The 57,671-nt window shown below is 43.2% G+C and carries 49 protein-coding genes (2 of these 49 cut by a window edge); 18 read left to right on the top strand and 31 right to left on the bottom strand.

The genetic code is table 11. The features are described 5' to 3' along the window. Window positions 1-1,268: the 5' portion of a TonB-dependent receptor domain-containing protein gene (locus G5B30_RS13840; protein ID WP_165320580.1), read on the bottom strand. The gene continues 1,210 nt to the left of window position 1, outside the view; the window shows 1,268 of its 2,478 coding nt (coding positions 1-1,268); it begins with the start codon at window positions 1,266-1,268; its stop codon lies beyond the left edge, outside the window. Window positions 1,269-1,348: 80 nt separating this feature from the next. Further along, entirely contained in the window at window positions 1,349-1,630 is a 282-nt protein-coding gene (locus G5B30_RS13835) for an ATP-dependent Clp protease adaptor ClpS (RefSeq protein ID WP_165320579.1), read from the bottom strand. Window positions 1,631-1,702: 72 nt separating this feature from the next. Here G5B30_RS13835 and G5B30_RS13830 point away from each other — a divergent pair, with 72 nt between their 5' ends. Beyond that, window positions 1,703-2,749, top strand: coding sequence for a 3-oxoacyl-ACP synthase III family protein (locus G5B30_RS13830; RefSeq protein ID WP_165320578.1), 1,047 nt, complete (start codon window positions 1,703-1,705; stop codon window positions 2,747-2,749). Window positions 2,750-2,764: 15 nt separating this feature from the next. Here the strand turns inward: G5B30_RS13830 and G5B30_RS13825 are convergent, their stop codons facing one another. The 3 genes from G5B30_RS13825 to G5B30_RS13815 form a co-directional block, all read right to left on the bottom strand. After that, window positions 2,765-3,208 (bottom strand): PepSY-like domain-containing protein, encoded by a 444-nt coding sequence (locus tag G5B30_RS13825; RefSeq protein ID WP_165320577.1) that lies wholly within the window; start codon window positions 3,206-3,208, stop codon window positions 2,765-2,767. Between the two features lie 65 nt (window positions 3,209-3,273). Then, window positions 3,274-4,557, bottom strand: coding sequence for a sensor histidine kinase (locus G5B30_RS13820; protein WP_165320576.1), 1,284 nt, complete (start codon window positions 4,555-4,557; stop codon window positions 3,274-3,276). Then, window positions 4,558-5,235 (bottom strand): response regulator transcription factor, encoded by a 678-nt coding sequence (locus G5B30_RS13815; RefSeq protein WP_165320575.1) that lies wholly within the window; start codon window positions 5,233-5,235, stop codon window positions 4,558-4,560. 188 nt (window positions 5,236-5,423) lie between these two features. Between G5B30_RS13815 and G5B30_RS13810 the strand changes: the two genes are divergently transcribed. The 4 genes from G5B30_RS13810 to G5B30_RS13795 are packed head-to-tail and all read left to right on the top strand — an operon-like array spanning window position 5,424 to window position 14,374. Next, window positions 5,424-10,643, top strand: coding sequence for a translocation/assembly module TamB (locus tag G5B30_RS13810; RefSeq protein WP_240903220.1), 5,220 nt, complete (start codon window positions 5,424-5,426; stop codon window positions 10,641-10,643). Further along, window positions 10,633-12,942, top strand: coding sequence for a BamA/TamA family outer membrane protein (locus tag G5B30_RS13805; RefSeq protein WP_165320573.1), 2,310 nt, complete (start codon window positions 10,633-10,635; stop codon window positions 12,940-12,942). The genes G5B30_RS13810 and G5B30_RS13805 overlap by 11 nt, the downstream gene beginning before the upstream one ends. Before the next feature lie 47 nt (window positions 12,943-12,989). Next, window positions 12,990-13,913: a malate dehydrogenase gene (locus tag G5B30_RS13800; protein WP_165320572.1), complete on the top strand. Its 924-nt coding sequence runs from the start codon at window positions 12,990-12,992 to the stop codon at window positions 13,911-13,913. 11 nt (window positions 13,914-13,924) lie between these two features. Further along, on the top strand, window positions 13,925-14,374 hold the full coding sequence (locus G5B30_RS13795; protein WP_165320571.1) for a retropepsin-like aspartic protease: 450 nt from the start codon (window positions 13,925-13,927) through the stop codon (window positions 14,372-14,374). 7 nt (window positions 14,375-14,381) lie between these two features. On the opposite strand, the gene G5B30_RS13790 is transcribed toward G5B30_RS13795, so the two are convergent. Further along, window positions 14,382-14,807 (bottom strand): T9SS type A sorting domain-containing protein, encoded by a 426-nt coding sequence (locus G5B30_RS13790; protein ID WP_165320570.1) that lies wholly within the window; start codon window positions 14,805-14,807, stop codon window positions 14,382-14,384. Between the two features lie 235 nt (window positions 14,808-15,042). Here G5B30_RS13790 and G5B30_RS13785 point away from each other — a divergent pair, with 235 nt between their 5' ends. Beyond that, window positions 15,043-16,983: a KUP/HAK/KT family potassium transporter gene (locus G5B30_RS13785; RefSeq protein WP_165320569.1), complete on the top strand. Its 1,941-nt coding sequence runs from the start codon at window positions 15,043-15,045 to the stop codon at window positions 16,981-16,983. A 1-nt stretch (window position 16,984) separates the two neighbouring features. Here the strand turns inward: G5B30_RS13785 and G5B30_RS13780 are convergent, their stop codons facing one another. Both G5B30_RS13780 and sppA read right to left on the bottom strand, forming a co-directional pair. Beyond that, the gene (locus tag G5B30_RS13780; protein ID WP_165320568.1) at window positions 16,985-18,175 is read right to left on the bottom strand and encodes a phosphoglycerate kinase; all 1,191 of its coding nucleotides are present in this window, start codon (window positions 18,173-18,175) and stop codon (window positions 16,985-16,987) included. A 19-nt stretch (window positions 18,176-18,194) separates the two neighbouring features. Further along, entirely contained in the window at window positions 18,195-19,961 is a 1,767-nt protein-coding gene (gene sppA / locus G5B30_RS13775; protein WP_206367130.1) for a signal peptide peptidase SppA, read from the bottom strand. Between the two features lie 75 nt (window positions 19,962-20,036). On the opposite strand from sppA, the gene folK reads away from it, so the two are divergent. Together folK and G5B30_RS13765 are read left to right on the top strand one after the other, a co-directional pair. Next, entirely contained in the window at window positions 20,037-20,531 is a 495-nt protein-coding gene (gene folK, locus G5B30_RS13770; RefSeq protein WP_165320567.1) for a 2-amino-4-hydroxy-6-hydroxymethyldihydropteridine diphosphokinase, read from the top strand. Then, window positions 20,528-20,878 carry an Hpt domain-containing protein gene (locus G5B30_RS13765; protein ID WP_165320566.1) on the top strand — a complete coding sequence of 117 codons (351 nt, stop codon included), beginning with the start codon at window positions 20,528-20,530 and terminating at the stop codon, window positions 20,876-20,878. The genes folK and G5B30_RS13765 overlap by 4 nt, the downstream gene beginning before the upstream one ends. Here the strand turns inward: G5B30_RS13765 and G5B30_RS13760 are convergent. The 3 genes from G5B30_RS13760 to alaS all read right to left on the bottom strand — a co-directional run bounded on the left by G5B30_RS13760 (window position 20,875) and on the right by alaS (window position 25,395). Then, window positions 20,875-21,564 carry a response regulator transcription factor gene (locus G5B30_RS13760; RefSeq protein ID WP_165320565.1) on the bottom strand — a complete coding sequence of 230 codons (690 nt, stop codon included), beginning with the start codon at window positions 21,562-21,564 and terminating at the stop codon, window positions 20,875-20,877. The two genes, G5B30_RS13765 and G5B30_RS13760, sit on opposite strands and share 4 nt — an antisense overlap. A gap of 106 nt (window positions 21,565-21,670) precedes the next feature. Beyond that, window positions 21,671-22,771: a TlpA disulfide reductase family protein gene (locus G5B30_RS13755; protein ID WP_165320564.1), complete on the bottom strand. Its 1,101-nt coding sequence runs from the start codon at window positions 22,769-22,771 to the stop codon at window positions 21,671-21,673. Between the two features lie 11 nt (window positions 22,772-22,782). Continuing rightward, window positions 22,783-25,395, bottom strand: coding sequence for an alanine--tRNA ligase (gene alaS, locus G5B30_RS13750; RefSeq protein ID WP_165320563.1), 2,613 nt, complete (start codon window positions 25,393-25,395; stop codon window positions 22,783-22,785). Between the two features lie 243 nt (window positions 25,396-25,638). Here alaS and G5B30_RS13745 point away from each other — a divergent pair, with 243 nt between their 5' ends. Both G5B30_RS13745 and G5B30_RS13740 read left to right on the top strand, forming a co-directional pair. Continuing rightward, window positions 25,639-26,475, top strand: coding sequence for a universal stress protein (locus G5B30_RS13745; RefSeq protein WP_165320562.1), 837 nt, complete (start codon window positions 25,639-25,641; stop codon window positions 26,473-26,475). Between the two features lie 6 nt (window positions 26,476-26,481). Continuing rightward, complete coding sequence (locus tag G5B30_RS13740) at window positions 26,482-27,309, top strand: universal stress protein (protein WP_165320561.1); 828 nt, start codon at window positions 26,482-26,484, stop codon at window positions 27,307-27,309. A gap of 23 nt (window positions 27,310-27,332) precedes the next feature. Here G5B30_RS13740 and G5B30_RS17510 read toward each other — a convergent pair whose 3' ends face one another. Continuing rightward, the gene (locus G5B30_RS17510) at window positions 27,333-27,668 is read right to left on the bottom strand and encodes an SdpI family protein (protein ID WP_262886604.1); all 336 of its coding nucleotides are present in this window, start codon (window positions 27,666-27,668) and stop codon (window positions 27,333-27,335) included. A gap of 100 nt (window positions 27,669-27,768) precedes the next feature. Here G5B30_RS17510 and G5B30_RS13730 point away from each other — a divergent pair, with 100 nt between their 5' ends. The 3 genes from G5B30_RS13730 (at window position 27,769) to G5B30_RS13720 (ending at window position 30,750) form a co-directional block, all read left to right on the top strand. Beyond that, the gene (locus G5B30_RS13730; RefSeq protein ID WP_165320559.1) at window positions 27,769-28,152 is read left to right on the top strand and encodes a hypothetical protein; all 384 of its coding nucleotides are present in this window, start codon (window positions 27,769-27,771) and stop codon (window positions 28,150-28,152) included. Beyond that, window positions 28,152-28,799: a sigma-70 family RNA polymerase sigma factor gene (locus G5B30_RS13725; RefSeq protein WP_165320558.1), complete on the top strand. Its 648-nt coding sequence runs from the start codon at window positions 28,152-28,154 to the stop codon at window positions 28,797-28,799. The genes G5B30_RS13730 and G5B30_RS13725 overlap by 1 nt, the downstream gene beginning before the upstream one ends. Window positions 28,800-29,400: 601 nt before the next feature. Then, window positions 29,401-30,750, top strand: a complete 1,350-nt coding sequence (locus G5B30_RS13720) for an OmpA family protein (RefSeq protein WP_240903218.1) — start codon at window positions 29,401-29,403, stop codon at window positions 30,748-30,750. Between the two features lie 157 nt (window positions 30,751-30,907). Here G5B30_RS13720 and G5B30_RS13715 read toward each other — a convergent pair whose 3' ends face one another. Then, window positions 30,908-32,383 carry an amino acid permease gene (locus tag G5B30_RS13715; protein ID WP_165320557.1) on the bottom strand — a complete coding sequence of 492 codons (1,476 nt, stop codon included), beginning with the start codon at window positions 32,381-32,383 and terminating at the stop codon, window positions 30,908-30,910. Window positions 32,384-32,534: 151 nt separating this feature from the next. Here G5B30_RS13715 and G5B30_RS13710 point away from each other — a divergent pair, with 151 nt between their 5' ends. After that, a complete protein-coding gene (locus G5B30_RS13710) occupies window positions 32,535-34,349 on the top strand; it encodes a DEAD/DEAH box helicase (protein ID WP_165320556.1) in 1,815 nt (604 codons plus the stop codon). Between the two features lie 51 nt (window positions 34,350-34,400). On the opposite strand, the gene rlmB is transcribed toward G5B30_RS13710, so the two are convergent. The 4 genes from rlmB to G5B30_RS13690 all read right to left on the bottom strand — a co-directional run bounded on the left by rlmB (window position 34,401) and on the right by G5B30_RS13690 (window position 41,052). After that, window positions 34,401-35,180, bottom strand: coding sequence for a 23S rRNA (guanosine(2251)-2'-O)-methyltransferase RlmB (rlmB, locus tag G5B30_RS13705; protein ID WP_165320555.1), 780 nt, complete (start codon window positions 35,178-35,180; stop codon window positions 34,401-34,403). 35 nt (window positions 35,181-35,215) lie between these two features. Then, on the bottom strand, window positions 35,216-36,982 hold the full coding sequence (locus G5B30_RS13700) for a DNA polymerase III subunit gamma/tau (RefSeq protein WP_165320554.1): 1,767 nt from the start codon (window positions 36,980-36,982) through the stop codon (window positions 35,216-35,218). A gap of 99 nt (window positions 36,983-37,081) precedes the next feature. Next, window positions 37,082-38,248 (bottom strand): hypothetical protein, encoded by a 1,167-nt coding sequence (locus G5B30_RS13695; RefSeq protein ID WP_165320553.1) that lies wholly within the window; start codon window positions 38,246-38,248, stop codon window positions 37,082-37,084. A gap of 74 nt (window positions 38,249-38,322) precedes the next feature. Continuing rightward, the gene (locus tag G5B30_RS13690) at window positions 38,323-41,052 is read right to left on the bottom strand and encodes a TonB-dependent receptor (RefSeq protein WP_165320552.1); all 2,730 of its coding nucleotides are present in this window, start codon (window positions 41,050-41,052) and stop codon (window positions 38,323-38,325) included. A gap of 179 nt (window positions 41,053-41,231) precedes the next feature. Here G5B30_RS13690 and G5B30_RS13685 point away from each other — a divergent pair, with 179 nt between their 5' ends. From G5B30_RS13685 to G5B30_RS13675, 3 genes are read left to right on the top strand one after another with little or no spacing between them, the layout of a single operon-like run. Further along, window positions 41,232-41,876, top strand: a complete 645-nt coding sequence (locus G5B30_RS13685; RefSeq protein WP_165320551.1) for an ABC transporter ATP-binding protein — start codon at window positions 41,232-41,234, stop codon at window positions 41,874-41,876. Between the two features lie 6 nt (window positions 41,877-41,882). Then, entirely contained in the window at window positions 41,883-43,232 is a 1,350-nt protein-coding gene (locus tag G5B30_RS13680) for an ABC transporter permease (protein WP_165320550.1), read from the top strand. Between the two features lie 10 nt (window positions 43,233-43,242). Further along, the gene (locus tag G5B30_RS13675) at window positions 43,243-43,734 is read left to right on the top strand and encodes a hypothetical protein (protein ID WP_165320549.1); all 492 of its coding nucleotides are present in this window, start codon (window positions 43,243-43,245) and stop codon (window positions 43,732-43,734) included. 5 nt (window positions 43,735-43,739) lie between these two features. Here G5B30_RS13675 and G5B30_RS13670 read toward each other — a convergent pair whose 3' ends face one another. The 13 genes from G5B30_RS13670 to G5B30_RS13610 all read right to left on the bottom strand — a co-directional run bounded on the left by G5B30_RS13670 (window position 43,740) and on the right by G5B30_RS13610 (window position 54,614). Continuing rightward, window positions 43,740-44,459: a 16S rRNA (uracil(1498)-N(3))-methyltransferase gene (locus G5B30_RS13670; RefSeq protein ID WP_165320548.1), complete on the bottom strand. Its 720-nt coding sequence runs from the start codon at window positions 44,457-44,459 to the stop codon at window positions 43,740-43,742. A 13-nt stretch (window positions 44,460-44,472) separates the two neighbouring features. After that, window positions 44,473-45,786: a hemolysin family protein gene (locus G5B30_RS13665; protein WP_165320547.1), complete on the bottom strand. Its 1,314-nt coding sequence runs from the start codon at window positions 45,784-45,786 to the stop codon at window positions 44,473-44,475. Further along, window positions 45,787-46,335, bottom strand: coding sequence for an inorganic diphosphatase (locus tag G5B30_RS13660; RefSeq protein ID WP_165320546.1), 549 nt, complete (start codon window positions 46,333-46,335; stop codon window positions 45,787-45,789). Window positions 46,336-46,343: 8 nt separating this feature from the next. Beyond that, window positions 46,344-46,997: a DedA family protein gene (locus G5B30_RS13655; RefSeq protein WP_165320545.1), complete on the bottom strand. Its 654-nt coding sequence runs from the start codon at window positions 46,995-46,997 to the stop codon at window positions 46,344-46,346. A 32-nt stretch (window positions 46,998-47,029) separates the two neighbouring features. Then, window positions 47,030-47,446 (bottom strand): HIT family protein, encoded by a 417-nt coding sequence (locus G5B30_RS13650; RefSeq protein ID WP_165320544.1) that lies wholly within the window; start codon window positions 47,444-47,446, stop codon window positions 47,030-47,032. A gap of 125 nt (window positions 47,447-47,571) precedes the next feature. Beyond that, window positions 47,572-47,964: a group III truncated hemoglobin gene (locus tag G5B30_RS13645; RefSeq protein WP_165320543.1), complete on the bottom strand. Its 393-nt coding sequence runs from the start codon at window positions 47,962-47,964 to the stop codon at window positions 47,572-47,574. 13 nt (window positions 47,965-47,977) lie between these two features. Continuing rightward, the gene (locus G5B30_RS13640; RefSeq protein WP_165320542.1) at window positions 47,978-48,385 is read right to left on the bottom strand and encodes a cytochrome C; all 408 of its coding nucleotides are present in this window, start codon (window positions 48,383-48,385) and stop codon (window positions 47,978-47,980) included. After that, on the bottom strand, window positions 48,378-48,650 hold the full coding sequence (locus G5B30_RS13635) for a hypothetical protein (protein ID WP_165320541.1): 273 nt from the start codon (window positions 48,648-48,650) through the stop codon (window positions 48,378-48,380). Before G5B30_RS13635 ends, G5B30_RS13640 begins: the two co-directional genes overlap by 8 nt. A gap of 10 nt (window positions 48,651-48,660) precedes the next feature. After that, window positions 48,661-49,674 (bottom strand): cytochrome c, encoded by a 1,014-nt coding sequence (locus G5B30_RS13630; RefSeq protein WP_165320540.1) that lies wholly within the window; start codon window positions 49,672-49,674, stop codon window positions 48,661-48,663. Between the two features lie 27 nt (window positions 49,675-49,701). Further along, on the bottom strand, window positions 49,702-51,843 hold the full coding sequence (locus G5B30_RS13625; RefSeq protein ID WP_165320539.1) for a cbb3-type cytochrome c oxidase subunit I: 2,142 nt from the start codon (window positions 51,841-51,843) through the stop codon (window positions 49,702-49,704). A 142-nt stretch (window positions 51,844-51,985) separates the two neighbouring features. Then, window positions 51,986-52,576 carry an RNA polymerase sigma factor gene (locus G5B30_RS13620; RefSeq protein ID WP_165320538.1) on the bottom strand — a complete coding sequence of 197 codons (591 nt, stop codon included), beginning with the start codon at window positions 52,574-52,576 and terminating at the stop codon, window positions 51,986-51,988. Window positions 52,577-52,805: 229 nt separating this feature from the next. Then, the gene (gene glyA / locus G5B30_RS13615; protein WP_165320537.1) at window positions 52,806-54,077 is read right to left on the bottom strand and encodes a serine hydroxymethyltransferase; all 1,272 of its coding nucleotides are present in this window, start codon (window positions 54,075-54,077) and stop codon (window positions 52,806-52,808) included. A 126-nt stretch (window positions 54,078-54,203) separates the two neighbouring features. Beyond that, window positions 54,204-54,614, bottom strand: a complete 411-nt coding sequence (locus G5B30_RS13610; RefSeq protein WP_206367129.1) for a hypothetical protein — start codon at window positions 54,612-54,614, stop codon at window positions 54,204-54,206. Window positions 54,615-54,842: 228 nt separating this feature from the next. Here G5B30_RS13610 and G5B30_RS13605 point away from each other — a divergent pair, with 228 nt between their 5' ends. Continuing rightward, window positions 54,843-55,196: a HesB/IscA family protein gene (locus G5B30_RS13605; protein WP_165320535.1), complete on the top strand. Its 354-nt coding sequence runs from the start codon at window positions 54,843-54,845 to the stop codon at window positions 55,194-55,196. Between the two features lie 8 nt (window positions 55,197-55,204). Here G5B30_RS13605 and G5B30_RS13600 read toward each other — a convergent pair whose 3' ends face one another. After that, a protein-coding gene (locus G5B30_RS13600) for a gliding motility-associated C-terminal domain-containing protein (protein WP_165320534.1) crosses the window boundary here: on the bottom strand, window positions 55,205-57,671 show its 3' portion. The gene runs 2 nt beyond the window's last position; only the last 2,467 of its 2,469 coding nucleotides appear in the window; the start codon is cut by the window's right edge — 1 of its three bases falls inside, at window position 57,671; the stop codon is at window positions 55,205-55,207.

Below are 57,671 nucleotides of genomic sequence, written 5' to 3'. Positions count from 1 at the left end.
CTTGTCGTATTATAGCGCTCCTGCTGAAAACGATCGGTGTCAAAAGTCTGCAGGTAATCGTTCGTACCATCTTCCCGGTCGTCCCCGAATGTAATATTCGCGGTCAGCTCCTCTCCTTTTCGGACAAGCTCCTGCCGGAAATCAAAAGTCAGGTCATACCCAAAATCCTGCTCGGATTGCCGGGAGGAACGGTCACTTTCCGACCCCCACTCGGGTTGATTGAAATAACGATAGTGGATATCTTCTCCGCGATCATTGTCCCGGATACTGAGGTTGGTCCCCAGACTCAGCGTTGTCTTGTCTGTGGCGTAATAGTCAGCCCCCAAGCGAAAGGAATGATTATTTCCCTTCCGATACCGCTCGGAGTTCGTCGTGGTAATCTCGCTATTATCGCGTTCTTCTCCATCAATAAGCTGTGCATTCCGTACAGAGGCCTCACCCGGACGATTACGATGGTTAAAATTGTAGCTCCCAAAATAATTGAATTTACTATCGCGGTAATTCAGGAAAGCACCGGCCATATAATTGTCGTAATTCCCTATAGATGCATTTACAGTACCATTGAGGCCTGTACGGACATTCTTTTTGAGCACGATATTGACAATACCTGATTGTCCTTCAGCATCGTATTTCGCTGACGGATTGGTCATAATCTCCACTTTCGAGATCGCCTCTGCCGGCAAAGATTGCAAGAGTTTACTGATATCACTTCCAGCCATAGCCGACTCCTTGCCATCTATCAATATACGTACACCGGTCGAACCGCGCAAGCTGACGGATCCATCAGCGTCTACCTGCAAGGTAGGCACATTCCCCAATAAGTCCTCCGCTGTCCCCCCGACACTGATCGTACTTTGGGACACATCGAATACTTTTTTATCAATACCCAACTGCAACTCGGGTATTTTTCCCTGAACAACCACTTCGCTAAGTTCTTCGCCGACAGGTGTCAGCGTGACAGTGGCTATATCTTGTGTTTTATTAGCTGCGATCTGTACCCCCTCACGGATATAGTCGGCCATGCCGATATAAGAAATTTTCAGTGTATATTTACCGGACGGGATATCGTCAACAACAGCTTTCCCATCGGCTTGGGTTTGTCCACCGCGAAGGTAGGCTCCCGCAACAGGGGTAAGCAACGATACGCTCGCTCCTACAATGGGCGCATTGGAATTGGCATCTTTGACGGTAACTTTTAACGATCCGTTTTGTGCAAAGGAATAAAAAGGGAACAGAAGAAATAATAAATATAAGCTTTTTACGTGCATGATACTATTGTGATATTGCCGTAAAAATCCACAATATTTAATAATTAACCCTAAACGTAACTGTATTATTACCGACAGCGCTATTCAACCGAAACAGTCAGGCCTTCGGCTTTCAAAATCTTACGGTAGATCTCTACCTCGGTATAGCTACCTTCCAGTACGGGGCATTTGCCCTCGGTATGAACTTTCCATGCAATGCGCTCGGCTTCGGCTTCGCTATATTGCAGATGATGCATCAGGCAATAGATAACATGATCGAATGTATTTATTTCATCATTCCAAAGGATAAGCCTATGGCTTTCCTTAAACGACGCCAATATTTCCTCGAGACTATAGGTTTCTTGCGTGGTTTCAACACTCATGCCGCAAAAATACTGTATTTTTCAAAAAAAGCGTAATTTTGTAGTCTTGATTGTTGTTATAAATCTTAAAACATGTTCCAGACTAAAATTGCAGGTGTAGGTTTTTATGTGCCGAAAAACGTTTACAAGAATGAGGATTTAACACGGTTTATGGATACCAGTGATGCCTGGATCCAGGAGCGGACAGGGATACAGGAACGCCGTTATGCCGACCGCATCGGCGAGACAACAACAACTATGGGTGTAGAAGCGGCAAAAATAGCTATTGAGCGAGCGGGTGTCACACCGCAGGATATTGATTTTATTATCTTTGCGACCTTGTCGCCGGATTATTATTTCCCCGGATGTGGCGTTCTTTTGCAACGGGAAATGAATATGAAGGAAATCGGTGCGTTGGATGTACGCAACCAATGCTCCGGATTTGTATATGCCTTATCTATCGCCGATCAGTTCGTCAAAACCGGCATGTATAAAAATATTCTCGTCGTGGGATCGGAGAAGCATTCTTTTGCGCTGGATTATTCCACAAGGGGGCGTGCCGTATCGGTTATTTTTGGTGACGGCGCCGGTGCAATAGTCGTACAACCTACGACGGAGCAAAATAAAGGCATTTTGAGTACTCATCTCCATTCCGATGGAGCGGAAGCCGAGAAACTCGCTATGTATTATCCGGGAGCTTCAGGCGGCATCTGGCTGGAAAATCAGCCGAACTGGCCGGACCAGGAATTGGGCGGTATGCTGATAACGAAAGAGATGCTGGACGACGGCACGGCTTTTCCTTATATGGATGGTCAGGCGGTCTTTAAAAAAGCGGTAGTTAAATTTCCCGAAGTCATCGTCGAAGCATTAGCCAACAACAATTTGACACCCGCCGATATAGACCTGCTTATTCCCCATCAGGCGAATCTACGGATTGCACAGTTTGTGCAAAAAACGCTAAAGCTTCGTGATGATCAGGTTTTTAACAATATTCAGAAGTACGGTAATACAACGGCCGCATCCGTTCCGATCGCACTATGCGAAGCGTGGGAAGCCGGAAAAATAAAAGATGGGGATCTGGTATGTCTCGCTGCTTTCGGTGCGGGCTTCACCTGGGGATCGGCATTAATCCGGTGGTAAAAGATTGACGATTAATTAATCGTCAATCCTTAAAAAATTCCCTTTTTTGTCAAACTCCAAATCCAAGCCATTCGATAGCTCTATTTCGTACCTACGGCTGGAGCGGGAAATCTTTACGATGTCATTTTCGGGGAAACTCTTTTTGACATAAGCAACCACCGGTGCGGGAATAATCGCGGCAGGAATGGCTTTCTTTTTACCATCGACTTCTTTCCACTGGCCTTTTGAATCAAAATCTATCTCTTTTCCGTCTTTTAGACGTACTTCATACTCTGCGGATGATAAAAATTCGCTTTCTTCGGTGATGTAAGATACATTCTTTTCGCTGTAGTGCTTGCTGATAAAACTTTGTGCATTTTTTGGCAATTGCGCAAAAGAAATTGCCTTAACCTGTGCTTGTGCTGCTGTCGTAGCTACAACCATCATCATAACTACGATACCGTTCATTAGTGTTTTCATATCTTTTTTATTTTTGTTACGTCAAAGGTCAGCACCGATTTGGGAAAGATTTAGGAAAATTTTATTTATTTATTTTTCGTGATCTGAAACTGATGCAGGTTGTCGCTGAAGGTATAGGTTACGGACAGCATAGGATATTGTTGTAGGATAGATTGGACGATGGCAAGCCCGAGGCCGGTGGACTGGTTATCCTGACTACCTTTTCGAAAGCGCTCATAGATGGATGTTGTATCTAACGCACTGGCTGTAGCGCTGTTAGCCACTTGTATCGCGTCCTCGGCAACGGCAATCCGGATTACTCCGCCCTTCTGATTATGCTTTATCGCATTCCGTAACAGATTAGCAAGGAGTACAAAGGCTAATTCTCTATTGTACATACAAAGAAATATTCCTTCTTCCTGATAGTGCAGCTGTATTTCTTTATGTTCGACAAGATAGTCAAGCTCCCGTACCAGCTCCTGCAAAGCGTTGTTAAAATTAACCTCTTCCATGGCTGTGTACTGCTGATTTTCAATCCGCGAGAGCATCAACAGCGAACGGTTGAGATTGGCCATGCGCAGCAATGACTGTTTGGCTTCTGCGATTTTGGACAATTGGCTTTCATTCAAATCTTCATCATTCAGGAGCAGGTCAAGTTTATTGGCAACAATGGTCAGAGGCGTCTGCAGCTCATGCGATGCATTTTCAATAAACCGCTTCTGGCTATGAAATACACTTTCATTCCGGTCAATCATCCGCTGTATCTGTTGATTTAAAGCCTCAAACTCCTCGACCTGTGTAGGTACGGTATGAAAGCTGTCTGCTTTGCCAAACCGATATCTACTTAAATTCGCCAATATGCGATGAAACGGTTTCCATGCCCTCCGCAATACAAAATGGTTGATCACCATGATACTTAGCACAATAACCGCATACAGAACCGCCAGGGAAAGTGCAAGATTGAGGAGAAAATCATCTTCTTCGACCGTCGATGTTCTGATTTCTAATTTATAGGGCTTCCCTTCCTTGTCATAAAAGCCAGTATGCAACACCCTATAGGGCTCGTCATCCTCGTCGTACGGCATGTAAATAAATTCTTTCGAAAAATGATTTTGGTCGACAACATCGCCCTCTTCTGCAGGCCATATCCTAAACTGATTGACACCAAAATCCTGCGTATTCCGGATAATATCCGGATCTTTATATACTTCTCTAAGAATCAGTATTTTTTGGTTTTTCAGCCCATCGTCGATATTGTCGTACACCTCATCCATGATGACGGCATAAAACAAAAGCGCCCACACAGCCATGATGATCAGTATCGCGACCACCAAAAATCGATTCGTATAATTCTTGACAGATACGGCCATTTATACCAATTTATACCCTACACCATATACCGCCTGTATATCCATTTCTGCACGTGCATCCTTCAATTTTTTCCGTAAGTTTTTGATCTGCGAGTAGACAAAGTCCAGATTATCCGCTTGATCGACATGATCACCCCATACGGCTTCCGCTAAAGTTGTTTTCTCCATCAATTTATTGGGCCGGGAGATAAAGTAATATAACATATCATATTCCTTACGGTTAAGCGGCACATGTACACCCGACACCAATAGTTCTCTGTCATCGGGATTAAGGCATGCATTTTTATAATGGATAAGGCCATCACCATCATTTGAGTGTCCATGACGACGGATAATAGACTTGACCCGGGCGAGCAGCTCTGCTAAATGAAAAGGCTTGGCTAAATAGTCATCAGCACCGATCTCTAACCCCTGCACCTTATCTTCGACGGAATCTTTGGCCGATAAAATCAAGACCGGTTGCCTGACTTTCTCCTCATTCATACGCTTTAAAATATCAAGGCCAGTACCACCGGGCAGCATAATATCTAAAAGTATACAGTCGTAGGTATACGTTAGCACCTTCTCCAGCCCTTTTTCAAAAGTATCGGCGGTTTCGACCAAAAATTTTTCACCTTCTAAAAATTCCCGGACTGTATTTCGTATCGCCGGTTCGTCTTCTACAATCAATATCTTCATTCATTTATTTTATTCTATTGCCGATGAGATAAACTGTCTCATTTCTCCCTTAAAAATACAAAACTTTTCTCCTATTTTTACGTTTTATCTTAGAACAGTAGCATTAACGAAGTTTTACAGGCTTGAATAGATATATACGATTTTTTCTTCGCACGATTCTGTGGATAGTAGGGTCCCTAATAGTCTTATTGTTATTGATTATTTTTCTGGTGAGGTTGCCTGCGGTACAAAACTACGTCGTCGGAAAAGTGACCAATTACCTCGAAACAAAAATTGGTACACCTGTTGACATCGGTTATATCCATATTACATTTCCCAAAAAGCTTGTCCTCGAAAATGTTTATTTCGAAGATCAGAGCCAAGATACATTGCTATCGGGAGAAAAGCTGCTGGTTGATATCAATTTATGGAAACTATTGAAAAATACGGTTGAAATCCAGGAGCTCAATCTAACGGGTATTACCGCAAAAATCAAGCGAACAGCACCCAATGGGGATTTTAACTTCGATTACATCATGCAGGCCTTTTCGTCTGAAAAGGAAAGCACGGCCGACGCCGATACAGCTTCGGCACTTATCTTCGATATCGATAAGGTGAAACTTGACCGCATACACTTCGTCTACCATGACGATATGATAGGCACCGCTGCCGATATACAGCTTCATCATTTTGACACACGTATCAAGACCTTCGACCTGACGAACAACATGTCTTTCGACATCCCGAATATTCATCTGGACGGACTAACCGCCAATGTCAGACAGTGGTCTCCCGCAACGGAAACCACGGCGCCTAAAGCGGAGGATTTTGGTATTACCGACGAAGGAGTCGAGAATAGTTCTCTTTTACCTAATCTCGCCACCAAAACTATACAGCTGAAGAATATACAGATTGTATATGTGGATGAATCCACTGCGATGGACACCAAGTTCGCGATTAAAAATCTATCGGCAAATGTCCGGGAGATAGACCTAAATAAGGAAGTCGTCCATCTGAAAGATCTCCTGCTCGACGAATCGGATTCGTTTGTACGCTTGGGCAAGCATACGAAGCGTGAAGAAAACGAAAGCGACACCACATCGGCCAACTGGATCGTGTCCGCGGAAAAATTATCTATCAACAAAACGAACTTCTGGTTTAAAGATGATAATCAACCTCGTATGCAGGGCTTCGATTATTTCAATATCAGAATTACCGATCTTGCCGGCACGCTGGATGATCTGTATTATTCATCCGACTCGATCTCCGGTTCTTTAGGCAACCTGACCGCAAAAGACCACTCTGGTTTCTTTCTCAAACAGCTTAAAGGTGATTTTGTGTATTCCAATACAGGCGCAGAAATTAAAAATCTGCTTGTACAGACGCCACAGACTACAATCCGGGATCATATTAAAATCAGTTACCCGTCGCTGGATGCTGTCTCGAATAATCTCCAGTCTTTACAGATTGACGCCAATATCAATAAAACGCAAATCGATATGCGCGACATTCGCTACTTTGTTCCCGACCTACAGGATATAGAAGCAATGCAACCACTTTTGACGAAAAAATTCTTTATCGACAGTCGGGTTAATGGTCGGGTTAATGATCTGCATATCCCCAAATTGGAGTTTAAAACGCTGGACAATACCCATATCATTGCCAGTGCCGATATCAAGGGGCTACCGGATGTCGATCGGATGCACATCAACCTGAACGTGAAGAAGCTAACGAGTTCGAAACGGGATCTGGATCAGCTTGTCGCTAAATCCTTACTTCCGAAAGACTTTCAATTTCCGAATGCCATGGCCCTGTCCGGAACACTGTCCGGGGGGATGAATGGCTTTGATGCCAATATGTCCCTGCATACCGACAAAGGCAATGCGACAGTAAACGGCAATCTGAACATGGCTGGGCGCGACACAACATACGATGCACAGCTGACGATAGCTGATTTTAACGTCGGACACATCCTCAACCAAGACTCTATATTGGGCATTGTTTCCGTCGATGCCCGGGTCAAAGGCACCGGTCTGGATCCAAAGACTATGGTTGCCGACCTGAATGGCCGGATTAACCGGCTCGATGCCATGGGGTATAGCTACCATGATATATCGCTGGACATGTCAGCCAGCCATGGGGATATTGCCGGCGAGGTCAAAAGCACAGATCCCAATGTGAAGTTCAATATGGATTTGGCAGCGGATATGAGGGGACAATATCCCAAAGCACGTATGGACCTGATGATCGATAGTGTCAACCTCCGCAATCTTAAGCTGATGGACGACAACATGCGCTATCACGGCAAAATAACGGCTGATTTTGAAACGGCAGACCTCAACTTTTTAAACGGGTATATTCATGTCACGCAATCCTCTATTGCTTACAATCAGGAGCGGTACGTGCTGGACACCATTTCGCTGGTTGCGATTGCGGATACCGCAAAAAACAGTTTAATTTTTCAATCGGAATTCCTGAAAGCCCATTTGGTGGGAAAATATAAGCTTACTGAATTGGGACTGTCTATGCAGGATATCGCCCGCATATATTACAATCCCAAAAATGAACCGCCGACGGATCAATCTTATGAAGATCAGACCTTTGAATTCTCCGCAGCATTAAATAATTCTCGTGTGATCCGGGATTTTCTTCCCAAGCTGGAAGAAATGAGCGATATCACGCTCGACGGTACGTTCAATAGCAAAGAGAAAAGTATCATGGCCAAACTCGTTGCGCCAAAACTGGTATATGACGGCATGACGGTACAGAATATCGGTTTCGACCTGGTAACCGCAGACAGTACCATGTATTACTCCACCTTGATCGAACGGATACGGGTAAGTAATATCGAACTAACCAACACGGTACTCAGCGGTCAAATCAGCGAAAACAATCTGGATATGGGGTTATGGATCAAAGATAAAGAATCGAAAGACCGCTATCATCTGGGTGCAAAAATGGCTGTAAATGAAAATAATTATAGTTTAAGCTTGTTTGAAGACGGCCTCATGCTAAATTATGACCAGTGGAGTATCTCAGCCGACAACCAGATCCTCTTCGGTAGCCAGGGTATCCGGGCACACAATTTTCGACTTAGCCATGAAGGGCAAGAACTGTATATCCAATCCCAGGACTCTACGCTTAATGCGCCTATCGATATCAAATTTAACAACTTCAGAATCGAAACGCTCAGCCAAATGCTCGAATCGGAGACACTCAATGTGGGTGGAGGTATTAACGGTACGGCTACCATTTCCCGGTTAGACACCAATCCGGTCTTTGTATCGGATCTGGAGATCAAGGACTTTCTTTTTGGCGGGCAAACGATCGGCAATGTGCTCATAAAAGTGAATAATGAAAAGGAAAACACCTTTGCAGCGGATATTCAGATTACTGAAAACGGAAACGATGTTCACCTACAAGGGGAATACTATGCTCCTCCAACAGGACAGTCATCTTTCGAGGCCACGCTGGCGCTTCAGCCAATGAAACTAAAGACAGTCGAAGCATTCAGTATGGGCTACCTGCAGGAATGTGAGGGAGATTTGACCGGTTCATTAAAAATAAGCGGCACAACGGATGCTCCTCGTATTCTGGGCGATCTTGTTTTCAGCAAAAGTAAAATTAACATTACCATGCTGAATGCTGACTTTCTCATGGACAACCAAAAAATCAGTTTTAACGACCAAGGCATCCAATTCCGACAGTTCCAGCTGACTGACTTGAAAGGCAATACGGCCAGACTAAACGGCAGTGTCACCACGAAGACGTATACAGATTTTAATTTTAATCTGAACCTAACAACCAATAATTTTGCCGTAGTCAACTCCACACGTGAGGATAATGATCTATTTTTTGGACAGCTGTATGTCACGTCCAATATCCGGATACGCGGCGATATGAATAAGCCCACCATAGACGGCAACATCAAGGCAAACGATAATACCGATTTTGTATTTATTGTGCCGAATGAAAATCCGGGCGTCGCCGATCGGGAAGGTGTGGTCAAATTTGTCGACAAAAGTGATACAACACGTGCCAATGTCTTCGCCAAGCTCGATTCCATGACGACTACAACGACCCTTTCCGGTTTTGATATGGCGCTTAACTTAACGACTGACCGAGAGGCTAAATTCAAAATTATTATCGATGAAGGATCACAGGATGCATTAAATATTCAGGGCGTTGCGGAGATTAATACGGCGATCGATGCCAGTGACAAAATCACCATGTCGGGGACTTTCACCGTAGAGGAGGGAAATTATTCCTTTAATTTCGGGCCTGTGAAACGGCAATTTGAATTCGAAAAAGGAAGTACAATCACATGGAACGGCGATCCGCTGGATGCCAGACTGGATATCACGGCGGTATATAAAGGCAAGTTCCCGACGCTGGAACTCGTGGCCAATCAAATCGGCAACGACAATCAAAACTTGTATAAACAACGTATACCGTTTAACGTTCGATTGATATTGACGGGCGAATTGTTCAAACCGGATATAAAATTCGACATCGACTTAGATGAAAATAATGCGATCGTATCACAGGATGTGGTTAGCAAAGTGAACATTGCGTTGGCTGCCATACGGGATGATCCAGCTGAGCTCAACAAACAGGTGTTTTCGCTGATTATTCTGGGTCGCTTTATTTCTGCAAATCCGTTTGAAAGCCTTTCCGGCGGCGGCGGTGTCGAGGGTACCGTGAGAAATTCCGTCAGCCAACTGTTATCGTCGCAGCTGAATAAGCTTGCTTCGGATCTAGTCAAAGGGGTTGAACTGGACTTTAATCTGCAATCGGAGCAGGATTACCTTACGGGAACGGGAGCCAACCGGACGGACCTCAATGTCGGTATATCGAAAATGCTTTTTGACGATCGGCTAAAAATTACCGTAGGCTCTAATTTCGAAGTCGAAGGCGCATCCCGGCCCGGTGAGAATCCCAATAACATTGCAGGAGATATAGCGATAGATTATCAACTTTCCAAAGATGGCCGGTATTTTGTACGGGCGTATCGGAAGAACCAATATCAGGCGACATTACAAGGTCAGTTTGTCGAAACCGGTATCGGCTTTATTATCAACATGAGTTATGATAAATTTAAGGAACTGTTTATGAGTTCTAAGGCTTTGGAAGAATATTATAATACAGATAATAGAAGTTTCAGACGACGGTTTGATGTGGAACGTATGGAAACGGATTCGGTCTATCGGGACAGTGTCCGGATGGTGATCCGTGATAGTCTCATGAAACATAGTCCAACGTTTAGAAAAAGAATGAAAGAACGGGAAGAAGAACAAAAATTACAAAGACAACAAGATTCAATACCTCAAAAAGAAGATAATGACACGTCGAACAATTCTGCATACATTTTGAGACCGAAATTATATGCCCGTCTTGCATGGGAAGAAAGGAGAAATTATGCACACTAGGCTACTATGCAGTATCCTCCTCACAGCTGTACTGTTTTCAGTTTCCTGCAACTCGACGAAGTATCTTGCCGAAGATGAAAAGCTTTACGACGAAGGTAAGGTTGAACTGAAGCTGGACAGTGGTATAGCTGCTGAAAGAAAAGAAGCCTTCGAAGAACACCTCGAAGAAATGCTAATGCCGAAGCCTAACAAAAAAATATTGGGCTGGCGATGGAAGCTCAGTCTCTGGAATATGGGCGGAGGGCCTGATACCACCAAAAACTTTTTCAGAAACTGGTTAAAGAAAATGGGAGAAGAACCGGTATTATTGAGCGATGTCAACCGGGAGTATAACGAGAACTTATTACGTAACAGGGTCGAAAATCTCGGCTTCTTCAACGCAACATTCAGTTCGGATACCACCATCCATGGCAAATTGGCTTCAGTTACCTACACGGGTATACCACGAAAAATATATCGGATCAAATCTGTTGAATACGATATAGATAGTACTTCTCAAATCGGTCATGATATCGTTGCAGACAGTGCAAACACCTTATTAAAAGTGGGAAGAAATTATAACCTTGATGTGATAATAAGTGAACGCGAGCGAATTGATAACGATCTCAAGAATAAAGGATATTATTTTTTCAATCCCGATAATGTGCTCGTCGAAGTGGACAGTACCGTCGGGAACCATAAGGTCGACATGTTTATCACAATAAAGCCCGAAACATCGAAGCAAGCAAAGAGCCCACAACATATCGGAGATATTTACATCTATCCGAACTATACCTTAAATGAACAAGGCTACAGCCGGAGACGACTCCGGAATCTCGAACTATTTGACAATAACTATTACTTTATTGATCCGCAAAATACATTTCGGAAAAAAGTCCTGGCCAATCATATTTTCTTCGAAAAAGATCAGCTATATAATAGACATGACCATAATTTAACGATCAGCCATCTGGTCAATCTAAATACTTTCAAATTTGTCAAAAATAATTTCGAGCCCAATCCTAATAAAGAAAATACTTTAGATGTCTATTATTATTTGACACCTATGCCAAAAAAATCACTACGTTTCGAAATTCTCGGGAAAACTGCAACGGTGTACAATGGTTCGGAGGCCAATGTGACATGGACATTACGAAATGCCTTTCGGGGTGCGGAGACCGTAACCTTGAATGTCTTCGGCGGATATGAGACACAAACGGGCGGAAATGTAAATCTGAATTCCTCCTATTATCGGTACGGAGCAGAATTGGGCATTTCCTGGCCGCGCATACTCTCGCCCTTCGACTGGGCACCGAGCAGGCGGTTTATTCCGAAGACCTACCTGAAGTTCGGTTATGAATTTTTGAATCGAAGAAATGCCTATATGCTCAATTCTTCGTCTTTAATCTATGGCTACACCTGGAAAGAGAATGATCAAAAGCAACATGACCTGAGCCTCGCCGAAATTATATATGTTCAACCGCGGAATATTACAGATGAATATAGAGCCCAGATGGACACCGTTCCAACGCTCCGACATATCGTTGAACCGCAATTTTCCTTCGGTCCGAACTACACCTTCACATTTACAAATACCATGAAGCAGGAGTTGAAACACAACTTTTACTTCAAGGGCGGATTCAATACGTCGGGAAATGTCCTTGGACTTATCCAAGGAGCGAGTTATAAGAATGATAATGTAAAAACATTGTTCAATACCCCGTACAGTCAATTCGTTAAAGTAGAAGCAGACTTCAGACATTACCTCAATATCACAGATGATTCCCAGTTGGCTTCCCGTATGATGATCGGCACCAGTTATTCCTACGGGAATTCGTATTCGCTACCCTATCTGAAGCAATTTTATTCAGGCGGCCCGAATGGTTTACGCGCCTTCCGAGCGCGGTCTGTTGGTCCTGGTTCTTCCGCACCTGAAAATCTCGGCGAAAACAACTTTTTTGCTGATCAGACGGGAGATTATAAATTGGAGCTTAACACCGAATATCGAGCAAAGCTGGCGGGATTTATTCACTGGGCTGCATTTGTTGACGCCGGAAATATATGGGCACAACATGAAGCGAATTACAAGCCGGGATCGGGCCTCTCCAAAGATTTTTTGTCGGAGCTTGCCGTAGGAGGTGGGCTGGGTCTACGGTTTGATTTTTCTTTTCTGATCTTACGGACAGATTTTGCTATCCCATTCCGGGTTCCCTATCGCGATAAAGGCGATCGTTGGGTCTTCAAATACATCGACTTTAGAAGTTCAGGGTGGCGATCGGAAAATCTTGTTTTCAATTTGGCTATTGGTTATCCGTTCTAAATTTTTTTTGTATATTTATTGAACAAACGACTATAAACTATTTCACCATGAAAGTAACAATCGTAGGTGCCGGAGCTGTAGGTGCTTCAGCTGCAGATAATATCGTCCGCCGTAATTGTGCAGAAGAGGTCATTTTATTAGACATCAAAGAAGGAGTAGCGGAAGGCAAATCCCAGGACATCATGCAAACCGCTGCATTGCTCGGCTTCGACACGAAACTCAAGGGCGTAACGAACGACTATCTATCCACAGCCGGTTCTACCGTCGCCGTCATCACTTCAGGAATTCCGCGCAAGCCCGGTATGACACGAGAAGAACTTATCGGTACCAACGCAGGCATCGTAAAAACGGTCGTTGAAAATCTGGTAAAACATTCACCCGATATCACCATTATCGTAGTTTCCAATCCCATGGACACGATGACATATTTGGCGTTAAAATCCAGTGGATTACCCAAAAATAGAATTATAGGTATGGGAGGAGCATTGGATTCTGCCCGCTTTAAATACCAGCTGGCGACGAAACTAAACGCTTCGCCAAGCGACTTGAATGCTATCGTTATCGGTGGGCACGGAGACAAGACAATGATTCCACTGATAAAAAAGGCAACATGGAATAGTATTCCGGTGACCAACTTCCTGACACCGGAAGAGCAAGCTGAAATCATTCAAAAAACGATGGTAGGAGGTGCAACACTTACCACATTAATCGGTACATCAGCCTGGTTTGCACCGGGTGCAGCTGTAGCGGCTATGGTGGAAAGTATCCTCTTGAATCAAAACCGATTGTTTACGGCTTCCGTATACCTGGAAGGCGAACTGGGTGAAGAGGACATCAACATTGGCGTGCCTGTCATCATTAATAAAAACGGGTGGGACAGAATTGTACCTATAGCATTAGACGAAGAAGAGAAACAACTATTTAAAGCCAGTGCGGAAGCTGTCCGTACCATGAATAACGTGTTAGGGTAGTTAGTTAGAACATGCAGAACATACCTATATCTGTCGTCAACCTACAAGGCGACGGCTATCATATTTTATTAGAAATCGAAATCTTTGACAGAAAATTTAATATGGTGCTCGATACCGGCGCCTCCCAGACCGTACTCGACCGTCATACGTTGATTCAATCCGGTATAGACGAACTTTTGCTGCAAAGCACGGATATACTTTCTACAGGACTCGGCACAAACAGTATGGAAAGCCATACATTAAAACTCCCCTATTTAAAAATAGACAATTGGTTACAAAAGAACGTTGTGGTAGCCGTATTAGACTTGTCGACCATCAACTATGCTTACGAAAAGATGAACCTCCCAAAAGTCATCGGTGTACTCGGCAGCGATATATTCGTACAATATGGTGCAGTGATCAATTATAAGAAAAAAACACTTCGGTTAAATACAAGAAAGAGAAGAAAAACAGATAGATAACTATAAACTAACGGATAGATAGCCGCTTGATGACTGTTTCCGTACCCGAAGTGAGCCGGACAAAATAAAAGCCTGCTCCTATCTTGCCATCTGTATCAAAAGACAGCGCTTGTGCACCAGCATCTAATGTGCCATTAGACAGACTTAATACTTCATTACCTAAAGCGTCCATCAATTTTATAACGACCGTGCTTTGTTTAGCGACCTTAAAATTGACATTAATCTGTTCGGACACAGGATTGTACATCACCTTAACATTGGTTATATTTTTCTCTGCCTCTTCATCCGTTTTTTTCACTTTATCATAAGGAAAATGGACGTCGTTGCTCAGCGTATAATGGTACCCGAATACAGGTATAGCAACAGCAAGCAGCACAAACGCTAAAACGCTTGTTCTAAGTAACTTTGCTATATGGAAAACGAATACTCTCATACACACTTCAGGTATTTACTAATAGCAAATATAAATGATTTTTTAAAAAAAGACTGTTAAAAAAACTTTTTTTTAACCTTTTAACAATTTTTAACTGGAATCTTCGTTAACCCTGTGTTTTGGCATTTCGGCATAAAATATTTATCACCTGTTTTTTTCCTTTGGCGTTCGTGAATACCAAGATTTTACCTAAGTTTGACACGGCTTAAAAAAACAAAAAAAAGCAAAGAAAATCATGAAATCTGATCAAAAATCAGCACTCCATAAACTTAGTCTCAGCGGATTACTAATTTCTCTCGGAATAATTTTTGGTGACATCGGGACCTCTCCATTATATGTTTTTAAAGCTATTTTTAGCAGAGGTGTCGTAGACAAAGATCTGGTCATCGGAAGCATCTCCTGCGTTTTCTGGACGCTCACGCTGCAAACTACCGTAAAATATGTCTTGATTACCCTAAATGCGGATAATAAAGGAGAGGGTGGGATCTTGTCTCTCTATTCTTTGGTGAAACGAAAAGCGGGATGGCTCATTATCCCGGCTATCATAGGTGCCGCTACCCTCTTAGCCGACGGCATGATTACCCCCGCCATAACTATATCGTCCGCCGTAGAGGGGCTGGCGATCCGTAATCCGGGCTTCCCCGTTATCCCACTTGTCATCACGATTGTTACTCTTTTATTTCTTATCCAACGCTTCGGCACATCTATTGTAGGACGCGTTTTCGGACCTTTGATGTTCATCTGGTTCAGTACAATCGGATTAGTCGGCTTTTTCTATATAGACCAGGCACCGGAAGTCTTTAAGGCGTTGAACCCTTATTATGCAGTCCAGACCCTGATCCATTATCCCAATGCGCTATTCATCATCGGTGCTATTTTTCTGTGTACAACAGGAGCGGAAGCGCTATATTCAGATATGGGCCATTGTGGAAAAATGAATATTCGCATCAGCTGGATCTTTGTCAAGCTGACATTAATTCTCAACTATTTTGGACAGGGTGCCTGGCTGATTTTACATGAGGGAGAATTTATCGGTGCGAAAAATCCATTCTATGCGATCATGCCCGATTGGTTTGTCCTTTATGGGGTACTGATAGCCACAGTAGCGGCTGTTATTGCCAGCCAAGCCATGATATCGGGTTCGTTTACACTCATATCCGAAGCCGTCCGTCTCAACATATGGCCCAAAGTTTCTATTCGTTACCCCAGCGACCAAAAAGGACAGCTGTATGTACCTTCCATCAATTTGATCTTGTATATAGGCTGTATGCTCATCATCGGAATATTCCAGGAGTCAAGTAATATGGAAGCAGCCTATGGCCTTGCTATTAATTTAACTTTTATAGCCACAACGATACTGATGTGTTTCTTCTTGCTTCGGAAGCATGTCCATATACTTTGGATCACATTATTCGGAATAATATATTTCAGTTTAGAATTTATCTTTCTGGCAGGAAATAGTGTAAAGATAAGTCATGGCGGATGGTTAACATTAATACTGGCTGCATCTCTCTTCGGAACGATGTACAGTTGGTATGCTGCCCGGAAAATTAAAAATACATATATGCGTTTCGTCGATATTCGGAAATATTATCCGATTATATCGGAATTAAGTAACGACACTTCTGTGCCGACCTTCGCTTCGCAATTGGTATATTTGACAAGTGCTAACAATAGAGAGGAAATAGAAACGAAGATCATCTATTCCATATTGAATAAAAAACCTAAACGGGCAGATGTCTACTGGCTGGTCCATGTCGACGTTATGGATGTACCCCATGCTAAAGAATATCACGTCACACCGCTTATTCCGGGCAAGCTCATTCGTATCGATTTTAAATTAGGTTTTCGGGAAGAGCAGAAAATCAGCTTATTATTCCGAAAGGTGGTGGAAGATATGGTCAAGAATGGTGAAATAGACATTACCAGTCAATACGACACCCTAAAGAAGCATCGGATCCCCGGTGACTTCAACTTTGTCGTGTTGGAGAAAGTATTCACCAAGACCTCCGATCTAAGCTGGTATAAAAGGATTATTATGGAATATTACAAAGTACTCAAGCACTTCAGTTTGAGCGAAGAAAAGGGTTTCGGATTAGACAGCAGCTTCGTCACATTGGAACGTGTTCCGCTGAATATTCCGAATACCCAAAATATAGAATTGCACCGCGTCTAACTTATTCCTCAATAGCTTGTACGCCAGGTAGGACTTTACCTTCCATATATTCCAATAAGGCGCCACCACCGGTGCTCACATAGCTTACGTGCTCGGTCATACCGAATTTGGCCACAGCTGCGGCAGAATCCCCACCTCCAATAAGGGAGAAGGCACCTTTTTCCGTTGCTGCCACTACAGCGTCAGCTACAACTTTGGTACCTTTGGCAAAAGTATCGAACTCAAAAACGCCCATTGGGCCATTCCATAATAAAGTTTGGGAAGCTTTTATCACTTCGGCAAAATGCTCAGCAGAATCCGGCCCGATATCCAGCCCTTCCTTGTCGGCCGGAATCTGATCGTTCGGACCATCATATACATTTGCATCATTCGAAAACTGGTCGGCAATCTGTGCGTCAGTAGGTAAAATTAAGTTAACGTCTTTTTCCTCCGCCTTTTTCACCAGCTCATTCGCCAAATCCAATTTATCCAGTTCGACTAACGATTTTCCGATTTCACCACCTTGCGCCTTCACAAAAGTGTAGGCCATTCCCCCACCAATAATAAGATTGTCCACTTTATCCAATAAAGCTTCGATAAGCTCAATTTTATCAGAAACCTTGGCACCCCCCATAATAGCTGTGAAAGGCCGTTGCGGATGATTTAACACCTTCTCTGCGTTGTTAATTTCTGCCGCCATCAGATATCCAAAGTACTTGGCCTGTGGAAAGAACTGTGCAATGACAGCCGTAGAGGCATGCGCCCGATGCGCCGTACCAAAAGCATCATTTACATATACATTGCCGAGTTGAGCTAACTTTTCGGCAAAGTCCTTATCTCCTTTTTCCTCCTCTTTGTAGAAGCGCAGGTTTTCCAACAGCAGAACCTCTCCAGCTTTTAAATCCTTTGCCTTCTGGACCGCTTCTACTCCGATACAGTCGTCGGCAAACTGCACATCCACACCTAATACCTGGGACAGATAAGGTACAATATGCTTTAAAGAATATTTTTCGGTTGGCCCTTCTTTCGGCCGACCAAGATGCGACATCAAGATTACAGCTCCGCCATCACCCAACACTTTCTTCAAAGTGGGTAAAGCACCCTGAATCCGGTTATCGTCGGTAATATTAAATTCAGCATCCAATGGCACATTAAAATCCACACGTATTAATGCTTTTTTGTCTTTAAAGTTCAAATTGTCTATTGTTCTCATCTGTTCTATCTAAATAATATTAATATATTTCTACGGTATAAGGTATCCTCGCTTGTATACCCGTGTTTGTCAAGAGTTGTTTGACATCTATCAAGTATTTTTCATACTCGCCTATTTTATCTTTTAATATCCAACTTTTGATCTTATCTTTCGATGTCGAAAACAACTGCGCAAAAGGATCTTCCTTTTCGGGAAGCTCCACTACCTTGTAATTTGTGATATCCGCTTTTGTCGCCGCTGCCAGAATGGCTTCCTGCAGGTTGCCCAGACGGTCCACCAACCCAATGCTCACCGCCTGCGCTCCGGACCAGACTCGTCCTTGACCGATGCTATCCACTCCCGCAGTACTAAGCTGGCGCCCGTCCGCTACCCGAGCCACAAATGTAGCATATACCCGATCGACTTCCGTTTGGATCAAAGCCCGCTCCTCTGCCGTAAGCGGTCGGTCCGGGTCGGTCATTAAAGACGAGAATTTACCCGTACTTACCTCGTCCACATGTATCCCCAGTTTATTATTGAGCAGGCCTTTGAAATTAGGTACGATCCCGAACACGCCGATAGACCCTGTTAAGGTTGTTGGCTCTGCAAATATCGAATCGGCGGCGGCGGCGATATAATATCCTCCTGACGCCGCATAATCTCCCATAGAGACGATAACGGGTTTTTCCCGTCTGGTCAGCTCGACCTCCCGCCATATGATATCCGATGCTAATGCAGATCCCCCCGGCGAGTTGATCCGAAAAACGACGGCTTTCACATCTTTATCCCTGCGCAATTTACGCAATTCTCTGGATATCCTGTCGCCCCCGATGTTGGAAAAATTGCCCTCTCCGTCTACTATTTCACCATACGCATAGAGCACAGCAATTCTATCTTTTGCAGAACTTGTCTCCAGCCCCCCGGTATACGAGAGTAAAGAGACGGCAGAAATGTCTTTATCTTCATCCACAGCTAAACGGCGCTTCAACTCCGACAGGAGCTGGTCTTTATATAATGCTTTGTCAATAAACCGATACTTCAACGCATCCTCCGCATTCCGGATCAAATACGCATCAGCTAGGGTACGCAGGCTATCTTTTTCCAACTTACGCCCGTCCGCTATACCCAGCAAAAAGTTCTCGTAAATGCTCTGAAGATAAGAAGTTACCTGCTCCCTGTTTTCAGGACTCATATCGTTGCGTAAAAAAGGTTCTACGGCCGACTTATACGTCCCTACCTTAATGACCTGCATATCCACCCCAAGCTTATCCAACGCATCTTTCAAAAACACGACCGAAGAACTAAGTCCCCTGAAATCCAAAGAACCTTGCGGGTTTAAGTATACACTATCTGCTACGGAAGCGAGGTAATACGCTTTTTGGGAATAAGCATCACTATAAGCCACAATAAACTTCTTTGATTCTTTAAAATCTGCCAATGCGTCCCGGATAGCTTTCAAAGTCGCAAAACCAACACCCACGGTGGTGGGATTCAGGTAGATTCCCTTAATATTATCATCTGTTTTCGCCGACTGGATACGTCTTAAAATATCATTTAGTCCAATCGAGCGTTCTCCACCGTATATCGGAATATTTAATTCTTCAAACGGATTATTTTCTGTTTTTTCTACGATGGCGTGATTCAGACTAATATATAATACCGAATTTGCTGGAACAGCAGCTGCCTTTTGAGGTGAAGTAGTTTGTTGAATGAGTACGCCGATAAAAATCAGCATGATCACAAACAATACTACTGCTGCTATACAGACACCAATAAAAGTTGCTAAAACTTGTTTTAAAAATCCCATAATACACGTCGATTGATAGGCCTAAATTAAGGGAATTATTTGATTTTGTACTATATTTTATTCATAATTGCATGGATGAACAAGGTTTACATTCTCCTGGGCGCCAATCTTGGAAACCCCATGAAGCAACTTCAGGATGCGCGAGCACATATTGACCACGATATTGGAAGAATCATCGTCCAATCATCCATTTATGAAACTGAGGCCTGGGGTATCGAAGACCAACCTGTTTTCCTCAATCAGGTGATATTCGTCGAGACACTTTTAGACGCCTCTGCTGTACTGGCGTGCTGCCAAAAGATCGAAAGCAAGTTAGGCCGTGTGCGTCAAGAAAAATGGGGAGCACGTCTCATCGACATTGATATACTCTATTTTAACGATGAGCGGATAGAGACACCCCATATGGTCATCCCTCACCCCTACATTCATCTCCGCAAGTTTACACTTATTCCACTTTGTGAAATCGCGGAGGACTATATACATCCATTATTACACCTATCCAATAAAGAGCTGCTTGTAGCGGCTTCTACAGAAGATCCGTTATCTGTAAAAAAGTTTATGCCGCAATGACCTATATATACATTCAGCCCAACGTGATCGTCAAGTCGATGATGAACGACAAAGATTTAATACAACAATTTGTTGACATGTACACTGCACAATGTCCCGTTGATTTCGACAAGTTATCCAAAAGCATTCAACAGAATGATCGTCAAGGCATTGCAGACATGGCACATCACATGAAGCCTACCATGGAATATGTAGGTGCGACAGCATTACGGCTGGATTTTCAGGAATTGGAATGTGTAGCGACAACGGCCGACCGTGCAGATATTGTGGAAAAATTCAATATCCTACACGCAAAATTTCGTGATTTTATGCGCGAACTATCCCATTATAGGGCCAGTATCCGCTAATTCAGGTCAAATTTATATCCAACTCCCTTGACAGTAGACACATAATGGTCTCCGATCTTCTCCCGCAATTTGCGGATATGTACATCAATCGTCCTATTGGTTACGACAACGGAGTCTTCCCAGATGGCCTTTAATATCTGATCTCTCGTAAAGACTTTATTCGGTCTGGATGCCAATAGGTAGAGTAATTCAAATTCCTTCTTTGCCAATACAATTTTTTCTGTACCCCGATAGACCATAAACGAGTCCCTATCCACGATTAAATCGGCAATTTCTAACTTGTCCGCCACCTCCTCCACAGGCTCCGCCGCATTTCGCCGTAGGATGGCGTTGATTCTTGACATCAATGCCCGTGGCTTGATTGGCTTTGCGATATAATCATCAGCGCCGACATGAAAGCCAGCGATTTCCGAGTACTCTTCACTACGGGCAGTAAGAAACACCACGAAAGTCTGTTTGAACTCCGGCATAGCCCGCATGATACGGCAGGCCTCTATTCCGTCCATGACCGGCATCATCACATCCAAGATGATCAGATCGGGATTCACCTCCTTTGCTTTTTGGATAGCCTGCTTACCATTCGCCGCAGTGAATACCTGGTAGCCTTCTTTCGTCAGGTTATACGAAATCAGTTCGCGTATATCCTGTTCATCATCCACCACCAGTATTTTTTGATTGACACTCATCGTTGATTTTTTTGCTAAATTATGTACTTTATGGTACTATAAAGTTAACCCAATGTTATTAAATTGTTAACACATAAACATAACTTAACACTTTTTAAACAGCCTGTCAATCAAAAAGCGTCTTGAGAAATGCACTTAGTTCTTCCCCACGCAAGTTCTTTGCTAAGATATTTCCCTGAGGATCGACCAGTACCGACGCCGGAATAGCCTTTATCCGATAATCCAAAACAAGGTCCGAGCTCCAGGCTTTTAAATCCGAGATATTTGTCCATTCCAACTTATCATCCGCTACAGCACGCATCCAGGACCCGGGGTTATCATCCAATGACACCCCCAATACCTCGAATCCCTGGTCATGGTACATCTGATATAACCGTACAATATTTGGATTCTCTTTACGACAGGGCACACACCAGGACGCCCAAAAGTCCACCAAGGTATACTTACCTTTATAATCCGACAGCTTTACGGTCTCGTTATGCGGCGTATATCCCACGATCTCCGGAGCAGGCTGACCCACTGCCAGTTTTTTAAGCTTTTCAATCTCTTCCTTAAAGAGTGTCACCATCCGGTTGTCTCCAAACTGTTCGCCGATCGCATCGACATAGGCGATAAGTTCCTGTTCAGCGAGTTCAGGGTCCAATGTACTCATGACATAAAATCCCGCCAGATCCGGATGTTCTTTCGCAAATGCGACAGCTTCATCGGTATACGATCGAGCTACCACTTTATATCTCGACAGATAGGCCGTCCGCAATAAATCGACTTCCCCATCCGACTTACCTATAGTCTGTTGAATAAAATCACGCTGCAACGAATCCTCGACAGCACGCTTTCTTTGTTCAATAGGTTGGAAACCCTGGAGTGCTACCGACAAATCCGAGCCTTTGACCACATAATCCTCAGGGCGATTCATCAGGTCTATCGTGAAGTGCAGTACTTCGCCCGGCGAGACGATTACCGGATATTTGTTTTTTCCGACGGTTATTGTGATTAATCGCGGTTGCGTCGCTGGGCGCTCAAATTTAAACTTGTCCAAATCACTCAAATACACCGAATCCAATTTGCGATCACCCTCATAAAAAGCCACGACTTTTACGTTGCCCGGATTAGCAATATCTCCTTCAATGACAATTTTATCCGAACCACCACATGCAGATAACAATAGTATCGTAAAAAATAAATATATATATTGAACTATATGCATAAGAAATCCTATTATTCGATAAATGTTCTTGCTCTACCTACAGCCTTTTCTAAGCCCGACACATCTTTTCCTCCCGCAGTGGCGAAAAAAGGCTGTCCACCCCCACCACCTTGTATATCTTTAGCCAGATCCCGGACAATTGTCCCGGCGTTCAGCCCTTTGCTCTTGACCAAATCTTCGGAAACCACAACGGTCAAGCTTGGTTTTCCGTCGATATTTGCGCCCAACACCAAGAAAAGGTTATCCATCATCCCTTTCAATGCATAAGCCAACGTCTTCACCGCATCCGGGTGCGGCAGATCCACCACAGTCGCCAGAAAATGAACCCCGTCTATCGTTTCAAATTTTTCTTCCAGCCCCTTCTTCAACGCCAACGACTTCTCTTTAATATGGTTTTCAATCTCCTTCTTTAACGAAGCGTTTTCGTCGATTAATTTTCCCACCGCAGAAACAAAGTCCTTCGGGCTATTCAACAGCTCTTTGACGTTTTGGAAGAGTTCAAAATGCTCCCGGATAACCGCCGCTGCTTTCGACCCGGTGATTGCTTCTATCCGACGCACACCTGCTGCCACAGCCGACTCCGCCACAATCTTGAAAAAGCCGATCTGCCCTGTTGCCCCAACATGCGTACCGCCGCACAATTCTTTCGAAAAACTGTCATCAAACGTAATGACCCGTACATGGTCTCCATATTTTTCACCAAACAGCGCCGTCACGCCCGAATCGATGGCCTGTTGGAAAGGTACATTACGCTCTTCCTTTAAAGCTATATTCGCCCGGATCTTCTCATTGACGATATCTTCCACTGCTTTTATTTCGTCATACGTCATCTTCGCGAAGTGCGAAATATCAAAACGCAGCACATCTGGAGACACCAACGAACCCTTTTGATTGACATGCTCGCCCAACACCTGCTTCAAAGCTGCATGAAGCAAATGCGTGGCCGAGTGGTTACTTTCCGTATCCAGACGTTTACGGACATCTACCTGTGCTGTAAATACACCATCCGGGCTCGAGGGAAGACGATCCACAAAATGCACGATAAGACCATTTTCCTTTTTCGTATCAGTGACCATAATCTTTTCACCCGTTTCGGAAATCAGCACACCACTGTCCCCCACCTGTCCCCCACCTTCCGCATAGAAGGGCGTCACTGCTAATACCAGCTGGTGTTGATCCTTACCTTTCGCACTGATCTTACGGTATTTAACTATTGTCGTCTGCGCCGTCAATGTATCGTAGCCAACAAACTCCACCTCCTCGTCGTCGTTCAGCACCACCCAATCGCCGGTATCTATAGCCGTCGCCGCGCGGGAGCGCTCCCGTTGTCTGCTGAGTGCCTTCTGGAACCCATCCATATCCACCTCCAGCCCTTTTTCCCGAGCAAGCAACTGCGTCAGGTCTATCGGGAAGCCGTAAGTATCAAAAAGCTCAAACGCAAATTCGCCATCAATGACTTGATTTTGCTGCACATAGTTTTCAAAGCGCTGTATACCCGTTGTCAATGTCCTTAAAAAGGAAACCTCTTCTTCCAGAATCACCTTCTTCACAAAATCCTGTTGCTGAAATAATTCATCAAATACGCCTTTGAACTGATTGGCCAGCAAAGGCACCAGTTCATGAAAAAAGGGCTGTTTGAAATCCAGGAACGTGTAGGCATAGCGCACCGCCCGACGTAGAATTCGCCGGATAACATACCCCGCCTTATTGTTCGACGGCAGCTGCCCATCTGCTATAGCAAAGCTCACTGCCCGGATATGATCCGACAGCACCCGCATCGCGATATCTGTCTTTTCGTTGTCCCCGTACTTTAGGCCGGCCCGATCAGCTATAAAAGAAATCAACGGCTGAAACACATCCGTATCATAGTTGGACGTCTTCCCCTGTATAGCCCGAACCAGCCGTTCGAACCCCATTCCGGTATCCACATGTTTGGCCGGCAAAGGTTCCAACACGCCCGACTTCAACCTGTTGAACTGCATGAAAACCAAATTCCATATCTCAATAACTTGTGGATGATCCATATTGACCAGTTCCTGTCCTTTTACCAACTGGCGTTCCCCATCAGGACGCATATCGTAATGAATTTCAGAACAAGGTCCACACGGGCCGGTATCCCCCATTTCCCAGAAGTTATCCTTTTTGTTGCCCAATAATATGCTATCCTCGGCGACATGGTTTTTCCAAAACGCATACGCTTCCTCATCTCGTGCCAAGTTTTCGTTGTTATCGCCCTCAAAGATCGTCACATACAGCCGGTCCTTATCCAATTGATACACGTCGGTAAGCAATTCCCACGCCCAGGCAATAGCCTCTTTTTTAAAATAATCACCAAACGACCAGTTGCCCAACATCTCAAATAAGGTGTGGTGATACGTATCTATACCCACCTCCTCAAGATCATTGTGTTTCCCCGATACCCGCAAACAACGTTGGGTATCTGCAATCCGCGGATACGTCACAGCCGCTTCGCCTAAAAAAAGATCTTTAAATTGGTTCATTCCCGCATTGGTGAACATCAACGTGGGATCATCCTTCACTACAACAGGAGCGGAGTTTACAATATGATGTGATTTGCTTTTAAAAAAATCCAAAAATGCAGTACGTATTTCTTTGCTGGTCATGTTAATTTTTAATGAAGTTACAAAGCTACTCAAAATCTGAAATATTTATAGGAGACTGTGAAAAGTAGGTTTATCGTCATTTCGAGGAGGTACGACGAGAAATCTATCGATATAAACGTATTAAACAGTCAAAAACACAGATTATCATCCCGATTTATCGGGACTCCTCATCATGACTTAGACTTGCATATAAATAAAAAAATCGCTAAGTTTAGTGAGAGAAGAATACTATACTTTCAATTCATGACAAAAACGATATTAGTTCCGACAGATTTCTCCGAAAACGCATTTTTTGCCAGTCAATATGCCTGCAAGCTTGCTACAAAAAACGGGCTGCAGATTGAGCTATTCCATTGCTACACCACAACATCCACCGTATTCGACGAAGAAAATGACACCTCTCCCGTGCTGAAGGCCGATCTATTAATCGTGGAATGGAAAGAGAAATTATCCCGCGAATTTCCGAGCATAACCATTGAAACGTCATGCGTATCCGGTCTCTTGACCGAGCGTATTCCGCAAAAGACCGAAGATGGATCCTATGTTTTTGTCGTCATGGGTACAACCGGAGCGGGAAAAGGAAAACCGGTAATATGGGGCAGCAATACCAGTAGTATAGTATCCAAATCTTCTATACCCGTGCTGGCCATCCCCAACGGATATGACACATTCCGTCTCGACAATATCGCTATGCTGACGAACTTCAAAGCCGAAGAGCTCGAAACCCTCAACGATTATGTGACGGCGATCAGTACCATACCCCGGTTGACACTCATCCATGTTTACAAAGATCAAAATGATAAGGACAAAGTCGCCGATTCGCTACAATCCTGGTCTTTCAATATCAAGGAAATCAATGGCATCGAATCCGTCCATACCCTTTTAAGAGCGTTGGATAAAGAAGATGAAACCGCCGACTCAGTGCCGGAGGTTATCCAACATATCGTTACCGAACAGAATTACGACATGATCGTGGTGACGAAAACACGAAAAAGTTTTTTTGAACGGCTTTTCCGTACCTCGGTTTCCAAACAGATTGCTTTACACCTCAACAGACCTGCATTTTTTGACAATAACTAACGCACCATGGCAAAAAAAATACTTATCCCGGTAGATTTCTCTGAACATTCTTACAAAGCGATCACCTACGCCTGTTCGCTCAACAAACTCGTATACCATGATTTTGATCTGGTACACGTCCTCGCCGGACCAGACGAGCAAAATTTGATGGACCCGAAGGTAGGTTCTGCGAAGAGCGATATGCAAAAGATCGTATCGGAGCTGGTTAAAATGGACACAGAACTCAATGTCAACGTCATCTTTAAGGAAGGGAATGTCTATTCGGAAATTAAGAAGCTGGCTACAAACGACGAATATGACGCGATTGTCATGGGCACCAAAGGAGCATCCGGTCTCAACGCGCTCTTAGCAGGCTCCAATATGTATGAGGTGTTTGAAAACACCCGTGTTCCGGTACTGGCTGTGCCTCTGACCGATCGCAAGTTCCGAATGAACCGGGTGGGCCTGCTGTGCAATTACAAAGACGGTGAGATCGATGTGTTAAAGCAGGCCATAAAACTGCTCGGGAAAGATTTTGAACTCGTCCTCATCCACATCAACACCGACAACAGTGACATCAAGGATCTGGACAGCAAGTTCAAAACCTTTATTGACCGAGTTATCCAGGAAACTGGCATTGACGACATTTCTTATATTATTAAAAACCAGGCGTTTTTCATTCAATATAAAGCAGATGTTACCCAGTCTATCCAGTCTGTGATTGACGATGAACAGATCGATATGCTGTTGGTCACCAAGAGCAAGAAAGGTTTTTTCCGAAAAATCATTGAGGAAAATGTGGTTCGGAAAATGGCACATGAGATTAAGATACCAAAGTTCTTTGCGAAGCTTTGATTTTGACGCATGGCAAGGCGATCTTAATCCATCTTTTTCAACTTTGTTTCCGTTTTATATATGATGATTACAGATAAGATTAACAATAACAGGAGTAAACCTAAATCAATGTAATACTCTTGTGGAAATCCTATTTTCAAAGCAATCTGGATAATCAATAATCCAAAAGCATCACGGAAAAACATGTTTGCACTGTACTTCTGTGCGAAATCCCATCGCTTTTGATTTTTCATGGATCTCGGCGTTCTGTAACCATACCAACTATTAATTCCCTTCGGAGGAAAGGATTTAAAAGCAAGAGAAATCAAAAAAATTATCAATATCGTTGGGTTACCGAAAATAAAAACTATCTCTTCCATTTTATTGCGGTTAAGTTCATATACTTTGGATAAAGGTATAAATGTAACCATTCTTCCTCTCATTTACTCTAATCGAATATAAAGAGTAAATTATATAAAAATGGAAAACAATCAAACACAACAATTAAAACAAACACAGCGCTTATTAAAATATGTGTTTGTTATCGTACCTATCGTAGCAGGGGCAGATAAATTCACAAATTTACTGACCGATTGGGAGCAGTATCTAAACCCCGCTATAATTAATCTATTGCCGTTCTCCGGTGCTACGTTTATGGCAATTGTAGGAATTATTGAGATCATTGCTGGCCTTATTGTTTTGAAAAAATCGTATTTTGGTGGTTATCTGGTAGCGGCTTGGCTTACATTAATTGCCCTGAGTTTACTAGCAAGTTTTAATTACCTAGATGTAGCAGTCCGTGATCTGGTTATGGCCGTAGCAGCTTTCTCGATGGCACAATTGTCTAAAATAGTAAATGGATAATGGAGAATAAGAAATACCTGACAGAAATAGATATCATCAATCGCATTCTGAATGGAGAAAAACCGCTTTATGAATTAATTGTAAGACGGTTTAACTCCTATTTATATAAAGTTGGGAGATCTTATAATTTCAGTCATGAAGATACACAAGACCTGATGCAGGACACTTATATTGACGCGTTCCGGAATTTGTCGCGGTTTGAACAACGCGCAAACTTCAAAACATGGCTTATCCGTATTATGCTCAACAATTGTTACCATAAAAAAGAGAAATCCAGCTTTAAAAATGAACGAGCCCGGGACAACATAAATGAAAACCTAACGCCAATGTTTAATAACGCGGACAATAATGCTACCAAACAGATAAACAACCGCGAGCTGGGTCATATCATTGAACAATCACTCTCGTGCATTCCCGAGGACTACCGTATTGTTTTTGCGCTCCGGGAAATGAACGGCCTCAATGTAGCTGAAACAGCAGAAGCACTCCATATCAGCCAAAGCAATGTAAAAATCAAGCTCCATAGAGCCAAATCGATGTTGCGCAAAGAAATTGAACGATCTTATACCGCGGTGGATCTCTACGAGTTTAACCTGATCTACTGTGATGCAATGGTAAATCGCGTTATGGAAAAAATTTTGTCGTAATCTGGCCCGTACATTGTCCTTTTTTCGCTTCGGAACCTATTGCTTGTAGAGCGGAACCAATTACTTGCGGAGTGGAACCAATCGTTTACAAAGCTTAGGCAATCGTTTAAGGATCGTAAGCTATTACTTCCCGTTCGCAAGCGATCACTTGCGGAGCGCAAGCCATCGTTTGCAGTGCTTAAGCAATCGCTCAAGTTCCGTAACCTGTTGCTTCCGGCTTGGAACCAATTACTTGCGGAGTAGAACCGATCGTTTACAAAGTTTAGGCAATCGTTTAAGGGACGTAAGCTGTTACTTCCCGTTCGCAAGCAATTACTTGCGGAGCGCAAGCCATCGTTTGCAGTGCTTAAGCAATCGCTCAAGTTCCGTAACCTGTTGCTCCCCATACGGAAGCCGTTGCTTGCGAGGGGGAACCTGTTACTTCCCGTTCGCAAGCAATCACTTGCATTCAGAAAATCCGGGCGATTACACCTTGGATGAAGAGACCACGTAGAATATCCGCTACAACTATTTATTTTTTGTGCTCTACACGAAGAAGCAGATTAATTTCTAAACAAAATGGCATTCTTTTGGTTGATTATAATATATCAAACAAAATTATATGGAAAATAAACATGTACTCAAAATCAGTATGCTCCTCGGAGCGGGCCTTATCGCGACAACAGCTTTCGCACAGAACACCGCAACTATCGAGGGAACCACACCTTTAGGTTCTACGGGTGAATACCGGACATGGTCTATCGGCGTCAATGCCGGTGTCTTAAACCAAACGAATATTTTAGGGTTCAACCGTGCGGGCTTCGATAAGCTGGACCACAATCTGGGTTATAGTGCCTATATCAAAAAGCAATTGTCACCTTCCTTTGGTTTGAAAGCGCAATATCTGGGTGGAAAAGTCGGAGGCACAAACGAAGCGAATGCATCCGCCACACCGGGAACGGTCGCGGCATTTGAAACCAATGTCCCTTGGTCGGCTGCATTGTCAGGCGAATGGACGCTGGCCAACACTAACTGGCGCTTTTTTAACAGCTTCATTAAACCCTATTTCGCCATCGGATTAGGTGCGCTGAACTTCGAAACGACGACAACGGATGCAGGAGACAATGAGACGGCACACAGCGCAACAACAAAACTATACGTGCCAGCTGATGCGGGCTTTAAATTCGCTGTCGCCAAAGGCATCAACCTGGACTTGGGTTATCAGCTGAATTGGGCCAACCAGCGGTTTGATGGGGTAATGGGCGGACAGTACAAAAATGACCTATTTTCCTATGCCCACGCCGGATTGGAGATCGCATTAGGGAGCGGAAGCAAACCTTACCTCGGCAACAGTAACCCTGTAGCTACACTTATCAACGACTATACGGCTAAATATGATGAGCTGAAGTCGGAACGTGATGCACTGGTCGCTTCGAACAAAGCATTGAAAGATGAGCTCGACACATTGGCCAACGAGCTGAAAGATGACGATGGCGATGGGGTAGCAAATAAATACGACAAGTGTCCGAATACCGCTGCTGGTGTGCAGGTCGATGGTGCCGGCTGTCCACTTCCGGAAATGAAAAACGAAACGAAGGTAATCGAAAAGATTGTCGTTACGGAGGAAGACAAAAAGGTTGTCGACGAAGCGATCCGAAATCTTGAATTTGATTTGGGCAAAGCGACAATACGTGCAAACTCCTTCTCGTCCTTAAACCATGTTGCTGCACTACTTATCGAGAAAAACTTCAGCTTAAAACTGGCTGGACATACTGATAATACCGGTTCACGGGAACTTAACTTACGGTTATCTAAAGAACGGGCAGAGGCCGTAAAAGCGTACCTGGTGTCTAAAGGTGCCAATGCATCGCGGATAGAAGCTACAGGCTATGGCCCAGATCAGCCAATAGCCACAAATGCAACCGCCGACGGTCGTCAGCAAAACCGACGCGTAGAGTTTACGTTATATTAAGACATTACCGTCATTTCGAGGAGGAACGACGAGAAATCTATGGTTAAGCGATTTTTCAACTGATTGAAAATTAGTATTCAAATTTATCCATAGATTTCTCTCTTCGTTCGAAATGACGATTAAATAAACAGCTATACCTTTTTAGGCGGCTTTATCTTTATTCCTTTCCTTCGACCTCTTTTCGGAGCATACTATGTTTTCTACCGTAAGCAAAATAGATAATGATGCCGATAGCCATCCATATGGCCAGTCGTTCCCAGCTCTCTACCGGTAAGGAAGCCATCATCAGTACACAGACGATCACGCCCAATATCGGTATCACCGGCACAAAAGGTGTCTTAAAAGGTCTTTCCGCAGAAGGATTCTTTTTCCGTAGCACAATCACGCCGATACAGACGAGTGAGAACGCAAATAATGTTCCTATACTGACCATATGGCCTAAATCTGAAATAGGTACAAAACCAGCGAAGATGCTGACGAAGACCATGAATATTAAATTTGTTTTCCATGGTGTCTGCCGTTTAGATAAATCCGAAAAAATCTTGGGTAATAACCCGTCCTTGCTCATGGTATAAAATACCCTACTTTGTCCCAACAACATGACCAAAATAACGGACGTATACCCCGCTATAATCGTAACAGTCATCGCGGTATTCAAAAAGTGGTAACCTGTATTGGCAAAAGCCGTCGCTACCGGACTGGCATCGCCTTTGAAAACCGTATAAGGAGCCAAACCTGTCATAACATACGAAAACAATACATATAAAATGGTACAGATGATAAGTGACCCAATGATACCGATAGGCATACCTTTTTTCGGGTTTTTAGCCTCTTGAGCGGCAGTACTGACCGCATCAAAGCCGATAAAGGCAAAAAACAGCACACCTGCGGCACGTAATACACCACTTATACCGAACTCACCGAAATACCCCTCTTTAAAGAAATCAAACATCCCGATCTTGCCTTGCTTCAGCAGTTCTTCACCTTCGTTGACAGGGATGAAAGGCGTATGATTTGCAGGATCTATAAACTGCCAACCTAAGGCAATAAACAGCAATACGACACTTACTTTCAAAATCACCAATACGTTGTTCACAAAGGATGACTCTTGTGTACCCCGCATCAGAAGCAGCGAAAGCAGACAGACAATAATGATAGCAGGGAGGTTGACTATACCGCCCTCCCAAGGCCCTGTCAGCAACTCGGGAGGGAGTTCCCAACCAAAGACACGCAACAGCTGATTGAAGTACTGAGACCAGCTGGCAGCCACGGTGGCTCCCGCTAAAGCGTATTCCAACACCAGATCCCATCCTATAATCCAAGCCATAAATTCACCCATCGTCGCATAGGAATATGTATAAGCACTGCCTGCTACGGGGATCATGGAGGCAAATTCAGCATAGCAGAGCCCGGCAAATGCACAACCTACCGCGGCAATGACAAAAGACAACATGACAGCAGGTCCGGCATTTTCAGCAGCAGCTATTCCGGTTAAAGAAAATAATCCTGCACCGATAATTGCACCCACACCTAAGGCGACCAAGCCGGTACTGGACAGGGTTCTTTTCAGCGTACCTTCACCGCTTTCCTGGGCTTCGGCAACAAGTTTTGCAACAGATTTTTTATACCACATAATTTAGATCTAAATTCTTTTCAGCCCAAACCTATAAAAAATAAGAGGATTATGAAAAATTGATTTCATTTTTTTTAGATTAGGAAATATCAACTACTATCACTATCTTTGCACCGCCTTAGGCAATAGTGCCTATTGTATAATTTATTTCATGAACCCATTTTTAGAACTGGGGATCCGTCATGAGATTGTTAATGCCATCACTGAGTTAGGTTTCGAAAAACCTTCTCCTATTCAGGAAAAAGCCATTCCTGTGTTATTGACTGGTAACGACGATTTTGTCGGATTAGCCCAAACCGGTACAGGGAAGACCGCGGCATTTGGTCTCCCATTGTTAGAACAGATTGATTTTTCACAAAAACATCCGCAAGCATTAATTCTTTGTCCTACGCGTGAGCTGTGTTTACAGATCTCCAAGGATTTGGAAAAGTATGCCAAGTATCTCGATGATGCTCGTGTGGTAGCGGTGTATGGTGGAGCAAACATTTCTGACCAACTACGTCAAATCCGTCGTGGTGTGCAGATCGTAGTAGCTACACCGGGCCGGATGTTGGACATCATCAATCGTAATGCTATTGATTTTTCGAGTATCAGCTATGTCGTCTTGGACGAAGCTGATGAAATGTTGAACATGGGATTCCAAGAGGATATCAACAATATCCTTTCCGAAACACCCGAAAACAAAAAAACGTGGTTGTTCTCAGCCACGATGCCTAAAGAAGTCCGTCGGATTGCTCAAAAGTACATGGTAGATCCGGTCGAGCTAACCGTAGGCACCAAAAACACGGGAAACGCGAATATTGAACATCAATATTATTTGATTAAAGCCCGCGACAAATACGCAGCGTTCAAGCGCATTGTTGATTACTACCCTGAAATTTTTGGCATCGTCTTCTGTCGTACCAAGATAGAAACACAGGAAATCGCGGAAGCGCTCATCAAAGATGGTTACAACGCCGATTCTTTGCACGGAGATCTTTCACAACAGCAACGTGACAAGGTCATGAAGCGCTATCGGGAGCGAAATTTACAGCTACTGATCGCAACGGACGTCGCGGCGCGTGGTATTGACGTGAATGATGTAACGCACGTGATCAACTTCTCGCTTCCTGATGAGGTGGAAAACTATACCCACCGTTCAGGCCGTACCGCTCGGGCCGGTAAAACAGGAATATCTATTTCTTTGATCAATGTAAAAGAATTGGGTAAAATCCGCCGTATCGAGAAAATTATCGGTAAAACTTTCGAGAAAAAGCAAGTTCCGCAAGGCGGTGAGGTCTGTGAGAAGCAACTGTTCGCGATCGTGGATAAAATAAATCATGTATCGGTAAACGATGATCAGATATCACCGTATATGCCCGCAATAGTTGAATCGTTGCAGGATCTATCCAAAGAAGACATCATCAAACGTTTTGCTTCATTGGAGTTTAACCGTTTCCTTGATTATTACCAGAATGCACCGGACTTAAACATCGATGCCCGCGAAAGTGGCAGAGGTGATCGTGAAAGAGGAGATAGAGGACGCGATAGGGATAGAGATAGAGATAGAAGCCGGTCGGCATCTACTGGATATACCCGTTTATTTATCAACTTAGGAGCCGTAGATGAATTCAGCAGAGGCGATATGCTGGGCTTTATCTGCAACAATGCAAATATCCCGGGAAAATCTGTTGGTAAAATCGATATGAAAGGCGTCTTTACCTTCTTCGAAGTACAAGACCATGATGTAGAAAACGTTTTCCAAGGCTTCAAAGCCGTAGACTTCAATGGAAGGCAAGTACGTATTGAGAGATCATCCGGTGAGGATCGTTCGGACAGAGGTGGCCGTTCTTCTCGAGGAGGTGGAGATCGATACGGAAAAAGCCATAGCAGAGATCGCAGAGGCGGCAGTGACCGTGGCCGAAGCTACAACAAGGATTTTCGTGATTTCTCGGGCAAACGCCGCGAATCGAAAAGCAGGTATTAATCCTTAAAGTTTCATAGAAAAGGTGGGCATCAACCCACCTTTTTTTATGACTTATTTACCGAGCTGCCGTTGCCGTATGGCCTCGTAAAGTATAACTCCTGCCGAAACAGATACATTTAACGATTTAATTTCTCCAAACATGGGTATCCGGGCCAACTTGTCGGATATACGTATCAAATCATCTGAAACGCCTACATCTTCGGCTCCCATAACGATACACGTAGGCACCGCATAATCAACGTCGTAGATCGAATCGTTTGTCTTCTCCGTACCAACGACCAATTGTACCCCCGAATCAATTAGAAAACGTCCGGTCTTACCTAAAGCGTCCTGACGGCACACCGGTATTTTATACAGCGCTCCGGCAGAGGTTTTAATCGCATCGGGATTGATTTCAGCAGAGCCTTTCTTCGGAACAATAAGAGCGTGCACGCCGGCACATTCTGCCGTACGGGCAATCGCACCCATATTCCGCACATCGGTGACACCGTCCAGCATCAACAAAAGGGGTACTTCACCTTTCTCGTAGATAAGCGGCAATAGGTCTTCAATATTCTGATAAGTAATGGGTGAAATCACCGCAATAACACCCTGATGATTTTTGCGGGTAATTCGATTCAGCTTTTCAATAGGAACTTGCTGAAACCCTATGTTATGCTCTTTCAACAAAGCTTTAAGCTCCATAAAAAGACTTCCACTCAGCCCGCGTTGCACGAAAACCGACTCCATCTCTTTTCCGCTATCTATCGCTTCTATGACAGCGCGGATTCCGAAAACCATCTGATTGGATTCTCGCTTCTCGCCTTGATCTCTCCGTTGAAAATGTTGCATGTATATTAAATGTAGTTTGTAAAAATGTCAAAGGTCTAACTCAACCCTAAATTAAAGGTTTTGCGCAAGGTCTCCAAGGCTGGATTTTTAACGGCCATGGCCTGATATTTTTCCTGTGAGGTATAGGGTTTTAAGGTACGGTTCTGCTCTACTTGTATGGCAGTGAGATCCAGCGAGAAATTGCGCAGCTCTACACGTAGGTAATTCAAGATATCGATTTTATATTCGCGTATCTGCTCCATCTGCACCATATTATCGACATCAATCTCTATTTGAGCGCCTTTAAGACGAGGTGTTGATGCCGTCATGATGGTGAAAATAGTAATCCGGCTTTCTGCCTTCATCTTCTCCGCAAAGGCATTCCACTTGTTTAAGAAGTCACTTTCTGTAATTTCCTGATATTCATTCCCTACAACGAGATCATCCTTTGCCGTTTCGACAACAGGTTTATCTTCAAAAACAGTTGTTAGATTTGGTACCGCCGCAGCCACCTGTATGTTCCCCCAGCCCTTTCCTGAGGTAAAGGAAGGCTTTTCTTCTTTTTTCTGCTGTGGTGATTCAGGAGGGGCGACTGTTTTGTCAGCGGCTTTGGCTAAGGCAACCGGCGCAGTAGCTTCTTCCGTCTGACGAGGTATAGACTCAATTAGTTTTTTTTTTTGTCCTTCTACAGGAGGAGCAGCTGTGGGCGGATGCAGCGATAATGTAATGGCTGTAGAGAGGTGACACATCTTCAATAAGGCCAGTTCCACCTGAAGACGTTGGTTTTTACTCGTTCTGTAATTAATTTCACACTGGTTCGCAATATTCAGAGCAGATAGCAGGAGTCCTGAACTCATAGAGGAAGATTGTTCCAGATAACGTTTTTTTATATTTTCTCCCACTTCTAACAACCGCAACGTTTTGGGTTCTTTGGAAACCAAAAGATTACGCAAATGGTTAGCGAGGCCTGCCATAAAATGTCCTCCGTCAAATCCTTTGCTCAGTACGGAATCAAATATCAATAAAGTCTCATCCGCCTCTTCTCCTGCAATCGCATCCAACAACCGAAAATAGTACTCATAATCTAAAATGTTCAGGTTTTCGATAACCGCTTCATAAGTCAGATGACGATTAGTAAAGCTGACAATCTGGTCGAACATCGACAAGGCATCCCGCAAACCTCCATCCGCTTTCTGCGCAATAACATGGAGACCATCGTGTTCATACGCAACCCCTTCCTTATCGGCTATGGTGGCCAAATGATTAGCCATGTCATCTACGCGTATACGATTGAAATCAAAAATCTGACAGCGAGACAATATAGTCGGCAATATCTTGTGTTTCTCTGTAGTAGCCAGGATAAAAATCGCATAAGAAGGCGGTTCTTCCAATGTCTTCAGAAAAGCATTGAACGCAGCTTGGGAAAGCATGTGTACCTCATCGATGATATAAATTTTGTATTTTCCCGACTGAGGAGGAATACGAACCTGCTCGATCAGACTCCGGATGTCTTCGACAGAGTTGTTGGAAGCTGCATCCAGTTCATGAATGCTGAATGAAGCACCGTTCTGAAACGATTGACAGCTCGAACACGTACCACAGGCTTCTGTTCCCGATGAGATCGCTTCACAATTGATTGTCTTGGCCAAGATGCGGGCACAGGTGGTCTTGCCTACACCCCGTGGTCCACAAAACAAAAAGGCCTGCGCCAGTTGATTATTATGGATAGCATTCTTAAGTGTGTTGGTCACATGTTGTTGCCCCACGACAGAATCGAAGGTAACAGGACGGTATTTACGGGCCGAGACAATGAAGTTATCCATCAGGACAAAGATAGGTATTTAGCCATAAACAACAAAAGGAACCTTTACGGTTCCCCTGGTCTAATAATTATAAAATTACAGCAGCTTATAAAACAATAATTAATTAAATGAGTAGCCTGTCCAAGCAAATGCGCTGGTAGTAGCTCCAGTTTGTGCGTCGTTTTTGGTGATAGTAGCACCCTCTGCTTTTACTTTTGCATCGCTGTACAAAGTTTCAGGATTAAATGTGTACTCGATTTTTGACGCAGCATTTCCTTTACCTGCATCATCTGTAAAATCGATAATATCACTAAAAAGTGAAGTTGTACCGATATCAATCAGCAGGTTCGTAATATTTGCCGTAGCACCTCTTCTGATTTTCACAATATCGACCATTGTTCCTTCAACCCCAGCTGTAGTTGATTTATGAACAATAGTCATACCTTCGATCTTGAAATTTGATTGGTGAACCGCATCCGGTAAAGTTCCGTCATGGTTACCATCCGCCTCAATACCACGAGGATCTTTCTCATTAGTTTTGAAAGCCGTTTCCCAAATACCATACGCGTTTTTCAAGGTCCCTGTATATCCTTGGGTAAAATCGAACATATCATCTTCAGAATTGACAACCAACAGGTTAGTGACATCAACCGAGCCACCAAAGAACTCAATACCGTCATCGGCTCCGTCTTTGATATAGATATTGCTGATTTTAGTACCCTTACCTACACCATTCAGTGTCAGACCGTTGTGCTCTTTGTCATCCGATATATTTGCTCCTGAGTACTCAATGGTGATATAATCCAACTCACCGGAGTTATCATTCACATCATTACCACCGTAGAATATATTGGTGTTGATTTCCGTTTCAAAGTTACTTGGCGAAGCTTCGGTAGCACGGGAAAGCGGAGCTTTACCATTGATGATCAAACCTCCCCAGGCGCCGGATTTTTTGTCACCAGCTGTAAATTTAATCGGTTTAGCAGCAGTACCTTTTGCAATAATCTTAGCTCCTCTTTCGATCAACAGATACGCACCCTTATCGTTTGCTGTGATCGTCGTACCCCCAGGGATAGTTAATGTTGCACCTTCACGAACGATTGTTGCACCCACCAAATTGATAGAACTGCCTTTAACTACGGCATTCTTGCTCGTGATACTTCCCAACAGCTCAGTCAATTCAACTGGTTCTCCATTATCTACACCATCACCATCTCCCTCTTTGTCCGAACATGCCGTAAACAATAGTACCGAAACGGTCATAATACTAAGTAATTTTCTTTTCATTTTTTCTCTTTTTTATTTATTACAATATTAATTCATGAAAGCAACTAAATGATTAAGTGAATGTTACCAAATCATTAAAACTTATAAGACAACCCTACACTCATATCTATCCCCCTTTTGTATGATCTTAGTACTACAGCATTATTGCTGTCAGATTCTCGTTCCAAACTAAATGCCGGATTAAGTAGGTTACGCATCTTCACGTTGACACCCCAGTTCTTCTTAATATTAGCCTGTGTAATAAAATCAAGCGTTGGAACTCCTTTTTCGATAATATCTTTATATGCGTTATTACCACCAAGGGAATAAATACGGTCACTGAAATAGTTCAACACTGCTGTCGATGTCAGGTTCCAGTGTTGTCTGTTCCACAAGTAAGTCAGATCAGCATTGACCAGTACCGGCGATGCACCTTGCAGTGCAGATTCTTCTGCTGTAAACCTTGGTATGATGTTTTCAAGTTTCTGATTACTGTATAGATATGACAGGTTTAGTCCTCCTGAAAGCACATTGTCTCCGTACGCACCTGTTGTTTTGAGGATGTTTTTCTTCAATTCCAACTCGGCTCCGGCAACAGTGGCGGTCGAACCGACATTATGATAGGTCATCACGTTGCCGCTCATCTCGGTACGTGCGATCGGATCTTTCAGCTGTTTATAAAAAACACCGACAGAAATCAATTCTCCAGAAGTAGGAAAAAGCTCCCACTTGGCATCAAAATTCATATTCTGAACGGGTTTAAGGTCTGGATTACCCTGTGTGGTATAGGTTGAAAACGCGTTTAGAAACTCGGCCATCTCGATAAATTGCGGCAAAGTATAAGACATGCTCGCCGATGCTCTCAGATTGCTCTTATCGGTCAATGCATACTTCAAGTTTAAGCTCGGCAATACATAGTTTTTCTCCAATGGCTTATTACCGTTCAGCTTCGAATCGTTCAAAGCAGTTTTGTATACAACCTCTTGGAATACATTATCATACCGCACACCCAATAAGGCCGTAAACTTCTCCGTGAATTGGTACGTGCCTAACAGCAATGCAGCGTGTACATGCTTCTTTCCTGTATACCATTCCGGATCAAAATTGCCAAAGCGTGAACTCAGATCGAAAAATCCGGATTGTAGGGTATTATCGTTAAACACATTATCAATGTTATAAACATTGTTTGGATCCAGTTGACGCGAACCATTTATCTCATGCGTATACAACGTCGCATTAAAATCTCTGTCCGTCATGTTGCCGTTGTACCCAAAACTAATTTTACGATCAAACGCATTGTCCTTATCCAGATTATACGTCGCTATAGCTTTCGCCACCCAGTTTTTTTCTGTCAAATCGGAATAATACCGCTCGTTTGAGTTTTGCTCCGACAATAAATAAAAATCACTATTTCCACTGCCATCAAATTCTTCTGTCAATCTGATGGTACGACGGTCAGGTTCATTTCCTTTTACCAGGTTATACGCAATTCCAAGGTCCAGATTCAAGACATCATCCAAAACAAGTTTTGACAAGAGTTGATTCACAAACAAGTTATTGTCCACAATATGTTGTCTTCTGAACAAACCTTTGTCATTCGGATCGGGATCGTTGGTCAGTCCATAATTCTCTTCAAACGTCTGGCTTTGATTATTGATATACAACGAATTGAATGCCACATAATGCTTACCAAAGGAGTACTTTAGATTTGCAATAGCTGTCTTATCGACATTATACTGTGAAAGCGTTGATTTCTGATCTAAGGTAACATTACCATCCGTTTGCGTTTGACGAACAACACCATCATAATATTTATAATCCGAATTCAGGTTAGCCGACAAAAATACGTTCAGATTATTCTCACCTATCCTAACTTTCTTTCCTCCGGACAATGAGAATGACGAGTTCAACGGAGAGCCTTCCATAGGGATAGGATTCCATGTGTTGGGAAACGCATAGGTGTTTCCATTGGTAATGGAACTTTTTGATTCTTTCAACTTCCCGAACCAATTTGAACCCGATATTTTTTTAAAATTGTCAGTATTGATGGCTTCGGTATTGATCCCTGTGGATGCCCCTATTTCAAGGAAAGCATCTTCAGTGAGTTCCTTGGACACAATATCTATATCCGCACCGGCGACATCTCCACCCAATGTCGGATTGAACGTCTTATTCACTCCGATACTCTGAATAATATCAGTACCAAAAAAATCCAATGAAATATTTTTGTTCAATGGATCTTCCGATGGTAATGCTAATCCGTTTAATGTGGTACTATTATAACGATCCCCCAGACCACGCACAAAAACATTGGCACCACTTGCCGATTTGGTTACACCACTCATCTTGGTCAGCGCACCTTCTGCATCGCTTACTCCTTTACGGGTTAGCTCCTGAGAACCGATTTTCTCTAACATCAGATTGGATTTTTTACGTTCTTCTAATAAAGCTAATTCTGTAAATTGTGCTCTTCGACGCGTGACCACGACTTCATCAATACTGGAGTTCTCGGCGACCAAAATGATATTCAGATTTTCCCATTCTCTTTCGCCAAACTCGACCATTGTTGTATCCGAAGCATACCCCACAAATTTGCTCACCACTTTATAGGATCCTTTTTCCTTCAGGGACACTGTAAATTCACCTTTCTCATCGGTCGTCACCGGACTTGTGATATGAGAAATAGAAATGTTAGCACCTATAATAGGCCTAAATGTTTCGATATCGACGACCTTCCCTCTGATCCCCTGAAGGGACTGCGCCATTGCATTAGAAATCAAAAAGAAACTTCCTAATAGCAATAAAACATGATTAATACGCTTCATACTCGTGTTAAATTTATGTTGCAATATTATCACGTAACTATTACACTAACGTTAACCCTACATTATATATATGTTAGTTCTATTTTAATTTAATGTTAAACAGAATTGATACACTCCTCCCATTCCTTTTCGTCAAAAAATACTTAATTTGCACCCAATTGATATTAGATATACGGCTTATGGAGTCAGTTTTATTGCACACGAAAAATTTGCGGTTTAAATACGGCGGGCATGGGCAGGAGCTCACCTTTGATGACGTGCGTATTTCTCAAGGGCAGCATACCTTATTTATAGGCGATTCGGGCACAGGTAAAACAACATTATTACACCTTTTAGGTGGCTTATCCCGCCCCCTACAGGGCGACGTACATCTTAACGGAACAGCAATATATACATTGACGGACACGAAGCTTGATGCCTTTCGGGCACGGAATATAGGCTTCATTTTTCAAGAAGCTCACCTCTTAAAAAGCTTAACTGTAGCGGAGAATATTATGCTGGCCCAATCCTTAGCTAAAGGTAAAGCAGATCGATCAGCAGTGCATGAGGTACTAGAACAACTTCAGATTGCAGATAAATCGGCCAGCTATCCAAGACAATTGAGTCGGGGACAGTTGCAAAGAGCGGCAATTGCTCGTGCTGTGATCAACAGGCCAGGTATGATCATCGCCGATGAGCCTACTGCTGCCCTGGATGACCGAAATACGGCGCATGTCATCAACCTACTTTTGGACACTGCTCAAAATTATCAGGCAACATTACTCATTGCGACACACGATAAAAGGTTAAAGGATCATTTCTCAAACACATATACGCTTAAATAGTACGATATGGACAATATAAGTCTGGTTTGGAAAAACATCACACAGCAGTGGGGGGCTACGCTATTAAGTATCCTCCTTACTGCATTTGGCGTGGCTATTCTTACGGTTATCTACATCAGTAGTGACACGTTCGAAAAACAACTGGAAAATAACAGCAAGAATATAGATCTCGTCGTTGGGGCAAAGGGCAGCCCGTTGCAATTGATATTAAGCACACTGTACCACGTGGATAATCCCACGGGAAATATCAGTTTGGAAGAGGCCAATAAGATAGCTGCAAATCCATATATTCAAATGGCGGTACCCATCTCTTTGGGGGACAATTTCAAAGGACACCGTATCATCGGAACGGATACCTCTTACCTTTCTCTTTATGAACTGGAACTCGAGCAAGGTCGGTTATGGGATAAATCTTTCGAGATCGTCATCGGAAATGAGGTGGCCCGGAAACAAGGATTGACAGTAGGCGATCATATCCATAGCGCACATGGCTTATCTGCGGATGCACATATCCATGACGATCATCCATTTACCGTTGTCGGTATTTTGAACCGATCAAACAGCATCGTCGACAATTTGATTTTATGCAACCTGGAAAGCGTATGGGACGTCCATGGAATTGCACATGCCCACGCCAATGAACAGCATACAGACAGCGACGGACATCATCATGAAAAATCTCCGCTGCACGATGCTGAACACCACCATGACGATCATGAGCATGCGGAAAATGAACACGCGCATGCCGATCACGACCATGGGGGTGAGGGAGAACTGGTAGAACGTATAGATGGCGGATTAGGAGCAAATCGAGGTGTGGAAATTACGGCGCTTTTAATCAAATACAGTTCCCCTGCTGCTATTGCGTTACTTCCCCGGTTGATTAATGACAGTACACACATGCAAGCGGCATCGCCGGCGATCGAGAGTTCGAGAATCTTTTCGTTATTAGGAATAGGGTTGGATTCGCTTGCTGTATTGGCCTATATCATTATGGTCATTGCAGGTCTCAGTGTGTTCATCAGCTTATATAATGCGCTGAAAGACCGAAAGTATGACATGGCAATCATGCGGACTATGGGGGCCACTAAGATTAAACTTTTCACTCTCGTTATCGTCGAAGGTATAGTTATTACAGCTTTAGGAGGTATAATAGGATTACTGTTTGGGCATAGCATGCTTTACTTCATCAGCACACAGACGAGCGAAAGCGCCGATTTCATCGAGGCTTTCAAAGTATATCCACAAGAAATATGGATTCTGATCGGAGCCATCATCTTGGGTATATTGGCCGCTACAATTCCTGCATCTAAAGCTTATCGTACCACTATTTCTAAAATATTAGCATCGCAGTAAAAATAAACAGATGAAACAATATATATTAACAGTCATTGCCTTTAGTATTACTATGCTCTCCCATGCACAGATAGGGAGTTATCCGAACATGCCCACAGCTGATCATACACCCATGATGAATAGCACATGGGAGGCTATTGATAAACTCATGTACCAGGTAACTACAAAAGACAACAAAAAGATTTACACGCCGCATTACCCTCCTGAATTAAAACGGCTGGAAAACAAAACGGTCGAATTACCGGGTTATCTCGTTCCTTTAACGAGTGGAAGGAATCATAAAACTTTCATGCTGTCTGTTCTCCCTATTACACAATGTCAGTTTTGTGGTACAAATGGAATCCCTCCCATGGTCGAAATTTTTATGAAGAAAGAATCCGTTCGATATACGGAAGACCCGATTAAGATCAAAGGAAAAATGAAATTCAATCCCGAACCGTTACAAGGGAATGCCGAAATTCAAATCGTCGATGCGGAGCTAATTCCTTACAAAGCCGACTAATCGTATTATCGATTCAGCAGGGCTACTTCCAGACAGGAGGCTAAGGCTGCTGTTTCGGTACGTAAACGTGCTTCTCCCAAGGATAAAGGAATAAAACCTGCCGCCAGTGCCTGGCGTATTTCCTTTTCGGAAAAATCACCTTCAGGCCCAATTAAAATCAGGTATTTGTCTCCCACAGGGAAAGACGATGATATGTATTTCTTCTCCGAATCGTCGATACAGTGCGCAATGCCTCTGATGCGAGTTTCGTCTTCCGCTATCGACGCTATGAAGTTCGAAAAAGTCACCGCTGGATTTATTTGGGGTAAATAAGCCTTAAGCGATTGTTTCATAGCCGATACTGCTATTTTTTCCAAACGTCCGATCTTGACTTCTTTACGTTCAGAATGTTCACATATAATCGGCGTCATCTCCTGTAGTCCTATTTCTGTAGCTTTTTCTAAAAACCATTCTATCCGGTCGATATTTTTTGTCGGAGCCACGGCGATATGCAGGTGATAACGTGCCTTACCATATTCGGTCTGCACATTTAATACGCGTAAGCCGACACGTTTCGGATGCGGATCGATAAGTTCGGTTTTATAGAGTCCGCCACGCCCATCTACCAAATGCAGTATATCTCCGAGTTGGAGCCGGAGTACGCGTATAGCGTGTTTGCTTTCCTCCTCATTCAATAAAAAGACAGTATGATGCGGTTCAATAGTAGGTGTAAAAAACAGCTGCATATCGCGTATATTTTTATTCGACGTCTTCGTCAAAAGCACGCTCTATCAGATCCAGCTTTACAAATTCGATATTTTGCTGTGTCTTTCGCATGATGGTAAAGACGTAACCGAATTTTTCTGCCGATTCACCCACATCAGGTATCTTCTCAAATACATCACTCACCAGACCCGCTACGGTGTCATAATCCGAACTTTCGGGCAATTCAATCGGCAAATAACCGTTGGCGTCGTGTACGCTCGCTCCGGCATCGACCATAAATTCGGTATCCGATATCTGCTCTACTACTGGAGTTTCTTCATCGTATTCATCCTGGATCTCTCCTACCAATTCCTCGACAATATCCTCCAAAGTGACCATACCGGCCGTCCCACCAAACTCGTCCAAGACAAAAGCAATCTGGATGCGCTTTTGCTGGAACTCAGTCATGAGATCATTAATCTTTTTCGTTTCCGGAATAAAATAAGGCTTACGCATAATATTCTTCAGCACCACGTCTTTACCTTTGACAATCAAAGGGAGAATATCTTTGGTGTGCACGACCCCTACAATCTGGTCAATATTATCATCATAAATCGGAATGCGTGAGTACCCCTCTTCTGTCACCGTATTGATAAAGTCTTCTGCCGAATCGTAAAGTTCTACGGCAATAATTTTGGTACGTGGAACCATAATATTTTTTACGATCCGCTCATTAAAATCGAACACATTTTTGATCAGCTCGTGTTCGGAGTTGTTAATAGCTCCGCTTTCTTTACCTTTATCAAGCAGGTACTGCAGTTCTTCCGACGAATGCGTGGTCTCATTAGGATGAGGCTCAATACCTATTAATCTTAACAGGAAATTAGCAAAGCCGTTAAGAACCCATATAATAGGACGAAAAATAACATAGAAGAACTGCAACGGAAAGGCAATCTTCATTGTCGTCGCAATAGGCTTTTGAATAGCAATAGATTTGGGGGCTAATTCTCCAAAAACGATGTGAAGAAAAGTGATGATACTAAAAGCCAATACCAAGCCTAAATTTTTGGATACCGCGCCGGTTAACTCTACATTAAAAAGACCAAATGTCTTATAAACAATCTCCGTCATGACAGCTTCACCCACCCAGCCTAAGGCCAGGGATGCTAATGTAATGCCGAGTTGCGTTGCAGCAAGGTAACCATCTAAATGCTCCGTAATATTCTTTGCTATCTTCGCTACGTTACTTCCCGATTTTGCCTGAATTTCAATCTGAGAGGCTCTAACTTTCACAATAGCAAACTCAGCCGCTACAAAAAAACCGTTAGCCAGCACCAAAAATATTGTCCAAAAAACATCCAGAGCCATCTAGCCTACTTTGTTACGGATATCCTTATTATAAAGTTCTATGCTCTCTAATATAATACTTTGTGCGTAAGAACGCCCATATAAATTTTCAATTGTTACATTCTTTTCCTCTAAAGCTTTATAATCTTGAAAAAAACGAACAATTTCTTTCATGGTATGCGGCGGCAGCTCCGACAAATCGTTGATATAATTTACAGACATATCATTCTTTGCCACGGCTATAATCTTATCATCTTGCTCTCCGCCATCTATCATATGCATAACGCCTACGACCTTAGCCTCTATCATGCTCATCGGAAATACGTCCACTGAACAAAGGACGAGAATATCCAATGGATCTTTATCATCACAATAGGTTTGTGGTATAAATCCGTAATTTGCGGGGTACATAACCGAAGAAAACAAAACCCGATCGAGTTTTAGCAGCCCGCTGTCTTTATCTATTTCATATTTTGCTTTGGAGCCTTTGGGAATTTCAATAATAGCATTTACGGAATTAGGCAAATCCTCTCCAGGAGAGACTTCATGCCAAGGATGTTGTGTACTCATTAACCTATTTATATACTGTTGTTTGCTTTGTTTTTTTTATTCCTTATCCATCTTTTTAATAATGCGATAGCAATAGGTAAGAATGCTATAATAATTAAAGCGACGATGATATATTCAACATAATTAATGATTTCCGGAACCTTCACCCCTAATGCGTAGCCTGTCAATGTTAACAAGGAAACCCAAAGGAAAGCTCCGAAAATATTATAGAGGACAAACTTTTTAAAATTGAGCTTGACGACCCCTGCGAATATTGGGGCAAATGTACGAATAATTGGAACAAACCGGCCAATAATCAGTGCGGTACCTCCATATTTCTGATAAAACTCCTCAGCCATCACAACATATTTTCGTTTAAAGAGCAAGGAGTTCTTTCTTTTAAATAACATAGGCCCAGCACGGTATCCAAACCAATATCCGGCAAAATTACCCAAGATTCCCGCAGATAGGATACCAAAATACATAGTGGCAATATCGACATCAATTTTATCTAGAGCGCAGAACAGACCCGCCAGAAAGAGCAAATAATCTCCGGGAAGAAAAAAGCCAAAAAACATACCCGTCTCTGCGAATACAATCAAACAAACAATATAGAATCCGCCATGACTTAATAAGTATTCGGGATCCAGCATTTGTTGGAAGTTGGCTAAAAATTCCTGCATATATTGTGGATTAAACGTATGAGACGACTATATTACGAGTGTCCATTGGTAATCACGGCTATAGCTTTACGAATATCTTCTGCTATCACGTTCATTTCTTCAGCGGATAGTGACAACTTGGGTTTTTCAAAGTTCATATCATGAACATGGTGAAGTGGCATCAAATGAATATGGGCGTGCGCCACTTCTAAACCAACTACGGCGACGCCAACTTTAGGGCAAGGAAAAACCTCCTTAATTCCCTGAGCTACAATTTTGGCGAACACCCACATGCCCATATATTCGTCGTCGTCAATGTCGAAAATATAGTCTGTTTCTTTTTTTGGAATTACAAGTACATGTCCTCGTGTCAATGGATTGATATCCAAAAAAGCCAAATAATCATTACTCTCAGCTACTTTATAGGAAGGGATTTCGCCAGATATTATTTTAGAAAATATTGTAGACATGTCTATTTTTGCTTCAATAAAAAGCAAATATAATAAAAAGTCTATAGAGTGTCGGCTACTTGTGCTATCCTTTTATTGTCATTTTCACAAGCAAGCACCTCGTCAATACGAGTAAATCTACCATTTTAATATAAGGGTTTAGAATCACCCGATTGTATATAAGCAATTTTATATTGGAACATCTCCGCCATCTTTTCACCCCGCCATATGGCCTCTTTGGCAATTTCTCCCTCGAAAAACTCACTTACGGTATGTTTCCATAGTCCCAACCACCGTTCAAAGTGCGCAGCACCGATCGGAAGGAAGGCATGCGGTGGGAACGGACTTCCAAAATAGGTCCGCTCATCCAACAGAATGGTCTGCCAAAACGTATACATTTTTTTCAGATGTTCGCCCCATCTTCCGTCCAAAACCTCGTTAAAGATTGGCCCTATGAGCTCATCTTCCTGGACTCTCCCATAGAAAGTGTCTACAAGAAGTTGTATATCTTCGATCGATGTGATATCTTTTTTATTCATTTTCTCCTTTTCACTATATACCAATATTCATATACCTGATCAGATAATAAAGAGCCCAACCCGCAAAGCCAATGATGAGTATCCATACCCACCACGGTATACCTTGTGGCGTCTCACTACCTTCAATCAAAAACGTACTTTGGTTACCTTTACCATACGCATTAATCATAATCGGTATTTTACCATCAACAACCGTACCCTCTTTAATACCTATAATATCGATTGCGGGCCCGTTGCGTACCTCAAAAGGTATGACGCGAAGCCCCTCCTTACCCGAAGGATCTTTACTGACAATTCGTAAATGATGTTGGCCATCCACTAATTTCTGCGTATCCAGCTCAAAAGTGACGGGTGAAAAAACTTCAGCGACCGGCACTTCATCGTCATCTATAAAAATGTAGATCTTACTTTTTTCACTCATATTCTTCCGATTTTAATATCATTCTTTTAATATGATCTTGCTTATTCTCACCGGGCTTAATAAGCCACTTGATGGAATAAAACAGAGTCACCAACGAAACAAGAACCATGATGATGACGATGAAATAATCCCAATTACTGTCCGGTCCCGACCCATGCACTAATCCGCGCAGCAGTTTCGGCTGGTTACGATCACAAACAGGACAACCAAACGACTGGCCTAAGGTCAGTAATGCAAAGCTAAGGAGTATGAATCTCTTTTTCATGTTTGTTTTTTTATTTTGCTTGAAGCTTGACAAAATCTACAATTTTTTTGATCTCTTCAGCGGCTACTTTCTTACCATTATTGCCCCAGCTGCTCCGTTCGAAATTGATGATAGCAGCAACTTCATGTTCCGTAAAACCGGCATTCACACCTACAGCCGCCATCGCACCATATTCTGGTCGGCTATCATAACCATTCATGATAATATCGATGTACAGTTCCAGATTGTCGTCGTCATCTACGACCTGGCTTCCCTTTAGCGGAGGAAAAGCTCCGGGCAACCCCATCCCATCAGCCTGATGGCAAGCCTGGCAATTCGCAACGTATAACGCTTGACCATCCAACTCCGAAGCTTCTCCTCCACCCGCTGCCGCATCCGCTTTCTTTTTCTCCCGTTTATATAGAAAGTCAGGAGCAACCATTGTTTCCGGAAGAGGCGCCTGTTTCAATGATTGTAAATAGGCTACTAATTGCAAGGCCTCTGGTGTCGCCACAATCTGGCTACCGTCTTTTGGCGCATATTGTTCGGGCACAGCAACAACGACGTCATTCTTGGATGGATTCTGTTTAAATTCAAATAAAAAAGGATATGCAGGCATGACAGACTCCTTAACGACGATCCGAGGGTTGAAGAGATGCACCAAATTCCAATCCTGGCTTGGTTGCCTGTTGCCAACGTCTGTCAAGTCCGGGCCTGTACGTTCTGTCCCCATCAACGTGGCCGTATTTCTCCAGACATCTGTCCGACCTGTACCCGCATAATCTGCCGCCATACTTGGCCGACTTCCCCACATCTTGTCCATATCTAAGTTACGCACCTGCTGCGTGTGACAGGCGACACAACCATGCGATACATACAAAGCTTTACCACGGATCGCATCTTCCGACAGCGGCACAGCGGAAGGAAGTGGCGCATTGACGACCTGATTATGCAGCGCAGGTATTATCGCGACAAAAATCGTGAGCACAACAAAGAATAGCGTTGCCGTCAAAAATAAATTTCTATGATTATCAAAAAAGTTCATATCTATATACCGTAATTAAACAACTCCTTACTCGGATATTTTTTTCTCTTCCAGCCTTTTTATTATTTCTTCCGGGACATCTACTTTCTTCTGTATCGATATCATCCTGTACATATTATACGCAAAGAAAAGATGGGAAAGCCACATCAAACTTCCTCCAATAGCCCGCCATAACCAATGCGGTGCCATAGCCACGACACCTTCAATAAAAGGCTTCCCTTCTATCCACATCAATCCTTTAAGTGTACTGCCATACATCAATGGCACGGTATAAAACATCATGCCGATCAAAGCCAGCCAGAAGTGGGCACCGATAGAAATCTGTGGTGCTTCCTGACCGGTAAATCGAGGAACTATCGCGTATATACATGCCCATAAGAAGAAACAAATGATACCGTACATGGTCAGGTGAGAATGTGCTACGGTAAAGTCTGTAAAATGCCACACGAGGTTTGTAGACCTGAAGGCTTCGGCCGTCCCCTGCAGTGATCCGGTGAAGTAAAAGATCGTGCCCACCAGAAAGAAAGGCAGTGTATAGCTATCTCTTATTTTAAACCATGCCCCGTTGAATGTCATCAGGAAATTAGTCGTACCGGCAATAACCGGTATCGCCATACCGGCACTACCTACAATAGCAACGGTCTGCAGCCACCACGGTATGGAGCTAAAAACAAAATGGTGACTTCCAATCAGGGTATAAAACAAGATCTGCGACCAAAAAGCCAGCACACCGAGACTATAGGAATAAATCGGTTTATTAAGTTGTTGCGGAAGAAAATAGTAAACTAACCCCAGCGTAAATAACATGAACCACATTCCCACTCCTTGATGCATATAATACCCTTGTACAATAGTCTCACCCAGCCCGTGTTGCCAAAAGGGTATATAGGCTACCAATGCGATGACTATGGTGAAAATGATAGCTGCTACGATATACCAGTTCGATATATAGATCTCCCGGGTCGTTCGCCTACCTATCGTCTTGTAAAAATTAATAAGGGTCAAGACTAATGCAATAGCAAAAAGCAGCATAATGGGCCATATATATTCACGGTACTCTCCCCCACCATTATTTACGCCTGCTAACAATGACACGGTTCCCAACAGCACACAAGCATTGATCAAATGCAGTGAATACCAGCCCCACTTTAGGCTGAATATTGGAGTATTGCTAACACGGGGCACGACATAATAGGCGAGTCCGATCATCGCTATCGAAGCCCAGCCCCAAAATACCGCATTGGTATGTACGGGTCGAAGCCTACCGAAGCTCAACCAGCTCACCGCATCGACATCGGGAGCGACAAATTTGATTCCGACATATTCACCTACGGTGGTACCGAATAAGAGCCAACATGTTGCGGAAATAAGATACCAGGTGACCATCCGGGATAATGCCGGATCCACGTTAGGCCGTTGTACCGCTTTCTTTTTTACCGATACGATCTGTATACCTGCATTAGGGTCAATCTTCAAAATTCCCCGGTTATCCTTCGCCTGCGTCTTACCAGAAAGACTGTTTTGGTCAACACGGTAATCCAGAGCCGACTTCTGCTCTTCAAGCTCTTCCTCTATATCACTCAGCGGTATCTGATCGATCAGATTCGCTATCTCTTCCGCTTCTTCACCCCGTGCCTGATTATTTATAGTATACAGTCTTTTCCCTATTTTCATAAATAAAATAAACACAGCCAGTATGACCGGAATGGATAATAATATCAGCGTGATGATTACACCGCCTTGGGTAAAGATATTACTCCGATTTATAGTGTCTCCTTGTTGAGCCAGAAGATTTGACGGAAGCAAGTATAGCGAAACACCCAATGCTCCTACTATGACAGCTGGTAAATTCATTTTTTGTCTCTTTTTATATTGAAGTATCCGGTTGATCTGCTGACTATTCAGCCGATGTAGATACGTCCGCAATTTATCGCCTTCTTCTTTCGGACCTTCCTTTTTCAGAAGGTTAGAAATACCACCTATCTTCTCCCCCAATAAAAGCACTGCAATGAATAAAACAGCAACAAGAAACAAAGCTATCCACAGAAAAAGATCAGTACCTTTTAGCTGATAACTATACGGAGTCGTACGTTCTACCGCTAGTAAGGCATTTATTTTTAAAATAGCCAAGGCGGTGCAAACAGATTTTAACATGAATGTTTTTTTCATACAATTATGTCCGGTTGTAATTTTTAATCCCCCATTATAATGACAGCACAAAGTAACGACAAAAAACAATAAAAGACAAAAAAGTCCTTTATTATTTTTTACCAAAGAGGTTTACGAATAAAGTGGGGAATAAAAGGAAAGATTAGCTAATTTGAAAAGCAATATTATGCTCTTCGATCATTTTACGAAGGTTAGCCAAGGCATAGCGCATTCTTCCCAAAGCCGTATTAATACTGACGTTCATAACCTCGGCAATTTCCTTAAAGCTCATATTACAGAAATGGCGCATAATCAACACCTCCTTCTGATCGTCAGGTAACATCTGTATAATCTTCTTCAAATCGATGTCTTGTTGTTTTTTTACCATTCTATCATCGGTACCTTCTTCCGCAAAATCCAACAATTCGAATATATCATACCCGTCACTATCGACTACTGTCGGACTCCTTTTCTCACGACGGAAATGGTCAATGACCATGTTATTCGCAATACGGATTACCCAAGGTAAAAACTTGCCTTCATCGTTATATCGACCAAGCTTTAACGTATTGATTACTTTAATAAAGGTTTCTTGAAATATATCTTCAGCGAGGAATTCATCTTTTACGCGGACATATATTGCCGTGTATATTTTGGTCTTGTACCGCTCTATTAAGAACCGCAAACCTTCTTCATTACCGGCTATATAAGCTTCTATAAGCTCTTGATCACTCTTATTTTTCAATAAATTCATAATGTACCTAATTTAAGCTAGGATTTTACTACGTGTTGAATAAGAGTAATGCTGTTCCGATAGGCAAAATATTTATTTATGTGTTCTAAAATAAGTCAAAATTCGTATTTATCAAAGTTTCGTTTATTATTTAACACTAATTTACATTTTTTACACTTCAATAAGATAACAAAGAAAGAGCCTCAAGGTTTCCCTTGAGGCTCAAAATGATGTATATGTACTTATTATATTATCTGTACAATGGAAATTTAGCCATCATCGTTTTCACCTTATCATGAATTGTCGCCAGCTTCGCTGCATCCGAACGATTTTGCAATGCTTCATCGATCAACTCACCGATCTGTATCATCTCAGCTTCTTTAACACCACGTGTGGTAATCGCTGCAGTTCCAAAACGCACACCAGATGTGACAAAAGGCGAGCGCGTATCGAACGGTACCATATTTTTGTTGGTCGTAATACCGGCTTCACCTAAAATGGCCTCGGCTTCTTTACCCGAGACATCTTTATTTCTCAAATCAACCAACATCAGGTGATTGTCCGTACCTCCCGAGATAATTTTATAATCACGATCGACAAAGAATTTTGCCAAAGCCTGTGCATTTCGTTGCACCTGTTTTGCGTATTCCAGATAATCGTCTGATAATGCTTCTCCGAAAGCAATTGCCTTAGCTGCAATCGTATGTTCTAACGGACCACCTTGTGTACCCGGGAAAACCGCCAGATCCAACAGTTGTGTGATGGTCCGAATCTCACCTTTTGGTGTCTTGATACCCCAAGGATTTTCAAAATCTTTACCCACCATGATCATACCGCCCCGTGGACCACGAAGTGTCTTGTGGGTCGTTGTTGTCACAATATGACAATGGGGGAGCGGATCGCTCAACAATCCTTTAGCAATCAAGCCTGCGGGATGTGAAATATCAGCCATAACAAGTGCACCAATTTCATCTGCCACCTTGCGGATACGGGCATAATCCCAATCACGCGAGTAAGCAGAAGCACCGCAGATAATCATCTTTGGTTTTTCACGAAGTGCGGTTTCCTCCAGCTGCTCATAATCAATAAGTCCGGTATCTTCTTTTACACCGTAGAATAGCGGCTCGTATATTTTGCCGGAAAGATTCGCCGGAGAGCCATGCGTTAAATGGCCACCATGCGACAAATCAAGACCTAAAATTTTATCGCCTGGTTTGATTGTTGCTAGAAAAACAGCGGCATTGGCCTGTGCTCCCGAATGGGGCTGCACGTTCACCCAAGCTGCGCCAAAAAGCTTCTTCGCACGGTCGATCGCAATGCTTTCGATCTGATCCACAACTTCACACCCCCCATAATAACGTTTCCCTGGCAGGCCTTCAGCATATTTATTGGTTAATACAGAGCCTGCTGCCTCCATGACCTGTTTACTTACGAAGTTTTCCGACGCGATGAGCTCGATACCCTCTTCCTGGCGTTTTTGCTCGTCAGCGATCAGATTAAAGATTGCTTGATCTCTTTCCATTATTCTTGTTATTTTTTTAAATAGGACGTTGCTTTTTTCAATAAGCTGCAAATTTACATAAAATGCCTTGCATTACGAATGCCAATAGCAAAAATTATTTTGGAGTAACTCCTTGTTGCAGAAGAATTACGAATAGCTATTCAACTCCCTTTTTAAAAGAATCTGGGCGGCATCGTAAGGATTGGTATCTAACGCACTGACATGGCGCAATACAATGGCAATGTAATCATCCAAACCTGCATGCTCACCTAATCCCTTACTTGCATTCCGTAACAAGGCAATGGTGCTATCCTTTAACTCCCTAACAGTAGCCCAAGCAGCATCCGACACATACAGTTGTTGTGTAAAATTATGCTGATATTCTTGCTCTATGTCTGCAATCACAGCTTGCCTGAATTGTGCAATAGATTTCTGCATATCATGGTGGCGCAGCATAACCTGTTGCGGCGAAAGACGGTGGATCAACAATATCAACCGTTCATAGGCCGCAAATACAAGCTGACGCTGATCCTTTGTCCGGGCTTTATGCTGATTCATGTTATTTATTTTAAGCATATAACCTTCGAGCTTTGGCCAGATCATATAAAATGCCAATACCAACGCAGCAAAAACGCCGAAAACGAGTATGAAAAGCTGCTTAAAAAATGCTATGAACTCCATGTATATCGAATGTTTACCTTGTGTAAAAAATCACCTTTATCCTATTTTGTGGCTAAAATTACGTATTTTTGCCTTACTATATTACAAGTTGGGAGAATAAAGATTATGCGTACAGAGAACATTACAACCCCCGCACCGGTAACATTGACAGCAGGAGCTTTGGCTGAGCTCAAAAAATTAATAGACCAGCAGGAGATAGGGCCTGATTTTGGTTTACGTGTGGGTGTAGAAGGAGGCGGTTGCTCCGGAATGAGTTATATACTGGGATTTGACCAAAAAAAAGAAGGTGATTCGGAGTATGAAATTGACGGCATTCGTGTTTTTATGAACAAAGCACACGGGATGTATCTGGCCGGTATGGAAGTTGACTTCAAAAACGGACTCGATGCCCGAGGCTTCACCTTTAATAACCCCAACGCCTCAAGCACCTGTGGCTGCGGAAGCAGTTTTTCGGCTTAATACAAAGGTTATCGTTTAACGAGTACATAACCCTTATAAACTGTGGTCTGACTTCCTTTCTTCATGTAGAGAATATAGTAATATGTATCCTCTTGGAGGTGGCCTGCATCCCAATTATTCTTGTAATCCACATTTCGATACACTTCTATTCCACCTGTATTAAATACCAATAACTCCATTTTATCGTAATATTCATACCCCACGACTTCAAAGTAATCGTTAAAGCCGTCTCTGTTGGGTGTGATAATATTAGGAGCAAATAGCTCCTTTGCCTTGATATCAATTACGGCTACCACGTTTTGACAATTGCCAGGCCTACCTAATTCACAAACCGTGTAAGGATAGGTATAGCGCCCTACTCTTGTCCCCTCTGGAAAGAAAATCACACCGTCTGCATCCATTTTCATAAAAGAATGGCTCGGCTTACCCGGAATAAGCCGAAGCTCCGATGTCGAAGCAGACAGTTCGGCGGAAACGTCATTCTCCAGTACGCTCGGTGTCACGACACTACCCCGGTCGATGACCAGTTCGTAATAATCATCCTGTGCAGCTAACACATTTCGGATACGCATCGTCACTGTCGTTTCACTGCAATTGGCAGGATGGTTAACGTCGCATATGTTATACGTCAAAATATAATCACCTTCTTTAGTGGATGAGCGAATTTCGACTGTGCCATTGTTGTGCAATACCATACCGGGTGGAGCAGTGCTGACCCACGTAAGCTGCACCTCTTGAGGATCTAAGCGCGTATCATTCCACGTATCATTATCCCACACATTTGCCGTCCGATATTCCTGTCCCTCACGGAAAAACCCAAAGTCATCCATCTCTGCGATTACAATATTAGGTTCTATCCGTACACTAACAGTGCCTTCCTGATAGTTATTCGGATTAATCCGCTCTACAATACGATATGTGATCTTGTATTCTCCTACGGTCATCCTTGACGGCAGCTGAATATTTCCTGTCGACACATTCAATTCTGGCACCTCTCCTCCATCCACAGCTTGCGCAGGAAGAACGACAAGCAGCTCAAATGCCAGCAAATCCACAGGCACGCCATCGATCCGGTCATTCTCCAGCACATTCATTTCTTCCGATGACAAAGGCAGTCCCATTTTCATATCGAAGCTTTCATCTTCGATGACGATCTTAGGCACGATAATACGGGTCGTCACCAGAGAAGTATTATTTTCCTTCTTGGTATCCGAAAAACCTGTTTGATCCGTGGCGTCAAATGTTGCTGTACTCACGAGTATAACGTCCTCCGCAACGGACGCTACCCGCCCCCTGATCTCAAAGACGGCTTCGCTAAAAGGTGCTAAATTCAGGATTACATGCGCTATGTCCAAGTCTCCGGGTGTCCATCCACTTACGATTCCCGTTCCGGGTTTCCCATCGTCGGCATAGGTGATATGCTCGACTTGAAAATGATCGGGAAGTACATCCTTCAGTTCCAGATAATCCGCCTGCAGATCAAATTGATTCATCACTTTAACGGTATAAATCATCTCATCACCTACATGGGCTTCTTCCCTATTCACACTTTTACGCACCCAAAGATCCGCCGGTGTCGTGACATTCAAATTCCGAACCTCATGGATATGTGTACTTCCTCCAGTTGCGGCAGCAAACCCAATTTTCAAATAATCTGGGGGAATTTGGTTAATTTTGACTTTGTCCAAGATCAACGCAGGGGTCGTATTAATATCAGTCTGTAACTTTGTTGAAAGTTCATAATGTGTAATCTGTCCATTCTCATAAACCGGATCAATCGTGAGAAAAATTCGCCGGTAATAACCTGTTGGATCTGGGCGGGGTGCTATAGGCCCTTTATAATCGAGCGTAAAGTTACTAATACCTAGAGTTTGTGGAAGAGTAACATTCCCCGTTAGCCACGCATAATCAGATTCTGCTGAGCCCCGGACTCCTATACCTGGCAATAATGCAGTTCCTCCAGCTCCTCCGCGCTTACTTCCGCTACTGATGGTATAGTTTCCCCATTCATCGATGCCGACACCAAGATACCCTCCAGAAAGCCCTGAAGTAGTCGCATTGTTTGCATAACCCAAAGAACCTCCCACAGCACCTATTTTAAATTTATACGGATCACTGTCATCCTGTAACGTCGGATCATAATTTGCGTCAAACAAAAAAATTGAAAAGCCATCGGCACCGGTTCCGCCCCATATAACAAACTCAAAATCGATCTCTACGCCTAAACTGGAAGGAAAAGATTCGTTGATTACCGCATAGCCAATTTGATTTTCCCTCGCATCAGTCAACCGTAGCCAACCATCATCAGGCGCATCCTCTATCCCTCCCGTCAATCTTGCTTGACCTCCTAAGACTATCCCCACGACCTGATTTCCTTTCAACGATTCGTGGAGCGTAAACCCCGTCTGTGCCGTCAAACGGAAAGAAGAAAATAATAATATAAGCAGATATAGCAAATAATTGGGTTGACAAGCC

Source organism: Sphingobacterium sp. SGG-5 (assembly GCF_011043525.1).
Lineage (GTDB): Bacteria > Bacteroidota > Bacteroidia > Sphingobacteriales > Sphingobacteriaceae > Sphingobacterium.
This window is presented reverse-complemented; position numbering and strand designations above follow the sequence as displayed.

Coding starts and splice junctions, on each gene's coding strand:
- G5B30_RS13835 (WP_165320579.1), bottom strand. CDS start 1,630: ATGAGTGTTGAAACCACGCAAGAAACCTATAGTCTCGAGGAAATATTG.
- G5B30_RS13830 (WP_165320578.1), top strand. CDS start 1,703: ATGTTCCAGACTAAAATTGCAGGTGTAGGTTTTTATGTGCCGAAAAAC.
- G5B30_RS13825 (WP_165320577.1), bottom strand. CDS start 3,208: ATGAAAACACTAATGAACGGTATCGTAGTTATGATGATGGTTGTAGCT.
- G5B30_RS13820 (WP_165320576.1), bottom strand. CDS start 4,557: ATGGCCGTATCTGTCAAGAATTATACGAATCGATTTTTGGTGGTCGCG.
- G5B30_RS13815 (WP_165320575.1), bottom strand. CDS start 5,235: ATGAAGATATTGATTGTAGAAGACGAACCGGCGATACGAAATACAGTC.
- G5B30_RS13805 (WP_165320573.1), top strand. CDS start 10,633: ATGCACACTAGGCTACTATGCAGTATCCTCCTCACAGCTGTACTGTTT.
- G5B30_RS13800 (WP_165320572.1), top strand. CDS start 12,990: ATGAAAGTAACAATCGTAGGTGCCGGAGCTGTAGGTGCTTCAGCTGCA.
- G5B30_RS13795 (WP_165320571.1), top strand. CDS start 13,925: ATGCAGAACATACCTATATCTGTCGTCAACCTACAAGGCGACGGCTAT.
- G5B30_RS13790 (WP_165320570.1), bottom strand. CDS start 14,807: ATGAGAGTATTCGTTTTCCATATAGCAAAGTTACTTAGAACAAGCGTT.
- G5B30_RS13785 (WP_165320569.1), top strand. CDS start 15,043: ATGAAATCTGATCAAAAATCAGCACTCCATAAACTTAGTCTCAGCGGA.
- G5B30_RS13780 (WP_165320568.1), bottom strand. CDS start 18,175: ATGAGAACAATAGACAATTTGAACTTTAAAGACAAAAAAGCATTAATA.
- sppA (WP_206367130.1), bottom strand. CDS start 19,961: ATGGGATTTTTAAAACAAGTTTTAGCAACTTTTATTGGTGTCTGTATA.
- folK (WP_165320567.1), top strand. CDS start 20,037: ATGAACAAGGTTTACATTCTCCTGGGCGCCAATCTTGGAAACCCCATG.
- G5B30_RS13765 (WP_165320566.1), top strand. CDS start 20,528: ATGACCTATATATACATTCAGCCCAACGTGATCGTCAAGTCGATGATG.
- G5B30_RS13760 (WP_165320565.1), bottom strand. CDS start 21,564: ATGAGTGTCAATCAAAAAATACTGGTGGTGGATGATGAACAGGATATA.
- G5B30_RS13755 (WP_165320564.1), bottom strand. CDS start 22,771: ATGCATATAGTTCAATATATATATTTATTTTTTACGATACTATTGTTA.
- alaS (WP_165320563.1), bottom strand. CDS start 25,395: ATGACCAGCAAAGAAATACGTACTGCATTTTTGGATTTTTTTAAAAGC.
- G5B30_RS13745 (WP_165320562.1), top strand. CDS start 25,639: ATGACAAAAACGATATTAGTTCCGACAGATTTCTCCGAAAACGCATTT.
- G5B30_RS13740 (WP_165320561.1), top strand. CDS start 26,482: ATGGCAAAAAAAATACTTATCCCGGTAGATTTCTCTGAACATTCTTAC.
- G5B30_RS17510 (WP_262886604.1), bottom strand. CDS start 27,668: ATGGAAGAGATAGTTTTTATTTTCGGTAACCCAACGATATTGATAATT.
- G5B30_RS13730 (WP_165320559.1), top strand. CDS start 27,769: ATGGAAAACAATCAAACACAACAATTAAAACAAACACAGCGCTTATTA.
- G5B30_RS13725 (WP_165320558.1), top strand. CDS start 28,152: ATGGAGAATAAGAAATACCTGACAGAAATAGATATCATCAATCGCATT.
- G5B30_RS13720 (WP_240903218.1), top strand. CDS start 29,401: ATGGAAAATAAACATGTACTCAAAATCAGTATGCTCCTCGGAGCGGGC.
- G5B30_RS13715 (WP_165320557.1), bottom strand. CDS start 32,383: ATGTGGTATAAAAAATCTGTTGCAAAACTTGTTGCCGAAGCCCAGGAA.
- G5B30_RS13710 (WP_165320556.1), top strand. CDS start 32,535: ATGAACCCATTTTTAGAACTGGGGATCCGTCATGAGATTGTTAATGCC.
- rlmB (WP_165320555.1), bottom strand. CDS start 35,180: ATGCAACATTTTCAACGGAGAGATCAAGGCGAGAAGCGAGAATCCAAT.
- G5B30_RS13700 (WP_165320554.1), bottom strand. CDS start 36,982: ATGGATAACTTCATTGTCTCGGCCCGTAAATACCGTCCTGTTACCTTC.
- G5B30_RS13695 (WP_165320553.1), bottom strand. CDS start 38,248: ATGAAAAGAAAATTACTTAGTATTATGACCGTTTCGGTACTATTGTTT.
- G5B30_RS13690 (WP_165320552.1), bottom strand. CDS start 41,052: ATGAAGCGTATTAATCATGTTTTATTGCTATTAGGAAGTTTCTTTTTG.
- G5B30_RS13685 (WP_165320551.1), top strand. CDS start 41,232: ATGGAGTCAGTTTTATTGCACACGAAAAATTTGCGGTTTAAATACGGC.
- G5B30_RS13680 (WP_165320550.1), top strand. CDS start 41,883: ATGGACAATATAAGTCTGGTTTGGAAAAACATCACACAGCAGTGGGGG.
- G5B30_RS13675 (WP_165320549.1), top strand. CDS start 43,243: ATGAAACAATATATATTAACAGTCATTGCCTTTAGTATTACTATGCTC.
- G5B30_RS13670 (WP_165320548.1), bottom strand. CDS start 44,459: ATGCAGCTGTTTTTTACACCTACTATTGAACCGCATCATACTGTCTTT.
- G5B30_RS13665 (WP_165320547.1), bottom strand. CDS start 45,786: ATGGCTCTGGATGTTTTTTGGACAATATTTTTGGTGCTGGCTAACGGT.
- G5B30_RS13660 (WP_165320546.1), bottom strand. CDS start 46,335: ATGAGTACACAACATCCTTGGCATGAAGTCTCTCCTGGAGAGGATTTG.
- G5B30_RS13655 (WP_165320545.1), bottom strand. CDS start 46,997: ATGCAGGAATTTTTAGCCAACTTCCAACAAATGCTGGATCCCGAATAC.
- G5B30_RS13650 (WP_165320544.1), bottom strand. CDS start 47,446: ATGTCTACAATATTTTCTAAAATAATATCTGGCGAAATCCCTTCCTAT.
- G5B30_RS13645 (WP_165320543.1), bottom strand. CDS start 47,964: ATGAATAAAAAAGATATCACATCGATCGAAGATATACAACTTCTTGTA.
- G5B30_RS13640 (WP_165320542.1), bottom strand. CDS start 48,385: ATGAGTGAAAAAAGTAAGATCTACATTTTTATAGATGACGATGAAGTG.
- G5B30_RS13635 (WP_165320541.1), bottom strand. CDS start 48,650: ATGAAAAAGAGATTCATACTCCTTAGCTTTGCATTACTGACCTTAGGC.
- G5B30_RS13630 (WP_165320540.1), bottom strand. CDS start 49,674: ATGAACTTTTTTGATAATCATAGAAATTTATTTTTGACGGCAACGCTA.
- G5B30_RS13625 (WP_165320539.1), bottom strand. CDS start 51,843: ATGAAAAAAACATTCATGTTAAAATCTGTTTGCACCGCCTTGGCTATT.
- G5B30_RS13620 (WP_165320538.1), bottom strand. CDS start 52,576: ATGAATTTATTGAAAAATAAGAGTGATCAAGAGCTTATAGAAGCTTAT.
- glyA (WP_165320537.1), bottom strand. CDS start 54,077: ATGGAAAGAGATCAAGCAATCTTTAATCTGATCGCTGACGAGCAAAAA.
- G5B30_RS13610 (WP_206367129.1), bottom strand. CDS start 54,614: ATGAATCAGCATAAAGCCCGGACAAAGGATCAGCGTCAGCTTGTATTT.
- G5B30_RS13605 (WP_165320535.1), top strand. CDS start 54,843: ATGCGTACAGAGAACATTACAACCCCCGCACCGGTAACATTGACAGCA.